Source organism: Rhizobium sp. NLR8a (genome assembly GCF_019685235.1).
Classification (GTDB): Bacteria; Pseudomonadota; Alphaproteobacteria; order Rhizobiales; family Rhizobiaceae; genus Rhizobium.
On the sequence record NZ_JABDWI010000005.1, the window covers coordinates 284640 to 342310 of the forward strand.

Annotated in this window: 47 protein-coding genes and 2 pseudogenes (2 of these 49 cut by a window edge); 21 read left to right on the plus strand and 28 right to left on the minus strand. The window is 61.1% G+C overall.

The window, feature by feature from the left end; translation table 11 throughout:
- The 4 genes from HJC04_RS11840 to HJC04_RS11855 form a co-directional block, all read left to right on the plus strand.
- A protein-coding gene (locus tag HJC04_RS11840; RefSeq protein ID WP_221146261.1) for a murein hydrolase activator EnvC crosses the window boundary here: on the plus strand, positions 1-755 show its 3' portion. 646 nt of this gene lie to the left of the window's left edge; only the last 755 of its 1401 coding nucleotides appear in the window; its start codon lies beyond the left edge, outside the window; the stop codon is at positions 753-755.
- Positions 745-2067 carry a S41 family peptidase gene (locus tag HJC04_RS11845; RefSeq protein WP_003543943.1) on the plus strand — a complete coding sequence of 441 codons (1323 nt, stop codon included), beginning with the start codon at positions 745-747 and terminating at the stop codon, positions 2065-2067. The genes HJC04_RS11840 and HJC04_RS11845 overlap by 11 nt, the downstream gene beginning before the upstream one ends.
- Before the next feature lie 76 nt (positions 2068-2143).
- Positions 2144-3340: a divergent polysaccharide deacetylase family protein gene (locus HJC04_RS11850; protein WP_221122894.1), complete on the plus strand. Its 1197-nt coding sequence runs from the start codon at positions 2144-2146 to the stop codon at positions 3338-3340.
- A gap of 25 nt (positions 3341-3365) precedes the next feature.
- Entirely contained in the window at positions 3366-3899 is a 534-nt protein-coding gene (locus HJC04_RS11855) for an RNA pyrophosphohydrolase (RefSeq protein ID WP_210632753.1), read from the plus strand.
- Between the two features lie 81 nt (positions 3900-3980).
- Here the strand turns inward: HJC04_RS11855 and bfr are convergent, their stop codons facing one another.
- From bfr to HJC04_RS31695, 5 genes and pseudogenes are all read right to left on the minus strand, one after another.
- Positions 3981-4466: a bacterioferritin gene (gene bfr, locus HJC04_RS11860; protein ID WP_210632754.1), complete on the minus strand. Its 486-nt coding sequence runs from the start codon at positions 4464-4466 to the stop codon at positions 3981-3983.
- Positions 4432-4831: pseudogene (locus HJC04_RS11865) on the minus strand ((2Fe-2S)-binding protein). The gene bfr and the pseudogene HJC04_RS11865 overlap by 35 nt, the downstream one beginning before the upstream one ends.
- A 95-nt stretch (positions 4832-4926) precedes the next feature.
- Entirely contained in the window at positions 4927-8379 is a 3453-nt protein-coding gene (locus HJC04_RS11870) for an error-prone DNA polymerase (protein ID WP_210632755.1), read from the minus strand.
- Positions 8376-9794: a DNA polymerase Y family protein gene (locus HJC04_RS11875; RefSeq protein WP_247241791.1), complete on the minus strand. Its 1419-nt coding sequence runs from the start codon at positions 9792-9794 to the stop codon at positions 8376-8378. The genes HJC04_RS11870 and HJC04_RS11875 overlap by 4 nt, the downstream gene beginning before the upstream one ends.
- A gap of 40 nt (positions 9795-9834) precedes the next feature.
- The gene (locus HJC04_RS31695) at positions 9835-10791 is read right to left on the minus strand and encodes an ImuA family protein (RefSeq protein WP_247241792.1); all 957 of its coding nucleotides are present in this window, start codon (positions 10789-10791) and stop codon (positions 9835-9837) included.
- Between the two features lie 162 nt (positions 10792-10953).
- On the opposite strand from HJC04_RS31695, the gene HJC04_RS11880 reads away from it, so the two are divergent.
- Positions 10954-11391, plus strand: coding sequence for a metallopeptidase family protein (locus HJC04_RS11880; RefSeq protein WP_210632757.1), 438 nt, complete (start codon positions 10954-10956; stop codon positions 11389-11391).
- 23 nt (positions 11392-11414) lie between these two features.
- On the opposite strand, the gene HJC04_RS11885 is transcribed toward HJC04_RS11880, so the two are convergent.
- On the minus strand, positions 11415-11621 hold the full coding sequence (locus HJC04_RS11885; RefSeq protein WP_210632758.1) for a DUF1737 domain-containing protein: 207 nt from the start codon (positions 11619-11621) through the stop codon (positions 11415-11417).
- Positions 11621-12526: a CoA ester lyase gene (locus HJC04_RS11890; protein WP_210633052.1), complete on the minus strand. Its 906-nt coding sequence runs from the start codon at positions 12524-12526 to the stop codon at positions 11621-11623. Before HJC04_RS11890 ends, HJC04_RS11885 begins: the two co-directional genes overlap by 1 nt.
- Before the next feature lie 113 nt (positions 12527-12639).
- On the opposite strand from HJC04_RS11890, the gene HJC04_RS11895 reads away from it, so the two are divergent.
- From HJC04_RS11895 to leuD, 3 genes are all read left to right on the plus strand, one after another.
- Positions 12640-12873, plus strand: coding sequence for a hypothetical protein (locus HJC04_RS11895; protein WP_064708240.1), 234 nt, complete (start codon positions 12640-12642; stop codon positions 12871-12873).
- Between the two features lie 106 nt (positions 12874-12979).
- The gene (locus HJC04_RS11900) at positions 12980-13399 is read left to right on the plus strand and encodes a glyoxalase/bleomycin resistance/extradiol dioxygenase family protein (protein ID WP_210632759.1); all 420 of its coding nucleotides are present in this window, start codon (positions 12980-12982) and stop codon (positions 13397-13399) included.
- Between the two features lie 237 nt (positions 13400-13636).
- Positions 13637-14245, plus strand: a complete 609-nt coding sequence (gene leuD, locus HJC04_RS11905) for a 3-isopropylmalate dehydratase small subunit (protein ID WP_210632760.1) — start codon at positions 13637-13639, stop codon at positions 14243-14245.
- A 102-nt stretch (positions 14246-14347) separates the two neighbouring features.
- Here leuD and HJC04_RS11910 read toward each other — a convergent pair whose 3' ends face one another.
- A complete protein-coding gene (locus HJC04_RS11910; RefSeq protein WP_210632761.1) occupies positions 14348-15280 on the minus strand; it encodes a pyridoxal-phosphate dependent enzyme in 933 nt (310 codons plus the stop codon).
- Positions 15281-15445: 165 nt separating this feature from the next.
- On the opposite strand from HJC04_RS11910, the gene leuB reads away from it, so the two are divergent.
- Positions 15446-16558: a 3-isopropylmalate dehydrogenase gene (leuB, locus tag HJC04_RS11915; RefSeq protein WP_210632762.1), complete on the plus strand. Its 1113-nt coding sequence runs from the start codon at positions 15446-15448 to the stop codon at positions 16556-16558.
- A 176-nt stretch (positions 16559-16734) separates the two neighbouring features.
- On the plus strand, positions 16735-17487 hold the full coding sequence (lpxE, locus tag HJC04_RS11920) for a phosphatase PAP2 family protein (RefSeq protein WP_210632763.1): 753 nt from the start codon (positions 16735-16737) through the stop codon (positions 17485-17487).
- Between the two features lie 39 nt (positions 17488-17526).
- Here lpxE and HJC04_RS11925 read toward each other — a convergent pair whose 3' ends face one another.
- From HJC04_RS11925 to HJC04_RS11945, 5 genes are all read right to left on the minus strand, one after another.
- Complete coding sequence (locus HJC04_RS11925; RefSeq protein WP_221146263.1) at positions 17527-19413, minus strand: MFS transporter; 1887 nt, start codon at positions 19411-19413, stop codon at positions 17527-17529.
- 186 nt (positions 19414-19599) lie between these two features.
- Positions 19600-20868 (minus strand): FtsX-like permease family protein, encoded by a 1269-nt coding sequence (locus tag HJC04_RS11930; protein ID WP_221122892.1) that lies wholly within the window; start codon positions 20866-20868, stop codon positions 19600-19602.
- Complete coding sequence (locus HJC04_RS11935) at positions 20865-21557, minus strand: ABC transporter ATP-binding protein (RefSeq protein WP_221123906.1); 693 nt, start codon at positions 21555-21557, stop codon at positions 20865-20867. The genes HJC04_RS11930 and HJC04_RS11935 overlap by 4 nt, the downstream gene beginning before the upstream one ends.
- A 6-nt stretch (positions 21558-21563) precedes the next feature.
- Entirely contained in the window at positions 21564-22025 is a 462-nt protein-coding gene (locus tag HJC04_RS11940) for a hypothetical protein (protein ID WP_210632767.1), read from the minus strand.
- A 197-nt stretch (positions 22026-22222) separates the two neighbouring features.
- Entirely contained in the window at positions 22223-23977 is a 1755-nt protein-coding gene (locus HJC04_RS11945) for an alkaline phosphatase (protein WP_221146265.1), read from the minus strand.
- A 90-nt stretch (positions 23978-24067) separates the two neighbouring features.
- Between HJC04_RS11945 and HJC04_RS32095 the strand changes: the two are divergent.
- The 3 genes and pseudogenes from HJC04_RS32095 to HJC04_RS11960 all read left to right on the plus strand — a co-directional run.
- Positions 24068-24277, plus strand: a pseudogene (locus HJC04_RS32095) (hypothetical protein); the annotation flags it as partial.
- A 111-nt stretch (positions 24278-24388) separates the two neighbouring features.
- Positions 24389-25423 carry an aspartate-semialdehyde dehydrogenase gene (locus HJC04_RS11955; RefSeq protein ID WP_210632769.1) on the plus strand — a complete coding sequence of 345 codons (1035 nt, stop codon included), beginning with the start codon at positions 24389-24391 and terminating at the stop codon, positions 25421-25423.
- Between the two features lie 170 nt (positions 25424-25593).
- On the plus strand, positions 25594-26418 hold the full coding sequence (locus HJC04_RS11960; protein ID WP_210632770.1) for a lytic transglycosylase domain-containing protein: 825 nt from the start codon (positions 25594-25596) through the stop codon (positions 26416-26418).
- A gap of 52 nt (positions 26419-26470) precedes the next feature.
- Here HJC04_RS11960 and HJC04_RS11965 read toward each other — a convergent pair whose 3' ends face one another.
- The 3 genes from HJC04_RS11965 to pdxY form a co-directional block, all read right to left on the minus strand.
- Positions 26471-28090, minus strand: a complete 1620-nt coding sequence (locus tag HJC04_RS11965; RefSeq protein WP_221146267.1) for a GGDEF domain-containing protein — start codon at positions 28088-28090, stop codon at positions 26471-26473.
- Between the two features lie 90 nt (positions 28091-28180).
- Positions 28181-28822, minus strand: a complete 642-nt coding sequence (locus tag HJC04_RS11970) for a carbonic anhydrase (protein ID WP_210632772.1) — start codon at positions 28820-28822, stop codon at positions 28181-28183.
- 71 nt (positions 28823-28893) lie between these two features.
- Complete coding sequence (pdxY, locus tag HJC04_RS11975) at positions 28894-29769, minus strand: pyridoxal kinase PdxY (protein ID WP_221146269.1); 876 nt, start codon at positions 29767-29769, stop codon at positions 28894-28896.
- Positions 29770-29784: 15 nt separating this feature from the next.
- On the opposite strand from pdxY, the gene HJC04_RS11980 reads away from it, so the two are divergent.
- The 3 genes from HJC04_RS11980 to HJC04_RS11990 are packed head-to-tail and all read left to right on the plus strand — an operon-like array spanning position 29785 to position 36234.
- The gene (locus HJC04_RS11980; RefSeq protein ID WP_210632774.1) at positions 29785-30087 is read left to right on the plus strand and encodes a hypothetical protein; all 303 of its coding nucleotides are present in this window, start codon (positions 29785-29787) and stop codon (positions 30085-30087) included.
- Positions 30047-34822, plus strand: coding sequence for an NAD-glutamate dehydrogenase (locus HJC04_RS11985; protein WP_221146271.1), 4776 nt, complete (start codon positions 30047-30049; stop codon positions 34820-34822). The genes HJC04_RS11980 and HJC04_RS11985 overlap by 41 nt, the downstream gene beginning before the upstream one ends.
- 23 nt (positions 34823-34845) lie before the next feature.
- A complete protein-coding gene (locus HJC04_RS11990; RefSeq protein ID WP_221146273.1) occupies positions 34846-36234 on the plus strand; it encodes an MFS transporter in 1389 nt (462 codons plus the stop codon).
- 17 nt (positions 36235-36251) lie between these two features.
- Here the strand turns inward: HJC04_RS11990 and purH are convergent, their stop codons facing one another.
- From purH to htpX, 4 genes are all read right to left on the minus strand, one after another.
- The gene (gene purH, locus HJC04_RS11995) at positions 36252-37868 is read right to left on the minus strand and encodes a bifunctional phosphoribosylaminoimidazolecarboxamide formyltransferase/IMP cyclohydrolase (protein WP_221146276.1); all 1617 of its coding nucleotides are present in this window, start codon (positions 37866-37868) and stop codon (positions 36252-36254) included.
- Between the two features lie 202 nt (positions 37869-38070).
- Positions 38071-39744 carry a heparinase II/III family protein gene (locus tag HJC04_RS12000; RefSeq protein ID WP_221146278.1) on the minus strand — a complete coding sequence of 558 codons (1674 nt, stop codon included), beginning with the start codon at positions 39742-39744 and terminating at the stop codon, positions 38071-38073.
- Positions 39745-39944: 200 nt separating this feature from the next.
- Complete coding sequence (locus HJC04_RS12005) at positions 39945-41333, minus strand: RsmB/NOP family class I SAM-dependent RNA methyltransferase (RefSeq protein WP_221146280.1); 1389 nt, start codon at positions 41331-41333, stop codon at positions 39945-39947.
- On the minus strand, positions 41324-42280 hold the full coding sequence (gene htpX / locus HJC04_RS12010) for a zinc metalloprotease HtpX (RefSeq protein WP_221146282.1): 957 nt from the start codon (positions 42278-42280) through the stop codon (positions 41324-41326). The genes HJC04_RS12005 and htpX overlap by 10 nt, the downstream gene beginning before the upstream one ends.
- 109 nt (positions 42281-42389) lie before the next feature.
- Here htpX and HJC04_RS12015 point away from each other — a divergent pair, with 109 nt between their 5' ends.
- Entirely contained in the window at positions 42390-42614 is a 225-nt protein-coding gene (locus tag HJC04_RS12015; protein WP_064712464.1) for a DUF1674 domain-containing protein, read from the plus strand.
- 109 nt (positions 42615-42723) lie between these two features.
- Here the strand turns inward: HJC04_RS12015 and acs are convergent, their stop codons facing one another.
- Positions 42724-44679, minus strand: a complete 1956-nt coding sequence (acs, locus tag HJC04_RS12020) for an acetate--CoA ligase (protein ID WP_221146284.1) — start codon at positions 44677-44679, stop codon at positions 42724-42726.
- Positions 44680-44908: 229 nt separating this feature from the next.
- Here acs and HJC04_RS12025 point away from each other — a divergent pair, with 229 nt between their 5' ends.
- Positions 44909-45610: a DUF1013 domain-containing protein gene (locus HJC04_RS12025; RefSeq protein ID WP_210632782.1), complete on the plus strand. Its 702-nt coding sequence runs from the start codon at positions 44909-44911 to the stop codon at positions 45608-45610.
- A gap of 90 nt (positions 45611-45700) precedes the next feature.
- Here HJC04_RS12025 and HJC04_RS12030 read toward each other — a convergent pair whose 3' ends face one another.
- Together HJC04_RS12030 and HJC04_RS12035 are read right to left on the minus strand one after the other, a co-directional pair.
- Entirely contained in the window at positions 45701-47611 is a 1911-nt protein-coding gene (locus HJC04_RS12030) for a propionyl-CoA synthetase (protein WP_221146286.1), read from the minus strand.
- Positions 47612-47692: 81 nt separating this feature from the next.
- Positions 47693-48352: a YggS family pyridoxal phosphate-dependent enzyme gene (locus HJC04_RS12035; protein ID WP_210633053.1), complete on the minus strand. Its 660-nt coding sequence runs from the start codon at positions 48350-48352 to the stop codon at positions 47693-47695.
- A 201-nt stretch (positions 48353-48553) separates the two neighbouring features.
- Between HJC04_RS12035 and leuS the strand changes: the two genes are divergently transcribed.
- The 3 genes from leuS to holA are packed head-to-tail and all read left to right on the plus strand — an operon-like array spanning position 48554 to position 52734.
- Entirely contained in the window at positions 48554-51184 is a 2631-nt protein-coding gene (gene leuS / locus HJC04_RS12040) for a leucine--tRNA ligase (protein ID WP_221146288.1), read from the plus strand.
- Positions 51174-51683, plus strand: coding sequence for an LPS assembly lipoprotein LptE (gene lptE, locus HJC04_RS12045; protein ID WP_210632785.1), 510 nt, complete (start codon positions 51174-51176; stop codon positions 51681-51683). Before leuS ends, lptE begins: the two co-directional genes overlap by 11 nt.
- 10 nt (positions 51684-51693) lie before the next feature.
- Positions 51694-52734, plus strand: coding sequence for a DNA polymerase III subunit delta (gene holA, locus HJC04_RS12050; RefSeq protein WP_221146290.1), 1041 nt, complete (start codon positions 51694-51696; stop codon positions 52732-52734).
- On the opposite strand, the gene HJC04_RS12055 is transcribed toward holA, so the two are convergent.
- The 5 genes from HJC04_RS12055 to mnmE all read right to left on the minus strand — a co-directional run.
- Positions 52735-53616 carry a ParB/RepB/Spo0J family partition protein gene (locus HJC04_RS12055; protein ID WP_210632787.1) on the minus strand — a complete coding sequence of 294 codons (882 nt, stop codon included), beginning with the start codon at positions 53614-53616 and terminating at the stop codon, positions 52735-52737. It lies immediately after the preceding gene.
- Positions 53617-53648: 32 nt separating this feature from the next.
- Positions 53649-54443 (minus strand): ParA family protein, encoded by a 795-nt coding sequence (locus HJC04_RS12060; RefSeq protein WP_210632788.1) that lies wholly within the window; start codon positions 54441-54443, stop codon positions 53649-53651.
- Between the two features lie 19 nt (positions 54444-54462).
- Positions 54463-55080 carry a 16S rRNA (guanine(527)-N(7))-methyltransferase RsmG gene (gene rsmG, locus HJC04_RS12065; protein ID WP_210632789.1) on the minus strand — a complete coding sequence of 206 codons (618 nt, stop codon included), beginning with the start codon at positions 55078-55080 and terminating at the stop codon, positions 54463-54465.
- Positions 55081-55104: 24 nt separating this feature from the next.
- Positions 55105-56982 carry a tRNA uridine-5-carboxymethylaminomethyl(34) synthesis enzyme MnmG gene (gene mnmG, locus HJC04_RS12070; RefSeq protein ID WP_210632790.1) on the minus strand — a complete coding sequence of 626 codons (1878 nt, stop codon included), beginning with the start codon at positions 56980-56982 and terminating at the stop codon, positions 55105-55107.
- 69 nt (positions 56983-57051) lie between these two features.
- Positions 57052-57671 carry the 3' end of a tRNA uridine-5-carboxymethylaminomethyl(34) synthesis GTPase MnmE gene (mnmE, locus tag HJC04_RS12075; protein ID WP_221146292.1) on the minus strand. The gene runs 700 nt beyond the window's last position, so 620 of the gene's 1320 nt are visible here — the last part of the coding sequence; its start codon lies off the right edge, out of view — the gene reads right to left on this strand; it ends in the stop codon at positions 57052-57054.

Genomic DNA, 57671 nt, shown 5'->3' on the forward strand with positions numbered 1-57671 from the left:
CTGATGGCATTGAGGAAGAGCGGCGCATGGACCTGCTGCTTGCCGAAAACGACAAGCTCAGCCGCAGCAACGCCGCTGATCTGGAGGCCGAGAAGAAGCGGTCCGAGGAACTCGCGGGCAAGGCGACCAGCCTCGAAGGCCTCGTCGCCTCAATGGAATCCGAGATCGCCTCGGTACGCGAAGCGGCCACCGCCGCTCGCCAAGCCGAGGAGAACCGCAAGCTCTTGACGGACGAGCAGCGGGCTCAGGCGAAGGCGCTGGCCGAGAGCGGCGTGCCCGATAAAAACCGCATTGCGCCCGCATATCCCTTCGCAGAATTGAGGGCGAAATTGGAACTGCCCGTGGCAGGCGATATCCTGCGCCAGTTCGGCGATGCCGATGGCACCGGGCATGAAGCCATGGGAATGACGGTCGCCACCAACCCCGAAACAGTGGTGACGGCCCCGGCCGACGGGCTGGTGGTTTTTGCCGGCGCTTTCCGCAGTTACGGTCAGATGGTCATTCTCGACGCGGGCGACGGTTACCACCTGGTTCTCTCGGGAATGGATACGATCAATACCCGTCAGGGAAAATTCGTTTTCTCCGGCGAGCCGCTCGCCGTGATGGGAGCGAAAAGAGTGGCAAGCGCAACTGCATTGGCGCTGGAAACGGACCGGCCAACGCTTTACATTGAATTTCGAAAAGACGGTAAACCGGTCGATTCCCGACCGTGGTGGACCGCCAAGGACACTGGAAAGGCACGCAATGATTCGTAGGGCTTCTCTTGTTCTGGTCGGCGCATTGATGGGTGCGACCGCGATGAGCGTCATTTATTCGGCAGGTGTGCCGGCAGAAGCAGCCGGATCCTCCACATACAAGGAACTGTCGGTATTCGGCGACGTCTTCGAACGGGTGCGCGCGCAATACGTTACGCCGCCGGCCGAAGACAAGCTGATCGAAAACGCCATCAACGGCATGCTGTCCTCGCTCGACCCCCATTCGAGCTACATGAATGCGAAGGACGCCGAAGACATGCGCACCCAGACCAAGGGTGAATTCGGCGGCCTCGGCATCGAAGTCACGATGGAAGACGAGCTCGTCAAGGTCATCACCCCGATCGATGACACGCCCGCCGCCAAGGCCGGTGTTCTCGCCGGCGACTACATTTCCGAGATCGACGGGCAGTCCGTTCGCGGCCTGAAGCTGGAAGACGCCGTCGAGAAGATGCGCGGCGCCGTCAACACCCCGATCAAGCTGACGCTGATCCGCAAGGGCGCCGACAAGCCGATCGAACTGACGATCGTCCGTGACGTCGTCGCCGTCCAGGCCGTCAAGTCGCGCGTCGAGGACGATGTCGGTTATCTCCGCATCATCTCCTTCACCGAAAAGACCTATCCCGACATGGAGAAGGCGATCAAGAAGATCAAGGACACCGTTCCGGCCGACAAGCTGAAGGGTTATGTCCTTGACCTGCGCCTCAACCCGGGCGGCCTGCTCGACCAGGCGATCAACGTCTCCGACGCCCTGCTGCAGCGTGGCGAGGTCGTTTCGACCCGCGGCCGCAATCCCGATGAAACCCGCCGCTTCAATGCCGGGCCAGGCGATCTGACGGACGGCAAGCCGGTCATCGTGCTGATCAATGGCGGTTCGGCGTCTGCATCGGAAATCGTCGCCGGCGCCCTTCAGGATCTGCGCCGTGCCACCGTTCTCGGTACGCGCTCCTTCGGCAAGGGTTCGGTCCAGACGATTATCCCGCTCGGCGAAAACGGCGCGCTGCGCCTGACCACGGCGCTCTATTACACGCCGTCGGGCCGCTCGATCCAGGGCACCGGCATCACCCCTGACATCAAGGTCGAGGAGCCGCTGCCGGAGGAACTGCAGGGCAAGATGGTGACCGAAGGCGAATCCAGCCTGCGCGGCCACATCAAGGGCCAGAGCGAAACCGACGAGGGTTCGGGCTCCGTTGCCTATGTGCCGCCGGACCCGAAGGATGACGTTCAGCTGAACTACGCGCTCGACCTGCTGCGCGGCAAGAAGACCGATCCGGCCTTCCCGCCGAACCCGGACAAGGCCGTCGTCGCCAAGTAATCGATCATTGCAAGGCCGGGCACTCGCCCGGCCTTGACCCTTTCTGCTGTTTCCCGGTTTGGAGCGGGCGAGAAAATTGGGAACGGACCTGCATGCGCCTTTGGGGCGCAACCGCAAAACCGGCAGCCGGCGGCCGGGAGTGCTGCTTCTCGGCCGCATCGCCGCCAGTCTGTGTCTTTTTGCGATAGGCGGCTTCTCGCTCTATACGGCGTTTCGCGGCGACGGGCTCGAACGCAAAAATCCGCCGGCAACCGATCAGGCGGCAGTGCCCTCCTCCGGCACACCGCAACCAGCGCAAAAGCCGGCCGGCCAGGCGGCGGATGGCATGCCGCGCGCCGAACCGCGTTCGGGCGCCAATGTCGAGCAGATGGTCACCGGTGACGGCTCCGTCGTCACCAAATACAGCCCCCGCCCCCGCGACGGCGGCGGACCGGTATTGGTCGATGCGATGCAGATCGGCCAGGATCCGCGCATGGCGGCGCTGCCGAACGAGACGCTGCTTGAGGATTCGGCCTATGGCAGGCTGCCGATCGTCGGCCCCGACGGCCGACGGCCGATGGATCAGTATGCCCGTCCCGCGTCCGGCGCCCGCGGTGTACGCATCGCCATTGTCGTCAGCGGCCTCGGGCTTAGCCAGACGGGAACGCAGCGCGCCATCGCCGAATTACCCGAGGAGATCACGCTAGCCTTTGCCGCAAGCGGCAACAGCCTCCAGCGCTGGATGCAGGAGGCTCGCCGCGGCGGCCATGAAATCCTTCTGCAGGTGCCGCTGGAACCGTTTGATTACCCGGCGAACGATCCGGGCCCTGAGACTCTGCTGACCTCAAAGCCTGTCGCCCGCAACATCGAGAACCTCCACAAGGCGATGGGCGAGATCACCAACTACACCGGCATCATGAACTATCTCGGCGGCCGTTTCCTTTCCGACCCTGCCGCCATGGAACCGGTCATGCGCGATATCGGCAAGCGTGGCCTGCTCTTCCTCGACGACGGGACGTCGGCGCAGTCGAAAACGGCTGATGTCGCCAAGGGGACTGAACTGCCCTATGTCTTTGCCGATCTGCAGCTCGACGGCCAGCTCGACGTCAACGCCATCCTGCAGAAACTCGACGAGCTCGAACGCATCGCTCGCAAGAACGGCCAGGCGATCGGCGTCGCCTCGGCTTTTGACGAAAGCGTCGACGCCATTGCCAAGTGGAGCGAGGAAGCTTCTATGCGCGGCATCGAGATCGTCGGCGTCGCAGCGCTTTCCAACGACCCCAGAAACCCCTGAGATGATGACCTCAACGGAGAAGAAGATGAGCCAGGCGACCGTGAAAGCCGAGGATCTGCCCTATCGCCCATGCGTCGGCGTGATGATCCTGAACCGCGATGGCCTGGTCTGGGCCGGCCGGCGCATCCCCGACGGCAATTCCGAATATGACGGCTCGCCGCAGCTCTGGCAGATGCCCCAGGGGGGCATCGACAAGGGCGAGAATCCGTTGGATGCCGCCTATCGCGAGCTTTATGAAGAAACCGGCATCAGGACGGTGACGCTGCTCGCCGAAGCGCGGGACTGGATCAATTATGATCTGCCGCCGGCGCTGATCGGCATCGGACTGAAAGGAAAATTCCGCGGTCAGACGCAGCGCTGGTTCGCCTTCCGCTTCGACGGCGACGAAAGCGAGATCGCTATCAACCCGCCGCCCGGCGGCCACGATCCCGAATTCGATGCCTGGGAATGGAAGCCGATGCATGCACTGCCGGGCCTGATCGTTCCTTTCAAACGCGCCGTCTATGACCAGGTGATCGCAGAGTTCCAGCATCTGGCGGCGTTGCAATCGGAAGACTGATCATGCCCGGATGCTTCCGGCTTGGGCGCGGCGAGCACGGGAGTGCCGGCCGCCCTAAGGCGGCCGGCACCTGGTAGGAGCTTATTCGGCTTGGTCAGCGGAATCGGCGTTGAGCTGGCCGTATTTGCTTTCGCCGATTTTTTCGAGCAGATCGAGCTGCGTTTCGAGGAAGTCGATATGGCCTTCTTCATCGGCCAGCAACTCTTCGAACAGCTTCATCGAGACGTAATCGCCGGCTTCATAACAGATATCGCGCGACTTCTTGTAGGCCGTGCGGGCGTCGTACTCGCCGGCGAGATCGGCTTCGAGGACTTCCTTGACGTTCTGGCCGATGCGCAGGGGGGCCAGGGTCTGCAGATTGGGATGGCCTTCGAGGAAGATGATGCGGGCGACGAGCCGGTCGGCATGATGCATCTCTTCGATGGATTCGGCGCGTTCCTTCTTGGCGAGCTTGGTGTAGCCCCAATCCTCGAGAAGACGATAGTGGACCCAGTATTGGTTGACCGCCCCGAGTTCGAGGAACAGTGCCTCGTTAAGCCGCTCGATGACCTTTTTGTCGCCTTTCAATGTCCGCTCTCCTGTTTTCCTCATGGAACTGCTTCAAGCGCGACATGAAATCAAATATCTCGGCCTCCGTCGAGTGGCGACGGGCGTGATATTCCTCGGTCGTCTGGATAATAATGTCGACCACGTTGGGGAAGCAGCCGCAGCAACGGCCGCGTTTTTCCATGGCGTGGTAGACCTTCGCAGGCACGATAAGCTGCCAACAGTCGTCGTCGAGAAGGTTGGTGATAACCTCCCGGATTTCCTTGTCGGTTATGTAATTGCAGCTGCAGACAAGCACGTCTTCATTTCCAAACATGACATTGACTATCGTGTTTTCTGCTAAAGAAGATGGTGGCTGTCAAGAAAAAATTCGAATCAGACGGCATCGATTGGAAGCGATGGGCGCGGCCTGTTGCAGATTGACTGGAACTGTGCGGCGATCACACGATGAGGCATGCCGGTGATCCGGTCGATCCGACTGCTAATGAAAGTTCCGCCCGCGCGGCATGACCTCGGCGGTTTCCACCACACCGGCATGGCGGCCCGCGGCGCCCGCCTCCCTTTCCAATTCCGCCCCTTCCCGCGCATTCGCAAGCCTTCTCTGTCGTGGATCAACCCCTGGCCTCAGCACCTCGTCGGCGCGCTCGCAGGCACCGAAACGTCGGGCCTCGCGTTGCAGGATGCCAAGCGCCGGCGTCATGTCCTCCATATGCTCGACGACCGTATGGATGACGCCGCTATGGCTTTGCAGCCTGCCCCGGATTTTCACGAGCCGGGCACCCATGACGACCGCCCGGTATTTTTCGAATATCTTGCTCCAGACGATAGCGTTGGCGACACCGGTTTCATCCTCCAGCGTCATGAAGATTACACCCTTGGCCGAACCCGGGCGCTGGCGCACCAGCACCAGACCGGCGATGGTCACTCTCTTTCCGTTCGGCACCGTCAGGAGATCGACATTGCGCGTGATGCCCATCTTTCGGAATTCCTCCCGCAGGAAAGACACCGGATGCGCCTTCAGCGACAATGACAGATAACGATAATCCTCGATCACCTGCTCGCCTGGCGGCATATCAGGCAGGCTGGTCTTCGGTTCGACCTGCAGATCGATATGGTTCACCCGATCGAACAGAGGCAATTTTTCAGGAGCGTACTTCGTATCCAGCGCCCTTGCAGCCCAAAGCGCCTCACGCCTCGACAGGCCGATCGAACCGAAGGCATCGGCATCCGCCAGCCTTTCGATATCGGCTTTGTCGAGGCCGGACCGCAGCCAGAGATCACGAACCGAGCCATAACCATCGCCCCTGTTGGCAAGAAGGCTCTCCAACGCCTTCTCGGACAGACCCTTGACCTGCCGGAAGCCGAGGCGAACGGCTCGCTTTGCCTTGATGAGGGCTCGCATATCGGCATGCCGCCTGTCGACGGCATTTCTGTCGAATACCGCCTCCTCGAGATGGCAATCCCAATTGGATCTGTTGATGTCGACGGGTCGGACCTCGACCCCGTGTTCCCTGGCATCACGAACGAGCTGCGCCGGCGCGTAAAAGCCCATCGGCTGCGAATTGAGCATGGCAGCGCAAAAGACGTCTGGATAATAGGCCTTGACCCAGGACGAGGCATAGACCAGCAGGGCGAAGGAAGCCGCATGGCTTTCCGGAAAGCCATATTCGCCGAAGCCTTCGATCTGGCTGAAGCAGCGTTCGGCAAAGTCCCTCGGATAGCCTCTGCGGGTCATGCCATTAATCAGATCATCCTTGAACGCGTTGACCTTTCCCAACCGCTTGAAGGTCGCCATCGAGCGGCGCAGGCGGTCGGCCTTGGCAGGCGAGAAGCCCGCCGCCGTAATCGCGATCTGCATCGCCTGTTCCTGAAACAGTGGCACGCCGAGCGTCCGCTTGAGGATCGGGATCATCTCGTCTTTCGGATAGTCGATCTTGAAACCTGGAGAATGCGACTGCTCCCGCCGCGTCAGGTAGGGATGGACCATATTGCCCTGAATCGGCCCCGGGCGGACGATTGCCACTTCAATCACGAGATCATAGAATCGGCGCGGCTTCAGCCGGGGCAGCATGCTCATCTGCGCCCTGCTTTCGATCTGAAAGACGCCCAGCGTGTCGGCCCGGCACATCATGTCATAAACCGGTACGCCCTCGTCTCCGTGTTCCCTGTTGCCGAGATCGGCAAGGGTTTTCTTCACGTCATAATGCAGTTCGAGCAGCGAGAAAGCCTTTCTGAGACAGGTCAGCATTCCGAGAGCCAGAACATCGACCTTCAGGATCTTGACGTTGTCGAGATCGTCCTTGTCCCATTCGATCATATAGCGATCCGGCATCGCCGTCTTCATGATCGGCACGACTTCATCGAGCCGATCCCGGGTGATGACGAAGCCGCCGACATGCTGGGTCAGGTGACGCGGAAATCCGAGGAGTTCGGACGCATAGCGCAGAACGTTTGATGTCACCGGATCCGAAATATCGAGCCCAGCCGCCTTGGCATCCCGCTCCGACAGATTATCCTCCGACCAGCCCCAGACCAGGCTGCTGATCGCCGCCTGGACGTCCTCCGAAAGCCCGAAGGCCTTGGAGACCTCGCGGCCGGCGGAACGAGTGCGATAGGTGGTGACGCCAGCCGTCAGCCCGGCATGCTCCTTGGTATATTTTCTGTAGATGTGCTGGATGACTTCTTCGCGGCGGTCATGCTCGAAATCCACATCGATGTCAGGCGGCTCGTCGCGATCCATCGAGATGAAGCGGTCGAAAAGCAGTGTGCTTTTGGTCGGATCGACTTCCGTGATCTCGAGGCAATAGCAGATGACCGAGTTGGCTGCAGAACCGCGGCCCTGGCACAAAATCTTCAATTCATAACGCGCATGCTGGATGAGCTTGTGGACCGTCAGGAAATAAGGCTCGTATTTCTTCTCCCGGATGAGATCGAGTTCATAGTCGATCTGGGTCTGGATTTGAGCAGGAACGCCATCCGGATAGCGCTTCTTAGCGCCCTCTTTCGTCAGACGTTCGAGGGTTTCATAAGGCGTCTCGCCGGGATCGTTTTCCGGCGGGTAATTGTGTTTCAGCTCATTGAGCGAAAACGAAAGCCTGCCGAAGAATGTCCCGGTATTGGCGATCGCCTCCGGATAATCGCGAAACAGCCGGGCCATTTCACGTGGGCCCTTGAGATAACGCTCGGCATTCGGAGCAAGAAGAAAACCTGCTTCGGCGATCGGAACATGCTCGCGGATCGAAATGACGATATCGGAAAGGGGTCGGCGATCCGTATGGTGATAGAGCGGCTGGTTGGTCGCGATGACAGCAATGCGGTGGCGGGCGGCGATTACGGAAAGTGCCGCGAAAACCTGCCTGTCGCGGCCATCATAGGCAGGCGCCAGCGCCACGTGAAACGCCTTGCCGAAACGGTTCCGGAACCGGGCGAGACAGGCTTCCAATTCCTGTTGGGCGACAGGCTCGACGGCAGCCGCCTGGCCGGGAACGAGGGCCAGCATCATCTCGTCCCCCCATTCCATGATATCCGCCTCGTAAAGCAGGCAGGATCCCTTTTCCGCTCTCAAATTTCCCGCACTCAGCAAACGGCAGAGATGCGCCCACCCTCGCCTGTTCTCAGGATAAGCAAGGATATCAGGCGTTCCGTCTGAAAAAACGAGACGGGCGCCCGGCTGAATCCGGATTGGATCGAGAATCTTCTCTTCCTCTCTGCCGTCGAGGTTCTTCTCGTGCCTTCTTCTGAATTTCTCTTCGATCTCCTGCGCCTGCGCATGCGCCCGGACGACACCGGCAACCGAATTCCGGTCGGCGATTCCAAGACCGGAAAGTTTCAGCGCCGCGGCCTGCACCACCATTTCCTCAGGTTTCGAAGCGCCCTCCAGAAAGGAGAAATTGGTGCGGGCGCCGATCTCGAAAAATGCAGGCGCCGCGCTCATGCGAAAATCCCGTGCATAAACCAGCGCGGCGGCGGCTCTTCACCGTAAAAGCCTTCGCGGTAAATCCAGAAACGATGCCCGGCATTGTCCTCGACACGGAAATAGTCACGCGTTTTGGCGGCGGCGCCATCGATCCACCACTCCATTGCAAGCCGTTCCGGGCCTTCGCTGCGCAGAACCTGATGCTGCAAGCGGCGCCACCGAAAACTTTGCGGCGGCCCTTCCGGAACTTCGGCGAGCAAGGCCTCCACCGGTTCCGGTCGGGCAAAAAGCCTCAGAGGCCGCTCGCTGCGAGCGGCGGAAAGACGGCTTCCCTCGCTCCTGCGATGCGCCGGAAAACTCTCCATGAGTGGGGTTATGATAACCGCACGCTCCGGCACATGGCTTTCACGGAGCTGAAAGCTTTGGAGACAGTCTGCGCCAAGGCGAGCCGAGACGCGGTCGATGAAAGCTGCAAGCGAGATCTCTCTTTGCCGGCCGCCGTCGAAATCGCCCTGCGTTCCTTCGAAGGGCTCATGGCGCACGACATTCAGCCGCAGGATCTCGAAACCATATCCGGCATCGAGATCGTCATGAATTGCCTGCAGACGCTGGGAAAAAAGATCCGCGATCCGCTTCGGCTCCCTGAGCGGCCGTGAAGCGCCGACCGAAATCCGGAAAACCCGGCCATCGACCCGAAACAGCACGAGTTCGAAGACGCGGCCGCCGGCGCCGCGGGCTTCCAGGGAGGGTTTCAGCGACACGGCGATCTGGCCGGCAAGGACGAGAATATCCTCTTCGGTGCCGATCGGCTCGGCCAGCCGCCGCTCGGCCGAAAGGCTCGCAACCGGCAGGCGCGGCGAAACCGGTTCCTCATCATGTCCGAGCGCCTGATCGAGCCGCAATAGCAGGCTTGCCCCGAAACGGCGGGTCAACGGCGCCCGCGGCGCATTCATGACATCGCCGATATATTTCAGCCCGAGCTTCTTCAGCGATGCCACGGTGTCTTCGTTCAGCCGAAGCGCGGCGACCGGCAGCGGCGCCAGCATATCCTCCATTTCCTCGTCTTCGATGACGCCGCCATTGCCAAAACGAGCGACGGCCGAGGAAAGGCCGGGCGAAGAGGAGATCGAACCCCGGACGTCGAGCCCCATATGGAAAAGCCTGAGCAGAATATCCTTCAGCAGCGCTCTCTCGCCGCCGAAAAGATGGGCACAGCCGCTAATGTCGAGAAACAGCCCGTCCCGTCCGTCGATCGCCACCAACGGCGTATAGCGGTCGCACCAGTCGGCGATGGCTTCGAGCAGCCGCGCATCGGCGGCCGGATCCTCCTCGACGATATCGAGTTTCGGATGCATGGCGCGCGCTTCCGCGACACCCTGGCCCTTCTTCAGGCCAAGCGCCTCCGCGGCCTCGTCCAGCGCCATCAGCCGCATGGCATTTTCGTGCTTTCCGGCGCAGACGATCGGCGCAGCCTCAGGACGCCCTCTCGAACGCCAGGAGAGGCCCCATTTTCTGCGGGCGATCCTGTCCGTCGAAAGGTGCGGAAAGCTGAGCGCCAGGATACGCTGACCGTTCGTCTGGAGTAAGAGCGTGCCTTGGCTCGTTGATGGGGAAAAACTGACGTTCATGAGGGTTCCACTCCAGAAGAAGGGAGAGCGGAGCCGGGTTGCGGCTCTTCTCCAGGCTGAGATGAAAAACCGGATTGCCGATGCTGCCGGCAAGTCTCGATCCACCCGGCAGAGCCCGCATGCCGGCTGGCGCAGGCTCGGCAAGCAGCCGGAAGGCGGCGCTGCTCGCCTCCTCCTCTCCTGCCTGCCGAAGCAGGAAGAGCGGCCGGCCGGCCGCCTTGGCGCGAAGACCGAGCCGCCGGCTCTCGGTCAGACCGACATGCGCGGGATTGCCCCTGATCTCCAGGATGACCACCGAAAAGGCGCCGCTTTCCAGCGCGGTTTCCGCAAGCCAGAGCGCCTCATCGAGCTTGCGCGGCAAAGCCTGCAGGAAACGCTCAGGCCGCAGGCCGAAATCCTGCAGACCCACCGCATAGGGAAGGCCGGCCTCCATCGTCGAGACCGGATCGCCGATCCAGAGTATTGGCGAACAGTCGCTCGCCTCCTCCTCCACCCGCTGCAGCAGCGTTGCGGCCGCAAGGGCGAACCCACTGGCGGCTCCCGCATCCCGGAAAAGCGCCGAACGGATTTCCGTTATCGCATCGAGCGGCAGCCCGCCCTCCATCGCTTCGTCGAGCGATGCCACCCCAAACGACAAGCGCTGTCTGCGTCCATTCCGTTCCGCATCCTGCCGCCCGGTCTCACCCGAAGCCAGGGCTTCCCGCTCCGCTGCCGCAAGCGCCGGCGCAGGCTTTCCTTCCAGCTTGGCGATGGTTTCGCGGAGCGCAAAAAGCCGCTCGCGCGCCAGGGCGTTCTGCGCCATGGCGTTTACTCCGTCCGTATTGTTCCTGTTATGTTCTTATGGATTCCAGAGAGCTGAAGAAGAGTCAACAACCATTTTCTATGAATTTATTCCTGCCTTTGATTCCGCACTCGAAAATCGGCGGCAAAGGTTCTATATGGGCCCGCAAAGGAAGGAATATTCATGGCCCGCATAGACCTGAGCGATGATTGGCGGGACCGCCATGCGCCGACGATCAGCACTTTCGAGTCGCTGGCCATGGAGGCTTACAGCCATCTACCGGATGAATTCCGCCAACTGACGACCAATCTCACGATCGAGATTGAGGATTTTCCCGATGACGACGTTTTCGAGGATATGGCGCTGGAAACGCCTTTCGACCTGCTCGGCCTTTTCGAAGGCAGGGGAATTTCGGAGCGTTTCACCGTGGAAACCGGCGAAATGCCGAACCGCATTCGCCTCTACCGTCGCCCCATCCTCGATTATTGGGCAGAAAACGACGAGACGCTCGGCGATATCATCACTCACGTCCTGATCCACGAGATCGGCCACCATTTCGGACTGAGCGATGAGGATATGGAGCGGATCGAGGCCAGCGCCGAGGAAGCCGCCGAGCGCTGAAACCGTGCGTTCGGCAGAACGCGCTATTGCTCGGAGAGCTTCATCTCCGGATCGTAATCCTTGCCTTCGACAGTCTTGACGACGGCCTGGCCGCATTGCATCGCGCCGGTTGCGGCATTGAAGGCATAGGTCGGTGGGCCCTCCAGCGACCAGCCCTTGTTGAGGGCGGCGGTGACCTTGTGGCAGAAGGAAGCGTCGTCGGGGCCGGTCAGGAAGCGGTAGAGTTTCATCAGGCGGGCTTTCTTGCAGAAATCAGGCGAGCTTTATGAACCAGAGCTTCGGCCTGGACAAGATGCAGCCGTTCGATCATCCGCCCGTTCGCATTGATGACGTTCAGGCCTTGGGCAGCCGGATCGGCAAAGGCTGATATGATTGCCTGCGCTTCGGCAATCTCCTCGGGGCTCGGGCCGAAATGCCGGTTGGCGGCCGCAATCTGCGCGGGATGGATCAGCATCTTGCCGGCAAAACCCATGGCGCGCCCCTGCCCGCATTCGACATCGAAACCTTCGTCATCCCGGAAATCGTTGAAGACACTGTCGAGCGCATCAAGCCCATAGGCCTTGACCGCCAGAATGACCTGCATCAGCCAAGGCACGAGAAAGCTTCGCCCCGGCTGCGGCAGGACGCCGGTTTCCTTGCGCAAATCATTGAGGCCGACGACCAGGCAATCGAGCCGCGCCCCCAGCATGCAGCCGGCTTCAGCAATCGCTCCGGCATTCAGCACGCCGCGCGGCGTCTCGATCATGGCCCAGATGCGCAACTCCTCCGGGGCATCCGCATCGGCAAGCAGATCGCCGATGTCGGTGATATCCCGAGGCGCGTCCACCTTCGGCAGGAGAACGGCGTCGGGCAACAGCGCCTTGACCAGATCGAGATCTGCCGCCCCGAATCCGGATGACAAAGAATTGATGCGAATGATCCTTTCCTTGCCCTCGAGCGGCGGTCCGGCAAAAAAAGCACGCAGATTTTCCCGCGCATGGCCCTTGTTCTCGGGCGCGACGGAATCCTCCAGATCGAAAATAACCGCATCACAATCAAGGGAACGGCTCTTTTCGAGCGCGCGGAGATTGATGGCTGGCACGCTCAGCACCGAGCGGCGCAGACTTGCGGAGCGGAAAGGTTTGGTTTGGTTCATCATCCATTAGTGCCAAGCTTCGCAAAGCCCGGCAAGACAACAAAAAGCCATGCTTGCCTTGCAGAGAGGAAAAGGAAGGACCACATTCCTTTCTGTAGAAAGGTCTCAAACCCATGCAGAACATTCGCTCCATCTTCTTCATGCTGGCCGGCGCCACCTTCTTTGTCGCCATGCTGCTTCTCACCTTCTCGGTGACGCTTGCTGTCGGCGGCATCCTGACCGTGCTCATGGTCGGACGCGCGCTTTCGATGAAGATGAAGCCCGCTCCGGTCCGCGCCAAGGCAAACAACGGCAAGCCGGAGATGCGCATCTGGAACGACGGTCGCGGCACGATCATCGATCTCTGAGGCCTGCTTTCAAAAAAATTGGCGACACTGTCGCATCATGCTTCCGTGATACGTCTTTGAAGCAGCCGGGCATTCTGCCGGCGCTCAAAAACGATGGAGGACGTGCATGGATACGACGGAAAACAAGCCGGCCAAGTTACCGCCGGTGAAGAATGGCCTGCTGCCCTATCTGACGGTCGACGGCGCGGTGAAGGCCGCGGAATTCTACAAGAAGGCCTTCGGCGCCGAAGAGGCCCACCGGGTACCGGTCGATGAAAGCGGCCGGACGATGCATATTCATCTCTATATCAATGGCAGCTCCCTGATGCTGGCGGATGCCTATCCCGAACACGGCCATCCCTTCAAAGGTCATGAAGGCTTTGCCATCCAGCTTGTCATCGACGATATCGATTTCTGGTGGGATCGTGCGGTGGCCGCCGGCGCCGAAGTCGTCATGCCGGTCGAACTGATGTTCTGGGGTGACCGCTACGGCCAGCTTCGCGACCCGTTCGGCGTGCTCTGGGGCTTGAACGCGCCCGCCAAATAACCGGACGCGTACCGTCGCCAGGTCACGCGAAACGTCGCGTGGCCGCCATTTGAAAGCAGTTCGCGCAATAGTGTGCAGCGGTTTTGCGAGAACGACATGCGGCAGACCAGACCTAAAGCGTAGCAAGCGAATCTGAAAGATCGCGGTACGCTTTAGAAAGATTCTCCTTCATTTCGGCAAAAAACTGGACTAGATGCACATCCAGGAAAGTACATTTGCTGAAATGGAGCATGGGTCATGGATAAATTCGTGAAGCTCACGGGCGTTGCAGCGCCGCTGCCGGTCGTCAACATCGACACCGACATGATCATTCCGAAGGACTATCTGAAGACCATCAAGCGCACGGGTCTCGGCAAGGGCCTTTTCGCCGAAGCCCGCTACAATGAAGACGGCTCCGAAAATCCCGATTTCGTGCTGAACAAGCCAGCCTATCGCGATGCCAAGATCCTTGTCGCCGGCGACAATTTCGGCTGCGGTTCCTCGCGCGAGCACGCTCCCTGGGCGCTGCTCGATTTCGGCATTCGCTGTGTGATCTCCACCAGCTTCGCCGACATTTTCTACAACAACTGCTTCAAGAACGGCATCCTGCCGATCAAGGTCAGCCAGGAAGACCTCGACAAGCTGATGGACGACGCCTCGCGCGGCTCCAACGCCATCCTGACGGTCGACCTCGAGAACCTCGAGATCACCGGCCCCGATGGCGGCTCGATCAAGTTCGATCTCGACGAGTTCAAGCGCCACTGCCTGCTGAACGGCCTCGACGATATCGGCCTGACCCTGGAAAAGGGCAAGGCGATCGACGAGTTCGAAAAGAAGAACGTCGCGTCGCACCCTTGGGCCGCTTAAGCTCTGACCAATTGCCGATCGATTAAGCCGGGCTTTTGCCCGGCTTTTTCTTTATAGCGGCGCGCATCTCACGCGCGCAAAGGACGCTGTAACTGGCGCAGCTCAGAAAAACTTCTCTTTCCAGACCCTCAGTTTTTCCAGCGACACGCCGATTCCGCCGCAGACCTCGATCAGCGGATTGTCAAAACGCTGAAGCAGTCCGGCACGCACATCGGCAACGGCAAGGGCGGCGCCGCAGGCCGGCTCGACGAGGATGCGATGCGCATCGGCAAATTTCAGGCAGGCGGCGATGGCATCGGCGTCGCTGACGACAACGCTTTCGATCGGGTGCTGCTTCGGCAGCTCGAAGACATGCTGCGCCACCTGCTTTGCGCCGAGCGACGTTGCAATCGAGGTGATCGCTGGAAGCGAGATGCGTTCATTGGCCTTGAGGCTGGCATGAAACGAAGCCGCCCCTTCGGTTTCGACGGCGATGACGGGAATGTCGGAAAGCCCGTTCCGTTTCAGCCCCTCGACAATGCCGGCCAGCAGCCCGCCGCCGCCGACGCTGGTGACGACACAATCGAATGTCACGCCCTTCGCCACCACCTCGTCGATCAGCGTGGCATGACCATCCCACAGAAGCGGATGGTCAAAAGGGTGCACATAGGTCGCCTTACGGCTCTCTGCGAGCTCGACCGCATGAGCGTTGGCTTCATCGAAAGCCGAACCATGGACGAGAACATTGGCGCCGGTTGCGGCAATCGTCTGCCGCACATCGGCCGCCGTCGTCTCCGGCACGACGATCGTGACCGGCACGCCGAGCGCCCGGCCGGCATAAGCCGCAGCAATGCCGGCATTGCCGCCGGAGGCGCAGAAGATCTCGCGGGCACCATCTTCCACCTCGTGCTGGCACAGCCGGCCGACACCGCGCAGCTTGAAGCTGCCGGAAGGCTGTAATGCGTCGAGCTTCAGCCAGAGCGGCTTGCCGCTGGCGCTATAGCCAGGGGATGTCCGAACCAGAGGCGTGTCGAGATGGAGAGGTGCTGAAGCCATGGAACCTCCAGGAAATGAAACTGTGACGGCTGTTCTAATCCGTTTGCGGCCACAGGAGCAACCATCGCGACCGGAAATGAAGCGTACCGATTCACCGCTTCTCTCGCTTGAAATGCCCATTTCCGGGGTCTAAGAAACCGCAACTTGTTTTTCCAGGAGGGTTTCATGACAGCGCGCAATCTTTTCCTGCTGCCGGGTGACGGCATCGGTCCCGAGGCCATGGGCGAGGTCCGCAAGATCATCGCCTATATGAACGAGGCAATGAATGCCGGTTTCGTCACCGATGAAGGTCTTGTCGGCGGTTGCGCCTACGATGCCCATGGCGCGGCGATCTCGGAAGCCGACATGCAGAAGGCGCTTGCCGCCGATGCCGTTCTGTTCGGCGCCGTCGGCGGGCCGAAGTGGGATAGCGTGCCTTACGACGTGCGCCCGGAAGCCGGTCTGCTACGCCTGCGCAAGGATCTGCAACTCTTCGCAAACCTGCGCCCTGCTATCTGCTACCCGGCGCTCGCCTCGGCCTCGTCGCTGAAGCCGGAACTGGTCGAAGGCCTCGACATCCTGATCATCCGCGAGCTGACAGGCGGCGTCTATTTCGGCGAGCCGAAGGAGATCATCGACCTCGGCAACGGCCAGAAGCGCGGCATCGACACGCAGGTCTACGATACCTACGAGATCGAACGCATCGCCGGCGTCGCCTTCGAAATGGCCCGCACAAGGCAGAACCGCGTCTGCTCCATGGAAAAGCGCAACGTCATGAAGTCGGGCGTGCTCTGGAACCAGGTCGTGACCGAAACGCACAAGGCGAAATATTCCGACGTCCAGCTCGAACACATGCTGGCCGACGCCGGCGGCATGCAGTTGGTGCGTCAGCCCAAGCAGTTCGACGTCATCGTCACCGACAATCTTTTCGGCGACATGCTCTCCGACGTCGCCGCCATGCTGACCGGGTCCCTCGGCATGCTGCCGTCGGCCTCGCTCGGCGCGCCTGACGGCAAGACCGGCAAACGCAAGGCGCTCTACGAGCCGGTGCACGGCTCGGCCCCGGATATCGCCGGCAAGGGCATCGCCAATCCGATCGCCATGATCGCCTCCTTCGCCATGTGCCTGCGTTATTCCTTCAACTTGGTGAAGGAAGCCGACAACCTGGAAAGGGCGATCGCCAACGTGCTCGACAAGGGCATTCGCACCGGCGACATCATGGCCGATGGCGCAAGGCAGGTCGGCACTGTCGAGATGGGCGATGCGATCCTCGCCGAGTTCAAGGCGCTTTCTGCCTGATATATTTCACGTGAAACAGTTCAGCCCTTCGCATCACCCATGCGGAGGGCTTTTTCATGTAAGGACGAGCAGCCGCAACCGGGTCGGTCGAATTATCCGACACGGACTATTCTCAGCCACAATCTCGTGTATTTTTGCGCCGAATTTTAACCCGGCAAAATCGAACGGACGACAGGATGCGGGCATTTTGGGCTTCCCTTGATAGGCGCTGGCGCCGCGGCGGCGTCGGCATGCCGCCCTTGCGCTGGCAGGCCTGCCTCTTCATCACCATCAATGCCGTGGTTCTTTCCATGCTGCTCTTCGATGCCCCGGTCGGCGCCAGCGAACGCCCTGCGGCGGTGAAGCAGCTCGGCCAGCTGCTGACCGGCTTCGGCGATTCTGCCTGGCTGATCTGCATCAGCATTCTGCTCTTCTTTCAGGGCAGGGCGGGTTACAAGCTTTTAAAGACCGCGCGCTCCAAGGCGCAGGCGCTTTATGTCAGCTGGATCGGCGCCTATCTGTTCACAACTGTCGTCTTCTCCGGGCTTCTTGCCAATCTCCTGAAACGGGCGATTGGAAGGGCGCGTCCCGATCACTTCCACGATTACGGCATGTTGTCCTTCACGCCCTTTTCGGGCCATGCCGCTTTCGAAAGCTTTCCCTCCGGCCATTCGACGACGGTCGGCGCCTTCTTTGCCGCTTTTGCATTGCTGTTTCCGCGCTACCGCATTCTCTTCATCGCCTGCGCCATCTGGCTTGCCATGACGCGTGTCATGGTAGGCGCCCATTATCCAAGCGACGTCATCGCCGGCCTTGCATTCGGCGGCTGGTTCTCGCTGCTGACGGCCATCGTCTATGCCCGCTGCGGACTTCTTTTTAAGCTGGCGCCGGATGGCTGGCCTCTCGCCAAACGCCTGTTTCCGGACATGGAAAAGCCCGGCGGCTTGTGAGCGCCGGGCCTTTCGCCTGCATGCTTAGCGCAAAGCGCCTCAATCCATGGCGTGGATATCCCTGTTCTTCGTTTCGGGCAGGAAGATCAGGCCGATCACCAGCGTGATCGCCGCAAAGACGATCGGATACCAAAGACCGTAATAGATATCACCCGCGGCAGCGCTCATCGCGAAAGCCGTCGCTGGCAGCAGGCCGCCGAACCAGCCGTTGCCGATATGATAGGGCAGCGACATGCCGGTGTAGCGGATGCGGGTCGGGAAGAGCTCGACCAGGAGGGCCGCGATCGGGCCATAGACCATCGTCACATAGATGACGAGGACGAACAGGATGGCGATCGTGCCGATCCAGTTGACCCGGGTGGGGTCAGCGGTCATGGCGAAGGCGCCGCCATTGGCGATGTTGTAGACTGCCATGTCGGTGACGCCATTGGCCTCGTCCGCCGTTAGCAGCTTGCCTTCGACCAGCTTGGCTGCCGGCACGGTTTCCTTGTCGCCGGCGCGCACCGCATCGGCGTTGAGCGCCAGTTCCGGATTGGCGGCGATGAAGGCATCGAGCTTGCTATCCGGCACCTTGGCGGCCCCGCGCTTCAGCGGATAGCCGGCATCGTGGAGCGCAATGTTGACGCCTTTTTCGAAGGCGGCGGTCATGCCCTTCGCCTTGTCGCCGGCAGCAACAACGTCGAAGCTGGTAATCGTACCGTTACCGACCTTCACCGTCGCCGGCTGTCCGGCGGGACCAGGCACGACGTCATAAGGCACCGAGTTCTTCGTCAGGAATGCTGTCGCCACATCGCAGGAACTGGTGAATTTCGACGTGCCCGTCGGGTTGAACTGGAATTTGCAATCCGACGGATCGGCCGTGACCGTTGCGCGGATCGACGCCTGCGCTTCGGCAAGTGCGGGGTTCGCCGTCCAGGTCATCGCCTTGAACAGCGGATTATAGGTCACCGCCGCGATGAGAAGGCCTGCCATGATGATCGGCTTGCGGCCGATCTTGTCGGAAAGACCGCCGAAGATGACGAAGAACGGCGTGCCGAGGAAGAGCGCAATGGCGACCATGACATTGGCCGAGAACAGATCGACCTTGAGCACGTTCTGCAGGAAAAACAGCGCATAGAACTGGCCGCCATACCAGACGACCGCCTGGCCCATGGTGGCGCCGAGAAGGGCGATGAGCGCGATCTTGGCGTTCTTCCATTGCCCGAAGGCTTCGGTCAGCGGCGCCTTGGAGCCCTTGCCTTCCGCCTTCATGCGCTGGAACGCAGGCGATTCGTTCATCTTCAGACGGATCCAGACGGAAATGCCGAGCAGCACGACTGAGACCAGGAACGGAATGCGCCAACCCCAGGCTGCGAATTGAACCGGGTCCATCAGGGACTGGACCAGGATGATGACGATCAGCGACAGGAACAGGCCGAGCGTCGCCGTCGTCTGGATCCATGAGGTGAAGTAGCCGCGCCGTCCATTCGGCGCATGTTCGGCGACATAGGTTGCCGCGCCGCCATATTCACCGCCGAGCGCCAGACCCTGCAGCAGACGCAACCCGATGAGAATGATCGGGGCTGCGATGCCGATGGTGGCCGCACCCGGCAGGATACCGACGAGGAAAGTCGACATGCCCATGATCAGGATCGTCACCAGGAAGGTGTATTTGCGGCCGACGAGATCGCCAAGACGGCCGAACACCAGGGCGCCGAAGGGACGCACCAGGAAGCCGGCGGCAAAGGCGAGCAGCGTGAAGATATTGCGCGTTGCCTCGGGGTATTGGGTGAAATAGGTCGCGCCGATATAGGTGGCGAGCGAACCGTAAAGATAGAAATCGTACCATTCGAAAACGGTGCCGAGCGAAGAAGCGAAGATGACCTTCTTCTCTTCGCCCGTCATCGGACCGGCCTTCGCGCCGTCGATGCTTGCGACATTTGCCATTGTCTGTCCTCCACAGAGTGATGAGCAACGCGCGCGACCTACTCTCCTCAAAGCAAATCCCCGGCCGCGACACGCCTGACGAGAGTGTGCCAGAAAACATGGCCCGCAAAGAGAGAGGCTTTGGGATTATGACTTTAGTCTAATGGCAGCGCTTTTGGCGGGCGGGAAGTCGTCTGCTGGCTCTGTTCACGCCCTCAGCGCCTGCGCCGGCGATTGCCGGTAGGCGAGCACCGCCGGCAGTGCGGCGAGCAGTGCGGAAAAGGCGAGCAACACCCCTGCAAGCCCACCATCTTCGCGGGCGAAGCCGACGGGCATGGCGATGCCGCTCGTTTGCGAGAACATGCCGGACAAGCCAAGCGCCGCGGCAAATCCAAGCCCGAATCCGAGCGCGATCCCAACTGCCACGAGCGCGAAGAATTCCAACCAGACGATGCCGAAGATCGCACTTCGTGGGGCGCCGAAGGCCCTCAATGCGCCGATCTGGCGGCGGCGCTGACCGATATGGATGACCGTGACCAACACCAGCGAGGCTGCGACGAGAGCCTGCGCGCCGGAAGCGACCGCGACGAGGATCTGCTTGGCGTCGCCGAGCGTGGCATAAAGATTGGTCAGCACCTCGCCGGGGAAGACGGCGACGGTATTGCCGCTGCGATAGTCCTGCCGCAGCTTGTAGGCATCGGCGATCGTCTTCGGCTTGACGAGGATGGCGGGAAGGCCGGGAGCATTCGCGGCCCATTTCTCGTCGAGCACGGCAGCCGGGTCGATTTCGCCATGATGTTCCTGATGCGCATGCGCGTCGTGATCGGCGCTCGCCGGCTCATGATCGTCTCCAGGCTCCTCGTGTTCCTCCTCCCCAAGGCCATGGATATGCCAGACGGCCTGGATCGGAACGAGAATGGCTCGGTCCCAGGCTGTCCCCGTCGACCGCAGGCGGCCGGCAACGTGGTAGACGAGTTCGGTGTGGGTCTCGCCGCCTTCTTCCGCTAGGCCATGCATCGGCTTGATCTCGCCGCCGAGCGAAAGCTTGACGGCCGAGCCGATCACCGCCTCTCCCTCGCGGGCGAAAACCTTCCCCTCGGCAAAGCCGCCCGACAGCCTGTCCGCCAGGGTCGCAGTCGTGCCGACGATCGGATAGGCGGAGAACGAGTCGCCGAAGCCGATCGGTGCCGCCCAGTCGACACGGGGATCGGCGGCAAGCCTGGCCAGCACCTCGCCCGGCATCAGCGGCAGGGGCGAGGGCTGCAGGAAGACGGAGGATAAAACGAGCTGTGTCTCGCTGCCGCCGGCGCCGATAACGAGATCGAACTTGTCGGCGGCGCGGGCGCTGCCGAGGCGAAGCGCTCGCTCCTGCAGGACAACGGAGACGCCGAGCGCCGTCGCAAGCGCCACCAGCAGCACCACCACCAACGACCCCGCCCAGAGGCGGCGAAGATCGGAAAGGATGAAGCGGATCATGCAGCCTCTCCCGCCGTTGCCGCGGAATCGTCGCTGATCCGGCCCGAGCCGAAGGTGATGCGCCGGTCGAGCCGGCTTGCCAGGCGCTGATCGTGCGAAACGACGATCAGCGTGCTGCCCTCGGCAATGGCAAGATCGAGGAGGAGATCGCCGACGGCCTCACCGCTTTCGGCATCGAGGCTCGCGGTCGGTTCGTCGGCGATGATGACGCCGGGCTTGCGCAACAGCGCCCGGCCGATCGCCACGCGCTGCATCTCGCCGCGCGACATTGTTTCGATCTTCTGGCCCGGGCGGGAAAGACCGACAGTGGTCAAAAGCACATGCGCCCGCTCGATGACGTCAGCTGTGGCGGCCCTGGCAAGCCGCGCCGGCAGAAGCACGTTTTCCAGCGCCGACAGGCCCGGGAAAAGATGGAACTCCTGCATGACCAGGCCGATATTGGCAGCGCGGAACCGGTCGCGCCCGCTTTCGGAAAAACTGGCGATATCCTCGCGGTTCCAGCGGATGCGGCCTTGGCGTGTCCGCTCCAGCCCGGCAATGATGTTGACGAAGGTGCTCTTGCCGGAGCCGGACGCTCCCGTGATGGCGACCCTGCTGCCGGCCTTGATCGACAGGCGGCCGATTGCCAGCGCCGGCGAGGACAGGCCTGGAAAGGTGATGGCAAGGTTTTCGATATCGAGAGCGAGCATATCGGTTCAGACAGCGGAATATTCGGCTTGGCGGATGCGCAACAGACTGACGAAGCCGGTTTCCGGATCCGTCCAGGAACCGTATTCCAGCGTGCCGCGCACTTCGATCGTCTGGCGCGGCTGCACGAATGTCTGCTTCTCCGCGAGATACACGACGACGATATTATCCGGCCAATCCGCATCCGAAGAGCAGAAGGGGCAGAGCGACATTGGCACCTCGGTCAGCACGAAGAACTGCGCCTCGGCCTTCAGTGGCGGCGCCATGAAGCCTTTCATGCTGATGTCCTGGCCGGCAAGACGCTTCACCTTGTCGGAGAATTCGAGGCCCAGCACGCCGAACTTGCCGTAGAGCTCGTCGAAGGAAAGCGATGGCTCGACAGCGCGACCAGCAGACGCCGTAAAAGGGAACGCAATGGCGGCGGCGATCAACCGTCGGCGGCTGAGATGCAGCGAAGGGAATATATCCATGGTGATCTCCAGGAAGCAAATCCCGGCCTCTAGCATCGGCCCGAAATCGGAACGATTTTCGAAAGCACGATGCTAGCTTCAAAGTGTTACAGCGTCCTTTTGCGCGTCTGAAAGACGCGCGGCGCTGTAAGCGGCCGGGATAGATGATCGACGAAAGAGGCAAGGCCGGCAAGCTGCCCCGCAGGATCGGTTTCCGATCAGTTCGTCTGCTTGGCGCCGAGCGCGAAGGCGTCGGCGAGCACACGGTAGACGTCGCTCTGTTCGAGGTAGCCATGGAAGCCTTCAGCGCCCGGGCCGGCCGACTGCAGGACGACGTCGTCGACCGCATGAACGCCGCTCTCGCTGCTCTTCGGAAGATTGCCCTGCACGAAGACGGCGCCGGGAACATCCTTATACTGCTCGTTGGCGACATATTCCTTCTTTTCGTTCTGGACAGCCGGAACGAAGGGACCGTCGAGCTTCGGACGGAAGGTCTCGTAGTGATCGGGGCCATTGTTGGCACTCAGGAACAGGCGGCGGCTGACGTCGATCTTGTCGGGATAGCCGTCGCCATTTTCGTCCTTGTAGTTCGGGAAGCCGGCTTCGGCATAGGTGCCAACCTTTTCGCGCATTTCCGTACCCGGCTTCTCGTCATCGACGGTTCCGATGATCGAAACACCATGCGTGTGGTCGCCGGTAACGACGATCAGCGTGTCCGGATGCGCCTTCTGGAATTCGCGGGCAACGCCGATCGCCTGGTCGAATTCGATGGTATCGACAACGGCGCGATCCCAATCGAGCGGATGGGACATCTTGTCGATCGAGGAGCCTTCAACCATCAGGAAGAAACCATCCGGATTCTTGGAGAGGCGGTCGAGCGCGGCCTTGGTCATGTCGACGAGGCCCGGCTGGTTCGGGAACTTGTCGACAGTGCCCTTCTTCAGGAATTCGCGGTCGAGCGTCACGTCCATATTGCCGGTGTGGAAGAGACCGAGGAGATTGCCTTCAGCCGACGCATTGGCGGCGAGTTCGTTCTTGTCGGTCGCAAGCTTGTAGCCGGCATCCTGGAACAGCTTGATGTAATCCTGATTGTCCTTGCGCTTGGAACCGGCGACCTCCTTGCCGAGGAAATAGGCCGAGCCGCCGCCCAGCAGGACTTCCGGCTTGACGTCGAGCAGCATGCCGACGACGTCGGCCTTGTCGCCGCGGTTGCGGGTATGGGCAACGACAGCAGCCGGCGTAGCGTCTTCGACTTCAGATGTCGCAACGATGCCGATCGACTTCTTCGTCGTACGGCGGACGGCTTCGCCGAAAGTTTCGACACGCGGATCGTCGAGCGAAGATGGTGTACGGTCCGCGTAGACGCCGATCGCGTTGACGGCTGTCTTATGGCCGGTCATGAAGGCCGACATGGTGTTGGCCGAGTCCGTGGCAACGGCATTCGTCGCCGACGTGCCGATGAAAGCCATGCGATCGAGATCGTCCATGTTCAGACGGCCATTCGCCTTACCTTCGGTCATGCCCTTGGACATGATGCGGGCGGCGGTGCGATGCGCGACGGAAAGCCCGTCGCCGAGCATGAAGATGATATTCTTGGCCTTCGGCTGGGCAGCGGTTTCGTAAACGTTCCAGGTGACGGACTTGGTTTCGTCGCCGGCAGCGACTTCGATCTTGTAGTCGCCCGGAACGGAAATCTTCAAGCCGCGCAACAGCAGAGCGGAGCCGAGAGCCTTGTCTTCCTTGCCCTTTTCCAGCTCGATGAACTGCGCTTCGCCCCCGAGAACGCTCTTGTAATCCTGGCCGTTGACCGTGATCTTCACGTCCTCAGGCTTGACCTGCTTGTTGAGCTCGACCTTGAAATCGAACGGCGAGCCGACAAGGATCGTGGCGCGATCGAGCGGATAGACCGTCGTCGCCTGAGCGGCGCCCGCAAGGATGGTGGTGGCCGCAAAGGCGGCAAGAAGCGTACGCATGGAAAACCCCCGTTTTCGGTGCAGACATTGACAACCGAGCCGGGATACCTCCCTGGGATGACAGCGGCATGACAAAACGTCGCAGCATCGCGGCGGCCGCTTTCGCCCTCCGCCTCCGAGCGCAAAAACCTTGACTCCTGTGGAAAACCTTCTAAGAGCAACAGCGGAAAAGGAATCTCCATGGTTCGCGACGAACACGCCATTGCCGCATGCAATGACCGGGCACAGGTTGCCGGGGTGGACATTGCCGTCCCGGTTTCTGCCAAAACCAAGGCCAAAACGACGACGAAAACCGTCTGACGTCTCTGGCCTGCCGCTCTCTCCCCGGCTCGGCTGGGGACAGGAAGACGCGATCCGTCGCGCCTTTCCCCTCACCGGACAAGAGGAGAGAAGAGAAAGAGAGCTTGAGAAATGGGTTTCAAAGTAGCAATTGCAGGAGCCACCGGAAATGTCGGCCGGGAGATGCTCAACATCCTCTCCGAACGCGGCTTCCCCGCCGATGAGGTCGTGGCGCTCGCCTCCTCGCGTTCGCAGGGCACTGAGGTGTCCTACGGGGACCGGACGCTGAAGGTCTCCAATCTGGAGAATTACGATTTCTCCGATACCGATATCTGCCTGATGTCGGCCGGCGGCGAGGTCTCGAAGAAATTCTCCCCCAAGATCGGCCAGCAGGGCTGTGTCGTCATCGACAATTCCTCGGCCTGGCGTTACGACGCCGACGTGCCGCTAATCGTGCCGGAAGTGAACCCGGACGCCGTCACGCAGTTCACCAAGCGCAACATCATTGCCAATCCGAACTGCTCGACCGCGCAGCTGGTGGTTGCGCTGAAGCCGCTGCACGACTTCGCCAAGATCAAGCGTGTCGTCGTCTCCACCTATCAGTCGGTCTCCGGCGCCGGCAAGGACGGCATGGACGAGCTCTTCAACCAGACGCGCGCCGTCTTCGTTGCCGATCCGATCGAGAACAAGAAGTTCACCAAACGCATCGCCTTCAACGTCATCCCGCACATCGATAGCTTCATGGAAGACGGCTACACCAAGGAAGAATGGAAGGTGCTGGCCGAGACGAAGAAGATGCTCGATCCGAAGATCAAGGTGACCTGCACGGCGGTGCGTGTGCCCGTCTTCATCGGTCATTCGGAATCGGTCAACATCGAATTCGAGAACGAGATCACCGCCGACCAGGCCCGCGATATCCTGCGCGATGCCCCGGGCTGCCTCGTCATCGACAAGCGCGAGAACGGCGGTTACATCACGCCTTATGAATCCGCCGGCGAAGATGCGACCTATATCTCGCGCATCCGCGAGGACGCGACGGTCGAAAACGGCCTCAATATGTGGGTGGTCTCCGACAACCTGCGCAAGGGCGCGGCGCTGAACGCCATCCAGATCGCCGAGCTGCTCGTCAATCGCGGCCTGGTCAAGCCGCGCAAGCAGGCAGCCTGATACCATTTGTAAACCATAAGATGTTAAAGCCCTGCTCGTTGAGTGGGGCTTTTTCCGGGGCAAATACGACTGTATAAGCGCTCGCTAAACGGTGATCGTGACAAAATCGCGAGTGGCTGGCATTCTCTTGCCCGCTTAAAAACTATGCAGATCGAGAGCGGGGTTTCTCAATGCGCATGACAAAGTTGTTTCTGGCGGCCGCTGCGGCAATGGGCGTCCTCCACGCGGTACCGGCGTTCGCGCAAGGACTGCAATGTGGCAATACCAGCGCCGGCTTCGACGCCTGGGTCGCCGATTTCAAGCAGACGGCAGCGGCCAATGGCGTCAGCCAATCGGTGCTCAGCCGCGCCTTCGCCAACGTCAACTACAACAAGCCGACGATCGCCGCCGATCGCGGCCAGAAAAGCTTCAAGCTCTCCTTCGATGCCTTCATGCAGAAGCGCGGCGGTGCCGCCGTCATTTCCCGCGGCCGGTCGATGAAAGCGGCCAACCAGGCCCTTTTTTCCTCGATCGAACGCCGCTTCGGCGTTCCCGCCGGTCCGCTGATCGCAATCTGGGGCATGGAGACCGGTTTCGGCAGCTATATGGGCAACCAGCATACGCTGTCGGCTGTGTCGACCCTTGCCTATGACTGCCGTCGTTCGGACTATTTCACCGATCAGCTCTATGCTGCGCTTCAGCTGGTCTCCGAAGGTTATCTGAGCCCGCAGGCCAAGGGTGCCGCCCATGGTGAAATCGGCCAGACGCAGTTTCTGCCACGCAACGTCGTGCGCTTCGGCGCCGACGGCGACGGCGACGGCCGGGTCGACATGGTCGGCTCCCGCGCCGATGCGCTGGCCTCGACCGCAAATTTCCTCAAGGGCCACGGCTGGCGTGCCGGCGCCGGCTATCAGCCGGGAGAGCCGAATTTCGCTGCGATCCAGGGGTGGAACGCCGCCAGCGTTTATCAGCAGGCGATCGCCTATATCGGCCAACAGATCGACGGCGGCAGATAAGCCTTCATTGACAGCCAGGCTTTTGGAAACGCCGCTGCGAACGCGGCGTTTTTCATATGCGGGAATCAAAACTGCCGCCCGATGCCGTCTTGCGTCGCTCCTCCTGCGGCGGGGCCGGCACGACCGGCCCCGACACGACGCAATTGCGGCCGGAAGCCTTGGCGGCGTAGAGCGCCAGATCGGCGCGTTTGACCAGATCCTCGAAGTTCCGGTTGGCGGCGTCGTTTGCCCGGCCGGCGCATCCGAAGCTCGCCGTGACCTTGAGGAAATCGCCACTCGCAAGCGGGATTTCCGCCGTCTCGATCGCCCGTCGCACGCGCTCGGCGACGATTGCGGCTTCGTCGGGCGTCGAATCCGGTAAAAGAGCCAGGAACTCCTCGCCCCCATGGCGCACCAGGAGATCGAAGGAACGAAAATTCTGGCGCGCAACGCCGGCAACGTGCCGAAGCACGGCGTCGCCAGCGTCATGGCCATGGACATCATTGATCTTCTTGAAATGATCGAGATCGAAGAGAACGACGGAAATCCAGTGCGAGCCGTGCTCGGCCTGCGTAAGGAGCGCCGAGGCGGCGACCTCGAAGCCGCGCCTGTTGTAGAGCCCCGTCAGAAGATCGGTTTGAGCAGCGTTACGCAACTCACCCACCAACGTTTCCCGGTCCCGAGTAAGCTTGTCGATCAGCCGAAGCCCTCTTGCCGCCAGTACCATCACCAGCGTGGCGAGGATGAGCAGGCCTGCACACAGCGCCACAATCTGCGTCAGGTGTATGTGCGAGAGGGTAGAAAACTGTTCGCCAGTCTCGTGAATATCACTCGCGGCCTCCACCATCTTTTGCTGAAGGAAAGCCATGCGTTCGCGCTGTGCGGCCGCCCAGGCGTCGCCCATTGCGCGCGACGGCCGCGAGCCGGCGAGAATGGCGTCGGTGATCGCATTCGCCTTCATCTGGTCGCTGCGACCGAGATAGGCAACGATGTCGCGCACGACCGGCGCTGAGGAATGGAAGACCATGTGATCCATGCCGGCACCGAGCATGGTCTTGCCCTGAATGAACAGTTCAATCGGAAATCTGGCGGAAACGTCTTGATCGAGGTAGCGGGTGCCAATCCCGGTGATCAACCTTTCGCCGTAGTAGGTGAGCAGGATGCCCATCAACTGGTTGGATTTTTCAAGCAGCACCGGGTCGCTGATCAGCGGTGAAAGTGCGTCGACGACGGCAAGCTGCTTGAGAGCCGCATACCAGTAGATGGAGCCGGGGTTGCTGCCGGAGTAACGGCCCTGGTCGACGGCGCTTCGCGCGGCGATGATGCGGCTATAGGCAAGGCTGAGGGCCGCCAATTCATCTGCAAGCCCTTGATCGAGCGTATCGCGCGACGGCAAGCTGGCATAGAAAGCATGGCGTTCGCGATCCAGCGTCAGCCGGCTTTGCTGCATGTCGACAGCAGTCCCGCTGCTGGGATGCGCGAGATAGCGGCGAGTGGCATCGATTTCGCTCAGGATTTCCGTGGCCGCGATCGACCCGCCGCGCGCAAGTACGTCGGCGAACCGCCGGTCGTTCTCGAGATCTCGGTATTGCAAGATGGAAGTTCGGAGGACAAAAACGCCTTCAATGAGCATGAAGACGAAGGGCAGCAGGATGGCGGCCAGGATAACCTTTTTGATGGTTTCGAACTTCATCGCCAATCGCCACGTAATCAAATGCCGGTCGTGTGCAGCCGATTAGAAGCTTAACAGCAATCCTTAAAAAACTGATAAACCGGTCCGCTCCTAGATTTCGGGACGGATGAAATCGCGTGTTTCAGCGTCCATGACCCAGAGCTCGCCGGTCGAGATATCGAACCAGGCGCCATGAAGGTGCATTTTTCCTGCGTCCTCGAGCGCCTTTATTTCCGGGAAGGTTCTGAGATTGTTGATCGAATTGCGGATGGAGACACGCTCCAGCGCCGTCTGTCGCTCAGCCTCGGTCATCACGTCGTTGCTCTGGATTTGTTCGGCTGCGGGTTTGACCAGCGACATCCACCGACCGATGAAATCGCCGGGCGACAACGGCTCGGCGTTCGGATCGAGTGCCGCGCGGATGCCGCCGCAACGGCCATGGCCCATTACGACGATGTCCGAGACCTTCAGCGCCTGCACGGCAAATTCAAGAGCGGCCGATGTCGAATGGAAATGACCGTCCGGCTGGTAGGGCGGCACCATATTGGCAACGTTGCGGATGACGAAAAGCTCGCCCGGGCCGGCATCGAAGATCAGCTCGGGAGCCGCACGTGAGTCCGAACAGGCAATGACCAGCGTGCTCGGGTTCTGGCCGTTTTCGGCAAGTTGCCTATACCTGTCGCGGGCGTCGGCATAACGCCCGTTCATAAAGTTGCGATAACCGTTCAGAAGGGTGTTTGGAAAACGCTGCATGCCTCTGGATTAGCGCGCGCGGAAGACAAGATCAACTGCCGCACCGCAAAATGCGCACATTGACAAATGCGTCATTTTTTCCGCCGCTGCACCGGGTGCACGAGCCGGCGCATCTGCACCATGGCCATCGGCGTCGACAGGCTGAGCGCATCGCTGGCCAGCATCAGCTCGTTGCTGCCTCGCTTGACCGCACGCGCAAGCACTTCGAACACGCTGGCGGTGGCAAGCTGCAACGCCTTTTCATCCTCGAGGCCGGAGAGCAGGCGCGACAGGAAAACGGCGGCCAGCAGGTCACCGAGACCATTCGGCGGGTTCTCGACGACACGGTGCTCGGCAAGAAGCGCGTGGCGGCCGGAAAGGTAGAGATTGCCGGTACCGCCCGCCATCATCGGGACCGCCGAGGTGACGAGCATGCGTGACGGCCCAAGCGCCAGCGCCGCCTCCATGATTGCGCTGTTGTCATCGAGCGCTGCTCCCGACAGCCAGGCGAGCTCGTACCGGTTCGGCGTTGCGAGCGACGCGAGCGGAATGAGATGATCCCGAATGGCCTCGGCCGTCGCTTCCGGCACGTAGAGGCCGCCGAGGTCGCCCATGACCGGATCGCAGACATAAAGCAGTTCGGGATTGTTTTGCCGGAGCGCAGCGATCAGCCGAGCGACCGAGCGTGCCTGGGCGGCATTGCCGAAGTAGCCCGAAAGCACCGCCCTGACTTCGCCGATCCAAGGTGCGCGGATCAGATCGTCGATCGCCGCATCGAAATCCCCTTCGGCAAATGTCAGCCGCGTCGAACGGCCATGGCCGGGATGCCAGGGCAGAACGATCGTCGGCAGTGCCCAGACCGGATGGCCGAGCGTCTCCAACGCAAACACCGCCGCCCGATTGCCAACCGAGCCACGCACGACATGGCTGGAAATAACGATGACTGCGCCCGCTGCATTTTCCGACATTAAACCGAGGTCCGAATGATGATGGCGTTTGATGATCTTTTTGACGCCGGGCTGTCAACCATTCTTCACGTGAGCGTGGAAAAGTGCGGCGGAAGAGAAAACAAAAAGAGAGCCGTTCACGCTTGTTTTGGCTACGAAATCGGAAAAATCTCCGACATTTCCCCATCTCCGGCGTCAAAAAAGCATCAAAACCATCCGGCTGGGCCCCATTTTAGAGATTTTTTCGAAGAATCTTCTGCTAGCTTGCAGAAAATCAGTCTATTGCGGGAGGCGATCCATGGCTGCCAGAAACAATCCCAAACGAGAAAAACAGATTGAGGGCGCGCGAAAGATCGCCAGGGAGAGGGGCGAGGCCCATCTCGATCCGGAAATTCTCTTCGGCCGGGCAAGCAATGACGATCTCGAACGCTACACGCCCGAAATGCTGGCGCTTTCTGCCGTGCATTCGGCAAAAGAACTTGCCGCCTGGAACGCCAAGACGCCGCGCGTCAGCATCGACACCATCGGCGGTGTGACGCCTGACGGCATTGCCGTCTCGGTGCTTTCGGTGACCGACCGGAATATGCCCTTTCTCTATGAATCGGTCATGGGAGAAGTGACGAGCACCCATCGCGATCTCTTCATGGCCGTACATCCCATCCTGGTGATGGAAGGAGACAAGGCTCCCGGGCTCTATTCCGCCGACCAGCCGAGCGATCCCGCCACGCGGGTCAGCCATATCCAGCTTCATATCGCGCCGCTCAATTCCAACCAGGCGGCCGATCTCGTCAAACGTATCCAGATGGTGCTCGAACAGGTCCGCCTGTCGGTTTCGGACTGGAAGCCGATGCTTTCCAAGCTCGACGGGGTGATCGCCGAGCTTGCGGCCAACGGCGCCGGCCGCAGAAAGGCTGAACACGCCGAGGCGATCGCCTTCCTGAGCTGGCTGCGCGACGAGAACTTCACCTTCCTCGGCATGCGCGAATATATCTATTCCGGCAAGGGTGCCGACGCCAAGGTCGAGCGGGACAAGGGGGCGGGCCTCGGCATTCTCTCCAACCCCGATGTTCTCGTGCTGCGCACCGGTAAGGACGCCGTGACGACGACTCCGGAGATCCTCGCCTTCCTCGACGGCCCCGAGTTCCTGATCGTGACCAAGGCGAACGTGAAATCGATCGTCCATCGCCGCGCCTATATGGATTATGTCGGCGTCAAGCGTTTCGACGCCGCGGGCAACGTCACCGGCGAACTGCGCATCGTCGGCCTCTTCACCTCGACGGCCTATACGTCGCTCGCCTCGGAAATCCCGCTGCTGCGCTCCAAGATCGAGAAGGTGAAAGAGCATTTCGGCTTCGACCCGATGAGCCATTCCGGCCGCATGCTCGACAACACGCTGGAATCCTATCCGCGCGATGATCTTTTCCAGATCGACACGACATTGCTTGCCAGCTTTGCCGAGCAGATCAACGATCTCGCCGACCGGCCGCGTGTGCGCGTCCTGCCGCGCATCGACCATTTCGACCGCTTCGTCTCGGTCATCGTCTATGTGCCGCGCGAGGAATATGACTCGATCGTGCGCGAGCGGATCGGCACCTATCTGAAGACGGTCTATGACGGCCGTGTCTCCGCCTATTATCCGGCTTTCCCCGAAGGCGGCGTTGCCCGCGTGCATTTCATCATCGGCCGCTCCGGCGGCAAGACGCCACGCATTCCGCAGGCAAAGCTTGAGCAGACGATCCGCGAAATCACCGCCCGCTGGGACGACCGTTTCGAAGCGCTCGCCGGATCGAAGTCGCCGAGACTATCAGTCGATCAGGCCTTCCAGGATTCCTTTAGCCCTGAAGAGACCGTGGCCGACCTCGCCGATATCGGCGCCTGCGCCGCCGGCGAGCCGCTTCGCATCCAGTTTTATCATCGCCACGAACAACAGGGCCGCGTGCTCTCGCTGAAGATCTTCCATGCCGGCGGCCAGCTGGCCTTGTCGCGCCGCGTGCCGCTTCTCGAGAACCTCGGCTTCAATGTCGTCAGCGAACGCACCTTCGACATTGGGGTACAGGTCGCCGATGGCCCAACCCAACTTGTGGTGCTGCACGACATGGAACTCGAAACCCGCAGCGGCAGCGATATCGACCTGCATCGTTATGGCGCTGCGCTCGAGGAAGCCTTCGTCGCCGCCTTCGCCGGCACGCTCGACAATGACAGCTTCAACCGGCTGATCCTTTCGGCAGGGCTCTCGGCGCGCGAAGCCAATGTGTTGCGCGCCTATGCCCGTTATCTCCGCCAGGCCGGCATCGCCTATTCGCAGGATTACATCGCAACGACGCTCGATAAATATCCTGGTGTGGCCGCCGCCATCTTCCGGCTGTTCCACGACACGCTCGACCCCAAGCTTGCCGACAAAGCCCGTCTCAAGAAGATCGCCGACCTGCACCAGGCGATCGAGGCCGAGCTTGCCGACGTGCCGAGCCTTGACGACGACCGTATCCTGCGCCGCTACGTCAACATCGTCGACGCGACGCTGCGCACCAACTATTTCCAGAAGAACCCTGACGGGTCGCCGAAAGCCATGCTTGCCTTCAAGCTCGATCCAAATCTGGTCGACGGCTTGCCGCAACCGAAACCCTTCCGCGAGATGTTCGTCTACGGCGTCGAGGTCGAAGGCGTGCACCTGCGTTTCGGCCGGGTAGCGCGCGGTGGTCTGCGCTGGTCGGACCGCGCCGAGGACTACCGCACCGAGGTGCTCGGCCTGGTCAAGGCGCAGCAGGTGAAGAACGCCGTCATCGTCCCGGTCGGCGCCAAAGGCGGCTTTTACCCGAAAAGGCTTCCGGTGGGCGGCAGCCGCGACGAAATCTTCAATGCGGGCCGCGAGGCTTACAAGACCTATATTCGCACGCTGCTTTCGATCACCGACAATATCTCCGGCGCCGAGGTCGTGCCGCCGAAGGATACGGTAAGGCTCGATGGCGACGATCCCTATTTCGTCGTCGCCGCCGACAAGGGCACCGCGACCTTCTCCGACACCGCCAATGCGTTGGCGCAGGAAGCCGGCTTCTGGCTGGACGACGCCTTCGCCTCCGGTGGCTCGGCCGGCTACGACCACAAGAAGATGGGCATCACCGCCCGCGGCGCCTGGGAAACCGTGAAACGCCATTTCCGCGAAATGGATATCGACATCCAGACGACGCCCTTTACCGTCGCGGGCGTCGGCGACATGTCGGGCGACGTCTTCGGCAACGGCATGCTGCTCTCCCCTAAGATCCGGCTCGTCGCCGCCTTCGATCACCGCGACATCATCATCGACCCCGATCCCGATATGGAAAGGACGCTGGCCGAGCGCCAACGGCTCTTCAACCTGCCGCGCTCGAGCTGGCAGGACTTCGATAAAAACGTGCTTTCGAAGGGCGCGATGATCATTTCGCGCGCGGCGAAATCGGTGACGCTGACGCCGGAAGCGGTAAGTGCGATCGGCATCGACAAAGCCGTGGCCACGCCCTTCGAGATCATGACGGCGATCCTGAAGAGCCCGGTCGACCTGCTCTGGTTCGGCGGCATCGGCACCTATGTAAAAGCGCCGTCCGAAACCGATACCGAAGTCGGCGACCGCGCCAATGACCCGATCCGGATCACCGCGGCGGAGGTGGGCGCCAAGGTGATCGGCGAGGGCGCAAACCTCGGCGTCACCCAGAAAGGCCGCATCGCCTACGGCCTGAAGGGCGGGCGCTGCAATTCCGACGCCATCGACAATTCGGCTGGCGTCAACACCTCGGACGTCGAGGTCAACATCAAGATCGCGCTGGCGGCGGCCCTGCATGACGGGCGGCTGACGCGGGCAAAACGCGACCAGCTACTTTCGTCGATGACCGGTGAAGTCGCGGCCCTGGTCCTGCGCAACAACTATCTCCAGTCGCTGGCGATCTCACTGACGGAGCGCAAGGGCACGGCCAACGGCCTGGAACTCGGCCGCTTCATGAGCGTGCTCGAGGGGGCCGGTCAGCTGAACCGCAAGGTCGAGACCTTGCCCGACGACCAAACTCTTGCCGAACGTTATGCGGCCGGCAAGCCGCTGACGCGGCCGGAAATCGGCGTGCTGCTGTCCTATGCTAAGATCGTGCTCTTCGATGCGCTTGCCGCGAGCGACCTGCCCGATGACCCTTATTTTGCGGCGACACTGTCGAATTACTTTCCCGTCAGAATGCAGAAGTCGAACGCCGGCGATATCGCCGGCCACCGCCTGCGGCGCGAAATCATCGCGACCGTGCTTGCCAATGAAGCGATCAACCGCGGCGGGCCGAGCTTCACCATTGCCATGATGGACGCAACGGCGGCTTCGGCGCCGGAGGTGGTGCGCGCCGCAATCGTTGCCCGCGACGGTTTCGACCTTAACCGGCTCTGGGCCGAAACGGACGCGCTCGACGGCAAGATATCGGGCGGGGTGCAGAACCGCATTTACGAGGAAATCAGCCACAGCTTTATCGTGCTCACGCGCCTGCTGTTGAAAACCGCCATGACCAAAGCCGATATGGCCGAGGTGATTAGCCGGCTGCGGGCGGCTCTGAAGAAGTTGAGGCCTGCTTTCGCCGAACAGGCGGCCGGCGATGCTGCCGCGCGCCAGTCGGAATATGCCGAAGCGGGCGTGCCTGAAAAGCTGGCAGCCGAAATCGCCAACCTCCAGAGCTTCGCGCTGGTGCCGGAGATCATGCAGATTGCCGAGCGCACCGGCGAGCCGCTGGTGCGCGCGGCCGAAAATTATTTTGCCGTGTCTAAGACCTTTCGGATCGCGCGGTTGCTCGCAGCCGGCGGCCGGATCCTCACCTCCGACCATTACGAAAATCTGGCGCTGGCGCGCAGCATCGACCAGATCGCCAGCGCCCGGCGCGATATCGTCATCTCGGCGCTTTCCGATCACGGCAAGGAGAAGCTGCCCGTCCAGGCCTGGCATGCGCAGGATCGCGTCCGCATCAACCGCATCGTCGAGGAGCTTTCGAGCCTCAGCGATAGTGGCGATCCCAATCTTGCGCGCATCACTGTTGCCGCAGGCATCCTGACCGATCTTGCGCGCGACCGGGCGAGGTGAGACAGTCCGCGAAAAAGGAGCGGATGTTGAATCGCATAGACTGGACAGGAACGCAGCCGCCGAAAGCCACGGAGAAGGGCATCTGGGCGTGGATGTTCTTCGATTGGGCGGCCCAGCCTTTCTTCACTGTGGTCACCACCTTCATCTTCGGGCCCTATTTCGTCTCCCGCCTGACGGATGACCCGGTGTCGGCGCAGACGACGTGGAGCAACATGGCGACGATTTCGTCTGTGATCATTGCCCTGCTCTCGCCCGTTCTCGGCTCGATCGCCGACCAGTCCGGCGCGCGCAAACCGTGGATCGGCTTCTTCGCCATCATCAAGATAGCCAGCCTCTTCGGCCTGTGGTTCGCAGCCCCCGGTTCGCCTGTCCTCTATCCCGTGATCTTTATGATCCTCGCCTCGGTTTCAGCCGAGTTTTCGATCGTCTTCAACGATTCGATGATGCCGCGGCTGGTCGGCAAGCACGAGGTCGGCAAACTCTCCAACACCGCTTGGGGGCTCGGTTACCTCGGCGGCATGATCGTGCTGATTGCCGTCGTTACGCTTCTGGCGGCAAGCCCGGAAAGCGGCAAGACCGTTCTCGGCCTCGATCCGCTTTTCGGCCTCGATCCCAAGACCGGCCAGGACGCACGCATCACCGGGCCGATCTCAGCCGTCTGGTACCTGATTTTTATCCTGCCGATGTTCTTCTTCACACCCGATGTTCGCAGAGGCCTGCCCTTCGGCACCGCCATCCGCGCCGGCCTGCGGGAACTGAGAAACACGCTCGGCGAACTCAAGGAACGCCGCGGCACCCTGAAATTCCTGATTGCCCGCATGATCTATCAGGATGGCGTCAACGGCCTGTTGATCCTCGGCGGCGTTTTCGCCGCCGGCATGTTCGGCTGGGCGACGATCGAAATCGGCCTCTACGGCATCATCCTGAACGTCGTCGCGATCTTCGGCTGCCTGATCGCCGGCCGGATCGACAAGGGCGTCGGTTCGAAAGTGACCGTCGCCATCAGCCTCACCATGCTGCTTCTCGCCACCATCGGCATCATCTCGACCGGGCCGGGCTACACCCTGTTTGGCCTGATGGCGCTGCCGACGGCCGATTCCGGCGGCCTCTTCGGCACCGCCGCGGAAAAGGCCTATATCCTTTACGGCCTGCTGATCGGGCTCGCCTTCGGGCCGGTGCAGGCCTCGTCGCGCTCTTATCTCGCGCGCAGCGTCAGCCTTGAGGAAGCCGGCCGCTACTTCGGCCTCTATGCGCTTTCGGGACGCGCCACCAGTTTCATGGCGACGCTGCTCTTCTCGCTGGTGACCTATATGAGCGGCTCAGCGCGGCTCGGAATGGCAACGCTGATCCTGTTTCTCGCCGGCGGGCTGGTGCTGCTGATCCGCACGCCTTATCCCGCCGACCGATCCTGACAATTCTCCGGCACGCGTCAGTGCCGGAAATGGCGCATGCCGGTGAAGACCATCGCGACGCCGTGTTCGTTGGCGGCATCGATGACCTCCTGGTCTCGCATCGAACCGCCCGGCTGAATGACCGCTGTCGCCCCTGCGGCGATCATCGACAGAAGACCATCGGCAAATGGCAGGAAGGCTTCGGAAGCAACCGCCGAGCCTTGCGTCATCGGCGAGGGGAGGCCAAGCGCCTTGGCGGCCTCTTCGGCCTTCAGCGCGGCAATGCGGGCGGAATCCACCCGGCTCATCTGGCCGGCGCCGATTCCAGCCGTCTGGCCATCCTTGGCATAGACCACGGCATTCGATTTGACATGTTTGCCGACTTTGAAGGCAAACTTCATATCATCAAGCTCCTGCGCCGTCGGCGCACGCTTGGTGACGACCTTGAGCTCCTGATCCTCGATCATGCCGTTGTCGCGACTCTGGACGAGCAGGCCGCCGGAAACGGTCTTCGCCGTCAGTCCTGGGGCGCGCGGATCGGGCAGGCCACCGGCCGACAGCAGCCGCAGGTTCGGCTTGCGAGCGACGATAGCCCTGGCCTCCTCGGTGACATCGGGCGCGATGATCACTTCGGTGAAGAGCTTGACGATCTCCTCCGCCGTTTCGGCATCCAATATCCGGTTGAGGGCGATGATGCCGCCGAATGCGGAAACGGAATCGCAGGCAAGCGCCCGCTGATAGGCTTCCACCAGGCTCGAGCCGGTGGCGACGCCGCAGGGATTGGCATGTTTGATGATCGCGCAGGCGGGCGCCTTTTCCGGCAGGAATTCGGCGACGAGTTCATAGGCGGCATCGGTGTCGTTGATATTGTTATAGGAGAGCTGCTTGCCCTGCAGCAGGACGGCCGTCGAAACGCCCGGGCGCTTCTCGCCCGTGACGTAGAAGGCCGCCTTCTGGTGCGGATTTTCGCCGTAACGCATCTCGTCCTTCAGCACACCGCCGATGACGCGGTGGCGCGGCGTGTCGATCGCCAGCGCTTCGGCAAACCAGTTGGAAATCGTGGCATCATAGGCCGCGGTTCGGGCATAGGCCTTGGCAGCCATGCGCTGGCGGAAGGCATAGGCGGTCTTGCCGTCATCCGCCGAAAGCTGCTCCTTGAACTCGGCATAATCGTCTGGGTCTGTCAGGATGGTCACATAGGCATGGTTCTTGGCCGATGCACGGATCATCGCCGGACCGCCGATGTCGATATTTTCGACGGTCGTCGGATAATCGCCGCCGGCCGCGCGTACCTCTTCGAAAGGATAGAGGTTGATGACGGCCAGATCGATGCCCTCGATCCCGTGCTTTTTCATCGCTTCCTGGTGTTCGCCGTCGTCGCGGATCGCCAGCAGGCCGCCATGCACGATCGGATGCAGCGTCTTGACGCGCCCATCCATGATCTCGGGAAAGCCGGTGATCTCGGAGACGTCGGTGACCACCAGACCGGCAGCGGCGATCGCCTTGTAGGTGCCGCCGGTCGACAGCAGCCGCACGCCTCTTTCGGACAATGTCCGGGCGAGCTCGACGATGCCGGTCTTGTCGAACACGGAGAGGAGTGCGGTCTTGATTTCGACCTTGTCCGGGGCGGGGATCTTTTTGGAAATGACGGCCATGAACCTTCTCCGTTCGGGCTTCGGAAGATATCCGCTAGAGCATGAGTCCGAAAAGTGTGAGCGGCTTTCGGACGAAATCTGCCTTAGGGACGTTTTCTTGCTGCCGCCGCGTTAGCACAGCTTTGACGTCACGCAAACAGCGCTGATGCTCTGCCTTTCGATTTAGTCCCGAATTTGAATTTTGGCCAGTTGGCCGTCCCGTCTAAGCTTTACGGGAGAGAAACCAGCGGATCTCCGTCTTCTCGGCCAGGTCGAAATCGATCTCGATCTGGTCCGAGCCACAAATGCCGGAGCTGTCGGCAAAGAAGATGTCCTCGGAAACCAGGACTTCATTTCCGGGCGCGGAAAACAGCCAGCTTTCGCCGTCCGGCGCCGTCAGCAGCACGGATTCTCCATCGCTCTGCTGCAGAACGATGGAAGGATGAATATGAAAACGGGCGACGGCCTTCAGGGGGTCGTCACTTTCATATCCTTCACGCCGGATGAGCCGGTCGTGGCCTGTCACCATCGAACCCGCGGCATTGAGCGTCAGCTCACGCTCGTGCAGCACGCCGAACGGCTTGAGATAACCGTCATGGCTGAGCTTGATGCTGTCGCGCCCATCCTCCGTTTCGACACGTTCGACGGTGACGGTCTTCACCGGTTCGGTGATTGCGTGATCGAGGAAAGGCGAACGTGAAAAACGGCTGGATGAGGTGTCGTTGAGGATGACGGTTGAATGCGCCGCGGTCGTGCGCGCCATCTGCACATAGCGGTGTCCGGCAAATTTCGGCGAGCCGGAATTGACGATGAAGCGATGGCGGCCGGACGACATTTCGAAGGAAAGGCTGCCGGCATGCGCGGTGCGCACTGCGCCGCCCGAAGGCGGCGTTCCGGTATCGGCGATTATGACGGTCTTGCCCCCGGAAAGCCGCTGATAGCGCGACTGCGGCAAAGCCTTGAACGGCTGGCCGGCGGTCTCGTCATATCTGAGCACCGACATCAGCTCGTTGGCGAGCGTCGAGGTTGCGCCGTTGAAAAGCGCCAGGTCCCCGTCCTGATGCCGGAAAAACCGCAAAGCGGGATACATGCGGTCGATGCCGGAGATCAGCTTCTGCGGCAGGTCATGGCCGAGATTGACGTAAGTCTGCCGCAGCGGCAGCAGGTCGAGCAACAGTTCCAAGCCGATGCGCGGGTTGCGCGAGATGTGGCCGCCATCCGGCAGAATCTGGCTATCGAATTGACGGTCGAGCGCCTGCGCCGCTCTCCGAAGCGTGGAGGCGCGGGCCGGCATGGCGACGGAGGCCATGGCGAGCGCGATGCGTAGCCGGAACAGCTCCAGACCGCCAAGCGTATAGGGCGCCACGCGATGCAGGAACCTGACCTGGAAAGCGAGCGACTTCATGAAGCGCCGATAAAAGCCGCGATCGGCGTTCTGCAGCACAACAGGCGAATGTGACAGCCAGGCAATGACGCGCTGGGCGGTGACGTCGGTCTCCCAGGCAATTCCTTCCATGCGGCCGGCATGGATGGAAAGCCAGCTGTCGACGATCGCTCGGGCAACCGCCGCGCTGCGTTCCGTCTTGTGCGCACGCATGTGCCGCAGCCAGCCGAAGCTGTGCAGGCGGGTCGCAAAGGGCCGCGAAGGCAGGGTGAAGGTGAAGGGCGATTTGCCGTTCGTTTCCAGCATGCGCCCGGCCAGGAGGAAACGTCCATTGAGAATTTCGTCCGCCACATGTGAATCGATGCCGCGAAGATCGGTCGGGGCGACGATCAGGCGCTCGGGCGGTTTGATCGAATGGCGAATGAGCTTCAGGCGCAGCAACGCGACGCGGCGCAAGGCGCGCCGCCAAGCCTCCCGAACATACATGCTCGCAAAACGCCGACCGGACTGCATATTCTATTGTCTATTGACCCTCATGGTTAAGAATAGGTGAAAAGCAGCCGATTTCATCGCCCACAATGAATTAATTCGTTACAAATTTCGAATATACGAAAATTGTTGCACGTAATTCCGTCGCTACGCAAAGAACGACAGCTGTGCTGCGGGCGTGTAATCAGCGCATGAGACGGTTTCGGGCGACGAGGTTGAAGCAATCAGGCGGCTCGCCGCAGCATCACCGCGTAGAAGCCGTCGAGGCCGGAGGCAATGCCGTCCGGCATTTTCAGCATGGTCGGAAGCGTGCGGAATTCACCGAGCGGCGTGATCGCCGCTTCAAGACCGGGCCAGTCGCCCGCGCTGATCGGCACACGCTCGATCGCGTCCGTATTGGAAACAACGCGGGCGACCACCTCCTCGCCTTCGGCCGGATCGAGCGAGCAGTTCGAAAACACCAGCGTGCCTCCGGGTTTCAGCAAGGTCAGCGCATGACGCAGCAGCCGCTCCTGCAGCGCCGCCAGCCTCGCAATATCATCCGGCCCCTTGGTCCACAGCACGTCAGGGTGCCGGCGCGTCGTGCCGGTGGAAGAGCAGGGGGCGTCGAGCAGGATGGCATCGAAGCCTTCCGTCGGCTTGAATGTCGTCAGATCCGTCGCAACCGTTTCCGCGTTGAGGCCAAGCCGGTCGAGATTCGACCGCAGCCGTCTCAGCCGGCTTTCCGACTGATCGAGTGCGGTCACCGCGCCGCCGGCAAGGATGAGCTGCGCTGTCTTGCCGCCAGGCGCAGCACAGAGATCGGCGGCACGTTTGCCCGACAGATCACCGAAAAGCCTGGCCGGAATGCTTGCCGCCGCATCCTGCACCCACCACGCACCGTCGTCGAAGCCCTCGAGTGAAGGAATTCCGCCGTCAAAGGCGGCAAGCCGCACGCCGCCCGTCGGCAGGGCAACGCCGTTCAGCTTCTTCGCCCAGGCTTCGGCGTCGGATTTGACGGTCAAATCGATCGCCGCAGGTTCGAGCTGCGATTGCGCGATCGCCAGCGCCGCGTCGCGGCCATAAGCCTTTTCCAGCCGTGCGAGGAACCAGCCCGGCATCGGCGGAACCTTACCGATCTTCTCCAGCACCTCGTCCTTTTCACGGCCGAGCCGGCGCAGCACCGCATTGACCAGCTTTGCGAAGCGGCGATTGCGTGGATCCAGGTTGGCCTGCTCGACGGCAAGATCGACGGCCGAATGATCCGGCACGTCGAGATAAAGGATCTGCGCCGCCGCGATTGCCAGAACATGGTGTAAGGCCCGCGCACCCTCCGGCAGCGGCGATTCCAGCAGCGAGGCAATTGCGGCGTCGATGCGCGGCAGGTGGCGCAGCGTCGTGTTGAGAATGGCGCGGACGAGGGCGCGATCGCTTTCGCCAAGCGCCTTGTAGGCCGGATTGCCGTGTTCATGATCGAGAGCGCCGTCGAGCGACAGCTTTCGGTCGACGACGGCTGCCAGAATTTTTGCGGCCGCCGCCCGGGTCTGCAGGCCCGGCTTGGCTGGCGCCGATCGGCCGGCGAAGGGTTTCTGTTGGCGGAATGGCTTTTTCGTGCCGTCTGAATTCAAGACCACGGACCTTTTGGCGGTTGCGAACCACCGCGACCCGTATTCGGAACAGAGCGCGATTTGCGCGACGGATTAGCAGCACGCACCGGTCCCGTCGAGACACTCATGCCGCTTTGCGCCATCTCCTGCAGCGCGGCAATGCGGTTTTCCGTGTTCGGGTGGGTGGAAAACAGATTGTCCATGCGTTCGCCGGAAAGCGGATTGATGATGAACATATGCGCCGTCGCCGGATTGCGCTCGGCATCCTCATTCGGCACATGAGCCGCGCCGCGGGCAATCTTTCCAAGTGCGGAAGCGAGCCAGAGCGGATTGCCGCAGATTTCGGCGCCGTGGCGGTCGGCCGAATATTCACGCGTGCGGCTGATCGCCATCTGCACCAGCATGGCGGCGAGCGGTGCGACGATCATCGCGACGAGAACGCCGATGAAACCGAGGGGATTATTGTTGTTGTCGCGGTTGCCGCCGAAGAAGAAAGCGAAGTTGCCGAGCATCGAGATCGCGCCGGCAAGCGTTGCCGTGATCGTCATGGTCAGCGTGTCGCGGTTCCGGATATGGGCGAGCTCATGCGCCATCACGCCGGCGACCTCCTCGGGAGACAAGGCGGAAAGCAGGCCGGTCGAGGCGGCGACGGCGGCATTTTCGGGATTGCGGCCGGTGGCGAAGGCATTCGGCTGCGGGCTGTCGTATAGATAGACCTTCGGCATCGGCAGACCGGCATTACGAGCGAGATCGCGCACGATCGCAAAGAATTCCGGCGCATTGCGTTCGTCGATCTGCTGCGCGCGATAGGCCGCTAGCACCATCCGATCGGAGTTCCAATAAGAGAAGAAATTCATGCCGGCGGCAATGAGAAAGGCGATCATCATGCCGCCTCGACCGCCGATCAGAAAACCGACGAACATGAAAAGCGCCGTCATGAAGGCAAGCAACATGGCAGTGCGAACGAGGTTCATTGCGAATCTCCAACTCGATTACGGCGTCGCAAGCTTTCATTCCCGGCGACCGCGCATTATGATTTGGTTATTCACCCGCCATTTTCAATATTTCCGGCAGGAGAAGGCCATGCAGGAAGCCGACAACGACAATAGCCAGACGCCGACGGTGGAGGGATCGGAGCCGCCGCGCAAGGTACTGTCTCCGGCGGCCCGACGTGCGCTTGCCGAGGCTGAAGAAAGACGCAAGAACCAGAAGCCGCTGGATCTGCCACCCGAGATCGGCGGCCGCGGCGGAGCCGAGCCTGCACGCTTCGGCGATTACGAGATCAATGGCCGGGCGATCGATTTTTAAGGCCGGATTGTCGGGCCCAAATCCGGGCCTCATGCAGGCCGTCCAAATTCAGCCAGCCAAAGCAAAGTGAGCCGCCCCGGGACTCGGATGGCCGGAGCGGCTCTTTATATCAGGCAGTCACCTTGTTCTGCCGGTTCGCGATCAGATCGTCGACGACGGCGGGATCGGCGAGCGTCGAGGTATCGCCGAGAGCGCCGAAATCGTCTTCGGCAATCTTGCGCAGGATGCGGCGCATGATCTTGCCGGAGCGGGTCTTCGGCAGGCCGGGCGCGAACTGGATCTTGTCGGGCGCCGCGATCGGCCCGATTTCGGCGCGCACATGTTTCACCAGTTCCTGGCGAAGCGTGTCGGTGCCTTCGTGGCCGGCCATCAAGGTCACATAGCAATAAATGCCCTGACCCTTGATTGAATGCGGATAGCCGACGACGGCCGCTTCCGACACCAGATTGTGCGAGACGAGGGCGGACTCAACCTCCGCCGTTCCGAGCCGGTGGCCGGAGACGTTGAGCACGTCGTCGACACGGCCGGTGATCCAGTAATAGCCGTCTTCGTCGCGCCGGCAGCCGTCACCGGTGAAATACTTGCCCTTGTAGGTGGAGAAATAGGTCTGGATGAAGCGGTCGTGGTCGCCATAGACGGTGCGCATCTGGCCCGGCCAGCTGTCGGTGATGCAAAGATTGCCGTCGGCAGCCCCTTCCAGCACTTTGCCTTCATTGTCGACCAGCTGCGGCTTGACGCCGAAGAACGGCATCGTCGCCGAACCGGGCTTCAGGTCGGTGGCGCCCGGCAGCGGCGTGATCATGTGGCCGCCGGTTTCCGTCTGCCACCAGGTGTCGATGACCGGGCAGCGCTTGTCGCCGACGACATTATAATACCACTCCCAGGCTTCCGGGTTGATCGGTTCGCCGACCGTGCCGAGCAGCCGCAGCGACGAGCGGGAGGAGCGCGTGACGAATTCGTCGCCCGCGCCCATCAGCGAGCGGATTGCCGTCGGCGCGGTATAGAAAATGTTGACCTTGTGCTTGTCGATCACTTCCCAGAAACGGCCCTGATCCGGGAAATTCGGCACGCCCTCGAACATCAGCGTGGTCGCGCAGTTCGCCAGCGGCCCATAGACGATATAGGAATGGCCTGTGACCCAGCCGACATCGGCTGTGCACCAGTAAATGTCGCCGTGGTGGTAGTCGAAGACATATTCATGCGTCATCGCCGCATAGACGAGATAACCGCCGGTCGTATGCAGCACGCCCTTCGGCTTGCCGGTGGAACCTGACGTGTAGAGAATGAACAGCGGATCTTCCGCCTTCATCTTCACCGGCGGGCATTCCGCCTTCACGCTGGCGATTTCCTGATGAAACCAGAGGTCGCGTCCCGGCGCCCAGCCAGTCTTGCCGCCGGTGCGGCGAACGACGAGGACCTTGCTGACGGTGACGTGCTGACGGGCGGCGATATGGATCGCCGTATCGGTGTTGTCCTTCAGCGGTACCGGCTTGCCGCCGCGCACACCTTCGTCGCAGGTGATCACGAAGGTGGATTCGCAATCGACGATGCGCCCTGCCAGCGCCTCCGGCGAGAAGCCGCCGAAGACGACGGAATGCACCGCGCCGATGCGAGCACAGGCGAGCATCGCATAGGCTGCTTCCGGGATCATTGGCATGTAGATGGTGACGCGATCACCCTTCTTGACGCCATGCTTCTTCAACACGTTCGCCGTCCGGCACACATGCTCGTAGAGCTCGTTATAGGTGATCTTCTTGTCGACGTAAGGGTTATCGCCTTCCCAGATGATCGCCACCTGGTCGCCATTCGTCTTCAGATGGCGGTCGATGCAATTGTAGGAGACGTTCGTCTGGCCGTCTTCGAACCATTTGATCGAGACCTTGCCGGTAAAGGAGGTGTTCTTGACCTTCGTGTAAGGCTTGAACCAGTCGATCCGCTTGCCGTGCTTGCCCCAGAACTTGTCCGGATTTTCAATGCTTTCCTCGTACCATTTCAGGTACTTCTCCTTATCGATCAGGGCGCGCGCCTTCACCGGCTTCGTGACCGGATAGATCTTCTCCGACATGGAACTCCTCCTCATGGGACATGCGACGGACCGCCAGCTATGCAGGGCCGAACTTCAAATCACGGCAATTCATAGCAGTTCGCATCGCCACGGCAATTAGACAAAGGTCATTTGATTTCGGAAGAATTGCAATTCTGCGACAGTCCGGTTATATAGCGCCATATTTCCCGGACATTGTGGTGACAATCCACGGACCGCGACCGGCGCGGACGATAGAAGGACTATATCCATGGCTCAAACATTGCTCATGCCGAAGGCGACTGCCATCTGGCTTGTCGACAACACGGCGCTGTCTTTCGATCAGATCGCGCAGTTCTGCAAACTGCATCCGCTCGAGGTCAAGGCGATTGCTGACGGCGAAGCCGCGCAGGGCATCAAGGGTCTCGACCCGATCTCGACGGGACAGCTCTCCCGTGACGAGATCGCCCGCGCCGAAGCCAACCCGAACCACAAGCTGAAGCTTTCCGAACCGAAGGTGCGCGTGCCGGAATCCAAGCGCCGCGGCCCGCGTTACACGCCGGTCTCCAAGCGTCAGGACCGCCCGAACGCCATTCTCTGGCTGGTGCGCAATCATCCCGAGTTGAAGGACGCGCAGATTTCCCGACTGGTCGGCACGACGAAATCGACGATCGAGCAGATCCGCGAGCGCACCCACTGGAACTCCGCCAACCTGGCGCCGATGGATCCGGTCACGCTCGGCCTCTGCAGCCAGATCGACCTCGACATGGAAGTGGAAAAGGCATCCAAGGGTCGTCCGCTGCCGACCGCCGCGGAGCTTGGCGCAACGCTGCAATCGGCGCAGGAGACCGAACGGCTGACCCCGAACTACGAGCGCGAAGAGGAAAAGGAAATCGACGCCGACGCCGTCTTCCGCAAGCTGAGCTCGCTGCGCTCGGCCCCGAAGGACGAGGATGACGAAGATCAGTACTGAGATATCGGTCATCTCCGCAAAAACCCTGCCGGCCGGCAGGGTTTTTTATTGCGATAACGACGTGCGGAACCGGGCCCGTCGATATCTAGCTTACATCGGCAGGGAGCCAAAACCACGCTTGCGCAGTGCCTCTGCGATCTCTTCCAGAATCGCCGGATCATCGATGGTTGCCGGCATTTTCCAGGGTATGCCGTCAGCGATCTTCTGCATGGTTCCGCGCAGGATTTTGCCGGAGCGTGTTTTCGGCAGGCGATTGACGGTGATGGCCGTTTTGAAGGCCGCGACCGGGCCGATCGACTGGCGGATCATCGCCACGACCTCCGATTCGATCGCCGGCGTTTCACGGGAAACATCGCGTTTCAGCACCAGGAAACCACAGGGCACCTGACCCTTCACCGCATCGGTCACACCGATGACCGCGCACTCGGCGACATCGGGATGGCGCGCGCAGACCTCCTCCATCGCCCCGGTGGAAAGCCGGTGACCAGCGCAATTGATGATGTCATCGGTGCGCGACATGATGAAAAGATAACCGTCCTCGTCGACATAGCCGGCATCGGCGGTCTTGTAGTAGCCAGGAAATTCATCGAGGTAAGCCGACCGGAAGCGATCGTCGGCGTTCCAGAGGGTCGGCAGGCAACCCGGCGGCAAGGGCAGCTTTATGACGATATTGCCGAGCTTTCCCGACTCGACCGGGTGACCGGCATCGTCGAGCACCGCGATGTCATAACCGGGCATCGGCAATGTCGGTGAGCCATGCTTGACGGGGAGGGCGCCAAGACCAAGCGGGTTGGCGGCGATCGGCCAGCCGGTCTCCGTCTGCCACCAGTGATCGATGACCGGAACGCCGAGCATGCGCTCCGCCCATTTCAGTGTCTCTGGGTCCGCCCTCTCACCGGCCAGAAATAGTGCCCGGAAATCCGGCATTGGATATTGTCGCAGCAGTTCGCCCTCACCATCCTCCCGCCGAATGGCGCGGAATGCGGTCGGCGCCGTAAAGAGCACACGCACCTTGTATTCCGAGACGACCCGCCAGAAGACGCCGGCATCCGGGGTGCCGACCGGCTTTCCCTCGTAGATCAGCGTGGTCACGCCCGCGATCAGCGGTGCATAGACGATGTAGGAATGGCCGACGACCCAGCCGATATCGGACGCCGTCCAGAAGACCTCTCCCGGTTTCAGCCCGTAAATATTGCGCATCGACCAGTTGAGCGCGACCATATGGCCGCCATTGTCGCGCACCACGCCCTTCGGCTGGCCCGTCGTCCCGGAGGTGTAGAGGATATAGAGCGGATCGGTCGCTTTGACGGGAACACAGGCCAGCTCCGCGCCGCGATGGCGCGCCACCGCCGCCTCGAAATCCTGATCGCGGCCGCTGACGAGATCTGCCGGAAGCTGCGGCCGCTGCAGCACCAGGCAGCGCTCCGGCTTCATCCGTGCAAGCTCGATCGCCTGATCGACCAGCGGCTTATAGGCGACGACTCGGCCGGGCTCGAGGCCGCAGCTCGCGGTGATCACCAGCTTGGCGCCGCTGTCGTCGATGCGCGCGGCAAGCTCGCTGGCGGCAAAGCCGCCGAAAACGACCGAATGGACCGCACCGATGCGAGCGCAGGCGAGCATCGCAAACACCGCCTCTGGCACCATCGGCATATAAAGGATCACGCGGTCGCCTTTGCCGATGCCGAGCCCGAGCAGCGTCGCGGCGATCGCCTTCACCTCGGCAAGCGCCTCGTCATAGGTGAAGCGGCGTTTCTCGCCGCTCATCGCGCTGTCGAACAGGATCGCCGTCTCGCCCCCGCGTCCCGCCATGACATGCCGGTCCAGACAATTGTGACAGGTGTTGGTTTCCGCACCTGAGAACCAGCGGCCATAGGCGCCGTCATCGGGCGAAAATATCCGCTCCGGAGGCGTGAACCAGTTGATATCGGTGGCCGCTTCGCGCCAGAAGCCTTCGGGATCGCCTTTCCAGGCCGCATAGACTTGATGATAGCCGTTTTGCATCTGCTCCTCCCCAGGACATGCAAGCCTCGATATCAATTTAGGCTGGGCCGGGGAGGACGGAAAGCCCGACGAAAGCAGGTATCAGCGCGCGCCGAAAATCGCCGATCCCACCCGTACGCTGGTGGCGCCGAAGGCGATCGCCGTCTCGTAATCGCCCGACATGCCCATGGAGAGTTTTTCGACGCCGCATTTCAGTGCGAGCTTTGCCAGCAGGGCGAAATGCGGCCCGGGATTTTCGTCGGCCGGCGGAATGCACATCAACCCGTCGATGGCCAGGCCGAGCTCATCGCGGCAGAGGGCGACGAAACCAGGCGTATCCTCGGGAGCGATGCCGGCCTTCTGTGGCTCCAGTCCGGTATTGACCTGGACGTAGAGCCGCGGCGTCCTGCCTTGCCGCTTCATCTCTTCGGTAAGGGCGCGGGCGATCTTTTCGCGGTCCACCGTCTCGATGACATCGAAAAGCGCCACCGCATCCGCCGCCTTGTTCGATTGCAGCGGCCCGATCAGGTGCAATTCGATATCAGCATGCTCGGCCTTCAGATCAGGCCATTTGCCCTGGCTTTCCTGTACCCTGTTCTCACCGAACACCCGCTGCCCCGCCTCGATCGCCGGGCGGATCGCATCCGCCTCGAACGTTTTCGATACGGCGACGAGCTGAACGGAACCAGCCGGACGGCCTGCCTGGCGTTCCGCCGCCGCGACCCGCGACCGCACGTCATTCAACCGCTCTTGAAGGTCCATCATTCTGCCTCGACATATCTCAGTGAAAAGAATTGGCAATGAACTAGCCAGCCATTCGGTGCTTGCCAAGACCCGCTCCGGCGAAATCGCTTCGGCGGCATGAAGATCGGACGCTTGCAACGCCTGCAAAACTTGACGCTACGGTGGTTTCATGGTGAAGGTCTCGACCAACTCCCCTGATTTTCTGGAATTCTGAATACCATGGCCACCGAACGTTATAATCCGCGCGACGCCGAGCCCCGCTGGCAGCAAAAATGGAACGAAGAGAAGGTCTTCGAGACCGACAATTCGGATCCGCGCGAAAAATATTATGTCCTCGAAATGTTCCCCTATCCCTCGGGGCGCATTCATATGGGCCATGTCCGCAATTACGCCATGGGCGACGTGGTCGCCCGTTACAAGCGTGCCCGGGGCTATAACGTGCTGCATCCGATGGGTTGGGACGCCTTCGGCATGCCGGCGGAAAACGCCGCCATGGAGCGCGGTGTGCACCCCGCGTCCTGGACCTACCAGAACATCGCTTCGATGAAGGCGCAGTTGAAGGCCATGGGGCTGTCGCTGGACTGGAGCCGCGAATTCGCCACCTGCGACGTTGACTATTACCAGCACCAGCAGCATCTGTTCCTGGACTTCCTGGAAAAAGGTCTGGTCTACCGCAAGCAGTCGAAGGTGAACTGGGATCCGGTCGACAATACCGTTCTTGCCAACGAACAGGTGATCGACGGCCGCGGCTGGCGCTCCGGCGCGCTGGTCGAACAGCGCGAACTGACGCAGTGGTTCTTCAAGATCACCGATTTCAGCCAGGACCTGCTGGACGCGCTGGATACGCTCGACCAGTGGCCGGAAAAAGTGCGCCTGATGCAGAGGAACTGGATCGGCCGTTCCGAAGGCTTGACGGTCCGGTGGGAGATCGTGCCGGAGACGGCGCCCGCCGGTGAGACCGAAATCAGGGTCTATACGACACGGCCGGATACCTTGTTCGGCGCCTCCTTCCTGGCGATCGCCGCCGATCATCCGCTGGCCAAGGATGCGGCGGCGAAGAATGTCGAGATCGAAGCCTTCTGCGAGGAGTGCCGCCGCGCCGGCACCTCGCTCGCCGCGCTCGAGACCGCCGAAAAGAAGGGCATGGATACCGGCATCCGGGTCAGGCATCCGCTCGATCCCTCCTGGGAACTGCCGGTCTACATCGCCAATTTCGTGCTGATGGATTACGGTACCGGCGCGATCTTCGGCTGCCCGTCGGGAGACCAGCGCGACCTCGATTTTGCCCGGAAATATGGCCTGCCGGTTGTGCCGGTCGTCATGCCGAAGGATGGTGACGCCGCAAGCTTTTCCGTCGGCGACACCGCTTATGACGGCGACGGCGTGATGATCAATTCGCGTTTCCTCGACGGCAAGACGACGGAGGAAGCCTTTAATATCGTCGCCGACCGGCTTTCGGCGGCTTGCCTCGGCAATGCGCCGCAGGGCGAGCGGATGATCAATTTCCGCCTGCGCGACTGGGGCATTTCGCGCCAGCGCTACTGGGGCTGCCCGATCCCGGTCATCCATTGCGACGCCTGCGGGGTTGTGCCGGTGCCGAAGAAGGATCTGCCGGTCAAGCTGCCCGAGGACGTAACCTTCGACCAGCCCGGCAATCCGCTCGACCGCCATCCGACTTGGCGTCATGTCGCCTGCCCGAACTGCGGCAAGGACGCTCGCCGCGAGACGGATACGATGGACACCTTCGTCGATTCAAGCTGGTATTTCACCCGCTTTACCGCGCCATGGGAAGCCAAGCCGACCGATCCTGAGGCGGCTAATCGCTGGCTGCCGGTCGACCAGTATATCGGCGGCATCGAGCATGCGATCCTGCATCTGCTCTATTCCCGTTTCTTCACCCGCGCGATGCGCGAGACCGGCCATGTCGCCGCCACCGAACCCTTCAAGGGTCTTTTCACCCAGGGCATGGTGGTCCATGAGACCTATAGCCGCGGTTCCGGCGCCAGCCGCGAGTGGGTGGCTCCCGCCGATATCCGTATCGAGGAGATCGACGGTAAACGCCGTGCCTTCTTGCTGGCGTCAGACGAGGAGATCGCCATCGGCTCGATCGAGAAGATGTCGAAGTCGAAGAAGAACGTCGTCGATCCGGACGATATTATCGCCTCCTATGGCGCCGATACTGCCCGCTTCTTCGTTCTGTCCGATTCGCCGCCGGAGCGTGACGTCATCTGGTCCGAGGCCGGGGTCGAAGGTGCCCATCGCTTCACCCAGCGCCTGTGGCGTCTGATTTCCGAAGCCGCTAACGGCCTGTCGAGCGTTGCCCCCGCACCGGCAAGCGAAGGGGAGGCTCTGGCAGTCTCGCAGGCGGCGCACAAGACGCTGAAGGCCGTTCAGAACGATTACGACAAGCTTTGGTTCAACAAGGCCGTCGCCCGTATCTATGAGCTGGTCAATGCGCTCGCCGCGCCGCTGACGAGGGTTGCGGCGGGTGAAGGCGATATCGCCTATCGTGCCGCCGTGCGTCACGCTGCCGAGATCCTGATCCAGCTCGTCGCACCGATGACGCCGCATCTTGCCGAGGAATGCTGGGCCACGCTCGGCAATGCCGGGCTGCTCGCCCGCACGGAATGGCCGCGCTACATGGAAGCGCTGGTCATGGAAAATGACGTCATTCTGCCCGTCCAGATCAACGGCAAGAAGCGCGCTGAATTGACAATTTCTCGCGACGCAGATCAGAATGCCGTCACCAACGCCGTGCTGGAACTGGATGCGGTGAAGAACGTGCTGAACGGTCAGGCGCCGAAGAAGATCATCGTGGTTCCCCAAAGGATTGTGAACATTGTCGTCTGATATCACCCGCAATGCCGGCATCGCCATGATCCTTGCCGCCTCGGCCTTTCTTGCGGCCTGCCAGGTTCGGCCGCTTTATTCGGAGAACTCGGGTGTTGCGGAAAAGCTGTCCTCGGTCGGCTTTTCCGATGCGGCAAGTCGCGTCGAGCAGCAGGTGCGCAATCACCTGATCTTCCTGGCATCGCGAGGCGCCGGCGAAGCGGTAAATCCACAATATCACGTCCAAATGCGCGCTACATCGATCGTCGCCGATACACTGCTGCGTCAATCCGGCGATACCTCCCGCGCCGGTCGCGTCACCGTCACCGTCACCTATACGCTGAGCTCGGTAGCCGATGGTCGCGTGATCAAGGCCGGCAGTCGCCAGACGACGGCTCTGGTGGATTTCTCCGAGCAGGAATTCGCGAAGCAAAGGGCGATCCGCGATGCCGAAAACCGCGCGGCCGACCAGGCGGCGGAATTCGTAGGAGCCGATCTCGCCGCCGCCCTCAGCCGCTGAGGGCGGGGCAGTGGCTGAAATCAAGTCCCATGAATTCGAGACTTTCCTGCAGAAATCGGCGGGGAATTACCGGATTTTCGTCATTTACGGGCCGGACCGCGGTCTGGTTTCCGAACGGGCCGGCCAGATCGCCGGCAAGACCGGCGTCGCGCTCGATGATCCTTTCTCGATGACCAAACTCGATATCGGCGATCTGCAAAAGGATCCCGGACGGTTGCTTGACGAGGCTCAGTCTATCGGGCTGTTCGGCGGCGAGAAACTCATCTGGATCCGCGGTGCCGCCAACGAGAAATACCTCGTCGACTCGCTGGCGGTGCTGGCTGAAAAACCGCTCGAAGCCGCCCACCTGATCGTCGAGGCCGGCGATCTGAAAAAAGGATCCCTGCTTCGCAAGACTGCGGAAGCCATGCGATCCATCATGACGATCCCCTCCTACGCCGACGACAGCCGCGCTCTGAACGGCTTGATCGACGCTGAACTCGGGGCGGAGAAGCTTGGTATTACCCCGGCGGCCCGTCAGGCGCTGATTGCACTGATCGGCGGTGATCGCATCGCTTCTCGTAACGAAGTGCGCAAGCTCGCCCTCTATTGCAGCGGCCTCAACACGGTTGAGGAACATCACGTAACCGAAATAATTGGCGACGCCAGCGCGATATCCGTCGATGACGCCGTCGATGCTATCCTCGGCGGTGATCTCCACGGTTTCCTACATGCCATGCAAAAGATCAGCAGTTCAAAAACCGCGATCTTTCTGGTGCTGCAGGCCTGTCTGAAGCAATTCCAGCTTCTGGACATGATGCGCGCTGAAATGGAAGAAAAAAGGGTACAGGCGCCTCAGGTCATGCAGACGATGGGTCGGCATCTGCATTTTCGTCGCAAGCCGATCATCGAGCAGGCACTACGCCACTGGTCGGCGGAAAACATTGCGCGTGAATCCAATCGCCTGCAAGCGGCGATCCTCCAGAGTCGGCGGCGACAGGTGCTGGAAGACAGCGTTGCAATGCAAACACTTCTCTCCACCACCCTTCAATCCGGCCGCAGATCCGCGTAATCATCGCCTTTCCAGCAGGCGGCAGACTTCCTCGAGCTGTTCCAGCGACTTGTAAGCAATCTTGATCTGGCCGCCGCCGGATTTGTGATTGATTGAAACCTCAAGCCCAAGGGCATCAGAAAGCGTTCGTTCGAGCGCCAGCGTATCCGAATCCTTCTGATCACGACGCAAGGCCGGCTGCTGCGGCTCCGATTGCGCCTTGATATTGTTCTGCGCCAACTTCTCGGCATCACGCACCGACATGCCCTTGGCGACGATGGTGCGGGCAAGGCTTGCCGGGTCGGGTGTCGAAACAAGCGCGCGTGCATGTCCGGCCGAAAGGCTGCCGGCAGCAAGAAGATCGCGAACCGGATCGGGCAATTTCAGCAAACGCAACGAGTTGGCGACATGACTGCGGCTTTTGCCGATGATCTCGCCAAGATCATTTTGGGTATAGCCATACTCGGCGATCAGCTGCTCATAGCCCAATGCCTCTTCGAGAGGATTGAGATCGGCTCGCTGCACGTTTTCGACAATCGCAATCTCAAGCGCGGTCTTGTCGTCAACGTCCCGAATAATGACGGGGATTTCAATCAGGCCGGCGAGCTGAGCTGCACGCCAGCGCCGTTCACCGGCTATGATTTCATATCGGTCTTGCGACATCGTCCGCACCACGATCGGCTGAACGATGCCGTGCTGGCGGATGGAACTCGCAAGGTCGTGCAGTTCGGTGTCGTCGAAGAAACGGCGCGGGTTGCGTGGGTTACGGCTGACGAATTCGATCGGAATCATCCGGTCGGCGCTGACGGTGCGTTCAGCTTCGACCGGAACAGGCTGATCCATTTCACCAATCAGTGCTGCAAGGCCGCGACCCAGTCGTCTTTTCGATACGTCGTCATTCATATTCTACACTCACCTATACCCCGGAAATGATCTTACGCGGCCAGTCTCTGGCGCTCACGCTGAATGACCTCGGAGGCCAGTTGCAAATAGGCCTGGCTACCCGCACATTTCAGATCATAGAGAATAGCAGGCTTGCCGTAGGATGGCGCCTCGGACACCCGGACGTTACGGGGGATTAACGTATGATAAACCTTTTCCCCGAGATGGGTCCGCACATCATTGACCACCTGCTGGGCCAAATTGTTACGCGCATCGAACATCGTCAAAACGATGCCCTGGATGTCCAGCCGCGGATTTACTGTCCGCCGAATCTGACTGACGGTCTCGAGCAGCTGGCTCAGCCCCTCCAGCGCAAAGAATTCGCATTGCAGCGGCACCAGCACCGAATGGGCGGCCGCCATGGCATTCATCGTCAGCAGATTGAAAGAGGGCGGGCAATCCAGAAGAATATAGGAGAATGCCATAGCCTCGGGAGAGGACAGTGCCTTCCGCAATCTAAACACCCGATCGCTCTGCTGCGAGATCTCCATCTCGATGCCGAGCAGATCCATGGTCGAAGGAACGATGAAGAGGTTGGGAACGGCTGTCTCCAGCGTCACGTCGCCGATCCCGCGTTCGCCGACCATCAGGTCATAGGAGGAGAGCTTGCGATCACGACGGTCGATACCCAGGCCGGTGCTGGCATTGCCCTGCGGATCCAGATCGATGATCAGGACACGCTCGCCGATGGCGGCCAGCGCCGTTGCCAGATTGATTGCAGTGGTCGTCTTGCCAACGCCACCTTTCTGATTTGCGATGGTTATTATCCGATGTCGTTCGCCAGCCATTGCTGCAATATCCGATCTGTTAAACCAAGCGCCGGAGATTGGATACTTCCAAAATCACGGATTCCTGCTCGACGGCGCTCTCATGTTCTATCAGATCGAATTCCCACCGACCACGGGCTTCGGCAATTTCTCTCAGGTAATCCCGGCCTTTGTGAAAAAACCCCCGGCAATTTTCCTTGCCAAGCATCCAGGGGGCTGTATAGGCAATCAACCCATCAAGATCGGCAAGGGCTCGCGCTGAGATCGCTTCGCAGTCGCCGATCTCCGCATAGGCGTCTTCGATTCGAGTGGCGTGTACGCTTCCCCGTGCATTCGTCTCTCGTAGCGCCGTTCGCAAGAACGCAGCCTTTTTGTGATTGCTTTCGACAAGATGCACCCAACCGTCTTGCAGCTCTGCCAGGAAGATGGCGGTAATCACACCGGGAAAGCCGCCGCCACTGCCGAGATCGACCCAGGTGACAGGCCGCGGGCAGATCTGAAAAATCTGACTGCTATCAGCGATATGGCGGCGCCACAGTGCATCGAGCGTCGACGGCGCCACCAAATTGATCGTTTTGGCCCATTTTTGAAACAGTGTCGCAAAATGTTGAAGTCGTTCCTGTGTTTCACGTGAAACACGCAAACCGTTCAATTCCATTCTCACAGACTCTCACATCTTGTATCAGGCGCTTTGGCGTTCGAATCCCTGCTGCCGACGCAAGTGCACCAGCAACAGCGCAATGGCGGCGGGGGTCATGCCCTCGACAATCGCCGCCTGGGCAACGTTGAACGGGCGAGCAGCATTGAGCTTAGCCTTGAGTTCATTCGAAAGCCCAGAGAGAGCGTCATAATTGAAATCCGCCGGTATCCGCCGCTCCTCGTCGCGCTGCTGGTCGGCAATCGCCGCCGCTTGCCGATCGAGGTAAACCGAGTAACCCGCCTCAATCTCCAACGCCTCCATGACTTTTGGCCGGAGCCCACCCAATTCTTCCGGCCAAACCTGTCGAAGTGCGGCGAAATCATAGGCCGGATAGGACAAGAGATCGTAGGCCGTCCGGCGCTGGCCATCGAGGTTGATGTTCAGGCCCGCCCGTCGCGCCTGGTTGGGCGTCACCGTCAGCGCCATCAGTTGGGCGCGGCCAGCGTCAATCTCGGCCTGATAGGCCGTGAATCGCTCGGCGCGCTCGGCGCCCACACATCCAAGCTCCATTGCCAGCGGTGTCAGCCGCGCGTCCGCGTTGTCGGCGCGCAAAGTCAGGCGGTATTCCGCACGCGAGGTAAACATTCGATACGGCTCCGTAACGCCACGCGACGTCAGGTCGTCGATCATCACGCCAATATAGGAGCTTGTACGGCTGAAATGGAACGGTTCCGAATCGGAACTGCGTAGTGCGGCATTCAATCCAGCTGCCAGTCCCTGGGCCGCGGCCTCCTCATAGCCGGTGGTGCCATTAATCTGGCCCGCGAGGAACAGACCTCTCAGTCGCTTGACCTCAAGCGATGGGGTAAGCTCTCTTGGATCGACATGGTCATATTCGATGGCATAACCCGGCTGCAGTATCTTGGCAGATTCGAGGCCCGGAATGGTCTTGATGAAAGCAGCTTGAACTTCGGCCGGCAGCGACGTCGAAATGCCGTTCGGATAAACCGTGTCGTCATCCAGTCCCTCAGGCTCAAGAAAGACCTGATGCCCGTCGCGTTCTCCGAATTTCACCAGCTTATCTTCGATGGACGGGCAGTAGCGCGGCCCGACGCCTTCGATCTGGCCGGAATACATCGCCGAGCGCTTGATATTCTCGATAATGATGCGGTGTGTCGCCTCGGTCGTCCTGGTAACGCCGCATTCAACCTGCCGCGTGGTGATGGAATTCGTCATGAGGGAAAAGGGCACAAGTTCCTCATCCGCACCCTGTCGGCCGACGGAGTCCCAGTCGATCGTCTTGCCATCAAGCCGGGCCGGCGTTCCGGTCTTCAACCGTCCCAGCCGCAGCCCCAACCGCGCCAGGGTGGCGGACAGGCCGATCGACGGAGCTTCGCCGACACGACCAGCAGGCGTCTTTGCAGCGCCGATATGAATAAGGCCGCGCAGGAAGGTGCCGGTTGTCAAGACCACCGCCGGCGCCTGAAGCCGTCGACCGTCTTTCATGATGACGCCAGCAACACGGCCATCGAGCACATCGAGATCAAATGCGTCGCCCTCGATAATGTCCAAGCCTGGCATTGCTTCGATTGCGGCGAGCATCGCCAGCCGGTAAAGCTTTCGGTCTGCCTGGGTCCGTGGACCCCGCACAGCGGCGCCCTTTTTGCGGTTCAGCATTCTGAACTGGATGCCGGCAACATCGGCAACCCGGCCCATCAGGCCATCCATCGCGTCGATCTCACGAACCAGATGTCCCTTTCCGAGCCCGCCGATAGCCGGATTGCAGGACATGACCCCGATCGTGTCTCGTCTGTGAGTAACCAGCGCAGTTTTCGCACCGAGGCGCGCAGCCGCACTGGCTGCCTCGGCCCCTGCATGGCCGCCGCCGATGACGATCACATCATAGCCACTATCGGTCATATCAAAACTCCAAAACAGCAGGGTTTCACGTGAACCTGAGAGGCGCCGCCGGAAAAGGTTTCACGTGAATCACTTGCCGATGCAAAACTCCGAGAAGATCACGTCGAGCAGCTGTTCGACATCCACCCGCCCGGTAATTCTCCCCAGGTATTCAGCCGCAAGCCGAAGCTGTTCGGTGCGCAGTTCAAGATCTGCGTCAATCTCCGAGATTGCCGCGTCGAGCGCCGCCAAACATTTCGTCAGCGAATCCTTGTGCCGCTGCCGGCTGGGGATGGCCAGAGACAGGCCACTGAAACGCTCGGCGACAATGCCCCCGATCAGCTGGCGCAACTCCGACAGACCGTCACCGGTCAGCGTCGAAATCTGCAGGTCATAGCGATCCGAACCAGTTTCAACGAGATCCTTCTTCGTTCCGACAGTAACATGGGGCAAAGTCTGCTCCAAGTCGCCGGGAATCAACGGATTGCTCATGTCGACCAACAGCAGCGCTAGATCGGCATCACGAAGCGCAACACGCGCGCGTCGCACGCCCTCCATTTCCACCCGGTCGTCCACCTGGCGCAGACCGGCGGTGTCATAGAGTTTGACAAGATAGCCGTCAATATCGAGATCGACTTGCAGCACATCACGGGTCGTTCCGGCAATGTCCGTGACGATTGCGACGTCACGCCGGGCCAGAGCGTTCAGCA

What these genes read in the sequence shown, in the direction of transcription:
- HJC04_RS11935 (WP_221123906.1), bottom strand. Translation starts at nt 21,557, where the DNA reads ATGCTCGCTCTCGATATCGAAAACCTTGCCATCACCTTTCCAGGCCTG.
- HJC04_RS11880 (WP_210632757.1), top strand. Translation starts at nt 10,954, where the DNA reads ATGGCCCGCATAGACCTGAGCGATGATTGGCGGGACCGCCATGCGCCG.
- HJC04_RS11910 (WP_210632761.1), bottom strand. Translation starts at nt 15,280, where the DNA reads ATGGCTTCAGCACCTCTCCATCTCGACACGCCTCTGGTTCGGACATCC.
- HJC04_RS12035 (WP_210633053.1), bottom strand. Translation starts at nt 48,352, where the DNA reads ATGGACCTTCAAGAGCGGTTGAATGACGTGCGGTCGCGGGTCGCGGCG.
- purH (WP_221146276.1), bottom strand. Translation starts at nt 37,868, where the DNA reads ATGGCCGTCATTTCCAAAAAGATCCCCGCCCCGGACAAGGTCGAAATC.
- mnmG (WP_210632790.1), bottom strand. Translation starts at nt 56,982, where the DNA reads ATGACCGATAGTGGCTATGATGTGATCGTCATCGGCGGCGGCCATGCA.
- rsmG (WP_210632789.1), bottom strand. Translation starts at nt 55,080, where the DNA reads ATGGAATTGAACGGTTTGCGTGTTTCACGTGAAACACAGGAACGACTT.
- acs (WP_221146284.1), bottom strand. Translation starts at nt 44,679, where the DNA reads ATGTCGGAGAAGATCTATCCGGTCACGAAGCCGGTGAAGGCGCGCGCC.
- HJC04_RS11900 (WP_210632759.1), top strand. Translation starts at nt 12,980, where the DNA reads ATGGATACGACGGAAAACAAGCCGGCCAAGTTACCGCCGGTGAAGAAT.
- lpxE (WP_210632763.1), top strand. Translation starts at nt 16,735, where the DNA reads ATGCGGGCATTTTGGGCTTCCCTTGATAGGCGCTGGCGCCGCGGCGGC.
- HJC04_RS11965 (WP_221146267.1), bottom strand. Translation starts at nt 28,090, where the DNA reads ATGAAGTTCGAAACCATCAAAAAGGTTATCCTGGCCGCCATCCTGCTG.
- HJC04_RS31695 (WP_247241792.1), bottom strand. Translation starts at nt 10,791, where the DNA reads ATGGCGCAGAACGCCCTGGCGCGCGAGCGGCTTTTTGCGCTCCGCGAA.
- HJC04_RS12060 (WP_210632788.1), bottom strand. Translation starts at nt 54,443, where the DNA reads ATGGCTGGCGAACGACATCGGATAATAACCATCGCAAATCAGAAAGGT.
- HJC04_RS11990 (WP_221146273.1), top strand. Translation starts at nt 34,846, where the DNA reads ATGTTGAATCGCATAGACTGGACAGGAACGCAGCCGCCGAAAGCCACG.
- HJC04_RS11945 (WP_221146265.1), bottom strand. Translation starts at nt 23,977, where the DNA reads ATGCGTACGCTTCTTGCCGCCTTTGCGGCCACCACCATCCTTGCGGGC.
- htpX (WP_221146282.1), bottom strand. Translation starts at nt 42,280, where the DNA reads ATGAACCTCGTTCGCACTGCCATGTTGCTTGCCTTCATGACGGCGCTT.
- HJC04_RS11885 (WP_210632758.1), bottom strand. Translation starts at nt 11,621, where the DNA reads ATGAAACTCTACCGCTTCCTGACCGGCCCCGACGACGCTTCCTTCTGC.
- leuD (WP_210632760.1), top strand. Translation starts at nt 13,637, where the DNA reads ATGGATAAATTCGTGAAGCTCACGGGCGTTGCAGCGCCGCTGCCGGTC.
- leuS (WP_221146288.1), top strand. Translation starts at nt 48,554, where the DNA reads ATGGCCACCGAACGTTATAATCCGCGCGACGCCGAGCCCCGCTGGCAG.
- HJC04_RS12000 (WP_221146278.1), bottom strand. Translation starts at nt 39,744, where the DNA reads ATGCAGTCCGGTCGGCGTTTTGCGAGCATGTATGTTCGGGAGGCTTGG.
- HJC04_RS11930 (WP_221122892.1), bottom strand. Translation starts at nt 20,868, where the DNA reads ATGATCCGCTTCATCCTTTCCGATCTTCGCCGCCTCTGGGCGGGGTCG.
- HJC04_RS11845 (WP_003543943.1), top strand. Translation starts at nt 745, where the DNA reads ATGATTCGTAGGGCTTCTCTTGTTCTGGTCGGCGCATTGATGGGTGCG.
- HJC04_RS12055 (WP_210632787.1), bottom strand. Translation starts at nt 53,616, where the DNA reads ATGAATGACGACGTATCGAAAAGACGACTGGGTCGCGGCCTTGCAGCA.
- HJC04_RS11955 (WP_210632769.1), top strand. Translation starts at nt 24,389, where the DNA reads ATGGGTTTCAAAGTAGCAATTGCAGGAGCCACCGGAAATGTCGGCCGG.
- HJC04_RS11895 (WP_064708240.1), top strand. Translation starts at nt 12,640, where the DNA reads ATGCAGAACATTCGCTCCATCTTCTTCATGCTGGCCGGCGCCACCTTC.
- HJC04_RS11925 (WP_221146263.1), bottom strand. Translation starts at nt 19,413, where the DNA reads ATGGCAAATGTCGCAAGCATCGACGGCGCGAAGGCCGGTCCGATGACG.
- pdxY (WP_221146269.1), bottom strand. Translation starts at nt 29,769, where the DNA reads ATGTCGGAAAATGCAGCGGGCGCAGTCATCGTTATTTCCAGCCATGTC.
- HJC04_RS11940 (WP_210632767.1), bottom strand. Translation starts at nt 22,025, where the DNA reads ATGGATATATTCCCTTCGCTGCATCTCAGCCGCCGACGGTTGATCGCC.
- HJC04_RS12015 (WP_064712464.1), top strand. Translation starts at nt 42,390, where the DNA reads ATGCAGGAAGCCGACAACGACAATAGCCAGACGCCGACGGTGGAGGGA.
- HJC04_RS11875 (WP_247241791.1), bottom strand. Translation starts at nt 9,794, where the DNA reads ATGCGGCTGATGGCGCTGGACGAGGCCGCGGAGGCGCTTGGCCTGAAG.
- HJC04_RS12030 (WP_221146286.1), bottom strand. Translation starts at nt 47,611, where the DNA reads ATGCAAAACGGCTATCATCAAGTCTATGCGGCCTGGAAAGGCGATCCC.
- HJC04_RS11980 (WP_210632774.1), top strand. Translation starts at nt 29,785, where the DNA reads ATGATGATGGCGTTTGATGATCTTTTTGACGCCGGGCTGTCAACCATT.
- HJC04_RS11855 (WP_210632753.1), top strand. Translation starts at nt 3,366, where the DNA reads ATGAGCCAGGCGACCGTGAAAGCCGAGGATCTGCCCTATCGCCCATGC.
- HJC04_RS12025 (WP_210632782.1), top strand. Translation starts at nt 44,909, where the DNA reads ATGGCTCAAACATTGCTCATGCCGAAGGCGACTGCCATCTGGCTTGTC.
- HJC04_RS11890 (WP_210633052.1), bottom strand. Translation starts at nt 12,526, where the DNA reads ATGAACCAAACCAAACCTTTCCGCTCCGCAAGTCTGCGCCGCTCGGTG.
- HJC04_RS11985 (WP_221146271.1), top strand. Translation starts at nt 30,047, where the DNA reads ATGGCTGCCAGAAACAATCCCAAACGAGAAAAACAGATTGAGGGCGCG.
- leuB (WP_210632762.1), top strand. Translation starts at nt 15,446, where the DNA reads ATGACAGCGCGCAATCTTTTCCTGCTGCCGGGTGACGGCATCGGTCCC.
- HJC04_RS11970 (WP_210632772.1), bottom strand. Translation starts at nt 28,822, where the DNA reads ATGCAGCGTTTTCCAAACACCCTTCTGAACGGTTATCGCAACTTTATG.
- HJC04_RS11870 (WP_210632755.1), bottom strand. Translation starts at nt 8,379, where the DNA reads ATGAGCGCGGCGCCTGCATTTTTCGAGATCGGCGCCCGCACCAATTTC.
- HJC04_RS11960 (WP_210632770.1), top strand. Translation starts at nt 25,594, where the DNA reads ATGCGCATGACAAAGTTGTTTCTGGCGGCCGCTGCGGCAATGGGCGTC.